At 34.5% G+C, this 57,671-nt stretch carries 49 protein-coding genes (2 of these 49 cut by a window edge); 30 read left to right on the top strand and 19 right to left on the bottom strand.

Annotated features, from left to right (window positions below):
- Together ACP7AQ_RS05520 and ACP7AQ_RS05515 are read right to left on the bottom strand one after the other, a co-directional pair.
- A protein-coding gene (locus ACP7AQ_RS05520; RefSeq protein ID WP_426094702.1) for a PAS domain S-box protein crosses the window boundary here: on the bottom strand, positions 1-4,790 show its 5' portion. 847 nt of this gene lie to the left of the window's left edge; the window shows 4,790 of its 5,637 coding nt (coding positions 1-4,790); it begins with the start codon at positions 4,788-4,790; its stop codon lies beyond the left edge, outside the window.
- 226 nt (positions 4,791-5,016) lie between these two features.
- Positions 5,017-7,173 carry a catalase gene (locus ACP7AQ_RS05515; RefSeq protein WP_426094701.1) on the bottom strand — a complete coding sequence of 719 codons (2,157 nt, stop codon included), beginning with the start codon at positions 7,171-7,173 and terminating at the stop codon, positions 5,017-5,019.
- Positions 7,174-7,673: 500 nt separating this feature from the next.
- Here ACP7AQ_RS05515 and ACP7AQ_RS05510 point away from each other — a divergent pair, with 500 nt between their 5' ends.
- The 14 genes from ACP7AQ_RS05510 to ACP7AQ_RS05445 all read left to right on the top strand — a co-directional run bounded on the left by ACP7AQ_RS05510 (position 7,674) and on the right by ACP7AQ_RS05445 (position 20,517).
- On the top strand, positions 7,674-8,129 hold the full coding sequence (locus ACP7AQ_RS05510; protein ID WP_426063925.1) for a MarR family winged helix-turn-helix transcriptional regulator: 456 nt from the start codon (positions 7,674-7,676) through the stop codon (positions 8,127-8,129).
- 14 nt (positions 8,130-8,143) lie between these two features.
- The gene (locus ACP7AQ_RS05505; protein WP_426063924.1) at positions 8,144-8,776 is read left to right on the top strand and encodes an NAD(P)H-dependent oxidoreductase; all 633 of its coding nucleotides are present in this window, start codon (positions 8,144-8,146) and stop codon (positions 8,774-8,776) included.
- Between the two features lie 28 nt (positions 8,777-8,804).
- Complete coding sequence (locus ACP7AQ_RS05500; RefSeq protein ID WP_426094700.1) at positions 8,805-9,374, top strand: YceI family protein; 570 nt, start codon at positions 8,805-8,807, stop codon at positions 9,372-9,374.
- Positions 9,375-9,718: 344 nt separating this feature from the next.
- The gene (locus ACP7AQ_RS05495; protein ID WP_426094699.1) at positions 9,719-11,119 is read left to right on the top strand and encodes an anthranilate synthase component I family protein; all 1,401 of its coding nucleotides are present in this window, start codon (positions 9,719-9,721) and stop codon (positions 11,117-11,119) included.
- 143 nt (positions 11,120-11,262) lie between these two features.
- Positions 11,263-11,829 carry an anthranilate synthase component II gene (locus ACP7AQ_RS05490; protein ID WP_426094698.1) on the top strand — a complete coding sequence of 189 codons (567 nt, stop codon included), beginning with the start codon at positions 11,263-11,265 and terminating at the stop codon, positions 11,827-11,829.
- Positions 11,830-11,902: 73 nt separating this feature from the next.
- On the top strand, positions 11,903-12,895 hold the full coding sequence (gene trpD / locus ACP7AQ_RS05485) for an anthranilate phosphoribosyltransferase (protein WP_426094697.1): 993 nt from the start codon (positions 11,903-11,905) through the stop codon (positions 12,893-12,895).
- Positions 12,896-12,966: 71 nt separating this feature from the next.
- Positions 12,967-13,752 carry an indole-3-glycerol phosphate synthase TrpC gene (gene trpC / locus ACP7AQ_RS05480; protein ID WP_426094696.1) on the top strand — a complete coding sequence of 262 codons (786 nt, stop codon included), beginning with the start codon at positions 12,967-12,969 and terminating at the stop codon, positions 13,750-13,752.
- A 119-nt stretch (positions 13,753-13,871) separates the two neighbouring features.
- Positions 13,872-14,495, top strand: coding sequence for a phosphoribosylanthranilate isomerase (locus tag ACP7AQ_RS05475; protein WP_426094854.1), 624 nt, complete (start codon positions 13,872-13,874; stop codon positions 14,493-14,495).
- A 24-nt stretch (positions 14,496-14,519) separates the two neighbouring features.
- Positions 14,520-15,701, top strand: a complete 1,182-nt coding sequence (gene trpB, locus ACP7AQ_RS05470; RefSeq protein ID WP_426091399.1) for a tryptophan synthase subunit beta — start codon at positions 14,520-14,522, stop codon at positions 15,699-15,701.
- A gap of 237 nt (positions 15,702-15,938) precedes the next feature.
- The gene (locus tag ACP7AQ_RS05465) at positions 15,939-16,259 is read left to right on the top strand and encodes a gamma-glutamylcyclotransferase family protein (protein WP_426063915.1); all 321 of its coding nucleotides are present in this window, start codon (positions 15,939-15,941) and stop codon (positions 16,257-16,259) included.
- A 58-nt stretch (positions 16,260-16,317) separates the two neighbouring features.
- Positions 16,318-17,079 carry a tryptophan synthase subunit alpha gene (trpA, locus tag ACP7AQ_RS05460; protein ID WP_426094695.1) on the top strand — a complete coding sequence of 254 codons (762 nt, stop codon included), beginning with the start codon at positions 16,318-16,320 and terminating at the stop codon, positions 17,077-17,079.
- A 212-nt stretch (positions 17,080-17,291) separates the two neighbouring features.
- Complete coding sequence (locus ACP7AQ_RS05455) at positions 17,292-18,680, top strand: ATP-binding protein (RefSeq protein WP_426094694.1); 1,389 nt, start codon at positions 17,292-17,294, stop codon at positions 18,678-18,680.
- A gap of 243 nt (positions 18,681-18,923) precedes the next feature.
- On the top strand, positions 18,924-19,478 hold the full coding sequence (locus ACP7AQ_RS05450) for an REP-associated tyrosine transposase (protein WP_426094853.1): 555 nt from the start codon (positions 18,924-18,926) through the stop codon (positions 19,476-19,478).
- 523 nt (positions 19,479-20,001) lie between these two features.
- Positions 20,002-20,517 carry a GNAT family N-acetyltransferase gene (locus ACP7AQ_RS05445; RefSeq protein ID WP_426094693.1) on the top strand — a complete coding sequence of 172 codons (516 nt, stop codon included), beginning with the start codon at positions 20,002-20,004 and terminating at the stop codon, positions 20,515-20,517.
- 109 nt (positions 20,518-20,626) lie between these two features.
- Here ACP7AQ_RS05445 and ACP7AQ_RS05440 read toward each other — a convergent pair whose 3' ends face one another.
- Entirely contained in the window at positions 20,627-21,184 is a 558-nt protein-coding gene (locus ACP7AQ_RS05440; RefSeq protein ID WP_426094692.1) for a DUF4494 domain-containing protein, read from the bottom strand.
- Positions 21,185-21,606: 422 nt separating this feature from the next.
- Entirely contained in the window at positions 21,607-22,335 is a 729-nt protein-coding gene (locus ACP7AQ_RS05435) for a biotin--[acetyl-CoA-carboxylase] ligase (RefSeq protein WP_426094691.1), read from the bottom strand.
- Positions 22,336-22,430: 95 nt separating this feature from the next.
- On the opposite strand from ACP7AQ_RS05435, the gene rsfS reads away from it, so the two are divergent.
- The 7 genes from rsfS to ACP7AQ_RS05400 all read left to right on the top strand — a co-directional run bounded on the left by rsfS (position 22,431) and on the right by ACP7AQ_RS05400 (position 28,050).
- Positions 22,431-22,802: a ribosome silencing factor gene (gene rsfS / locus ACP7AQ_RS05430; protein WP_091209004.1), complete on the top strand. Its 372-nt coding sequence runs from the start codon at positions 22,431-22,433 to the stop codon at positions 22,800-22,802.
- Positions 22,803-22,820: 18 nt separating this feature from the next.
- Positions 22,821-24,746: an ATP-dependent zinc metalloprotease FtsH gene (gene ftsH / locus ACP7AQ_RS05425; protein WP_426094690.1), complete on the top strand. Its 1,926-nt coding sequence runs from the start codon at positions 22,821-22,823 to the stop codon at positions 24,744-24,746.
- A gap of 116 nt (positions 24,747-24,862) precedes the next feature.
- Positions 24,863-25,465 carry an LUD domain-containing protein gene (locus ACP7AQ_RS05420; protein ID WP_426063906.1) on the top strand — a complete coding sequence of 201 codons (603 nt, stop codon included), beginning with the start codon at positions 24,863-24,865 and terminating at the stop codon, positions 25,463-25,465.
- A gap of 1 nt (position 25,466) precedes the next feature.
- Entirely contained in the window at positions 25,467-26,357 is an 891-nt protein-coding gene (locus ACP7AQ_RS05415; protein ID WP_426094689.1) for a phosphatidate cytidylyltransferase, read from the top strand.
- Positions 26,347-27,003, top strand: coding sequence for a phosphatidylserine decarboxylase family protein (locus ACP7AQ_RS05410; RefSeq protein WP_426063904.1), 657 nt, complete (start codon positions 26,347-26,349; stop codon positions 27,001-27,003). The genes ACP7AQ_RS05415 and ACP7AQ_RS05410 overlap by 11 nt, the downstream gene beginning before the upstream one ends.
- Entirely contained in the window at positions 27,000-27,269 is a 270-nt protein-coding gene (locus tag ACP7AQ_RS05405) for an acyl-CoA-binding protein (protein WP_426063903.1), read from the top strand. Before ACP7AQ_RS05410 ends, ACP7AQ_RS05405 begins: the two co-directional genes overlap by 4 nt.
- Positions 27,270-27,276: 7 nt before the next feature.
- A complete protein-coding gene (locus ACP7AQ_RS05400; protein WP_426094688.1) occupies positions 27,277-28,050 on the top strand; it encodes a superoxide dismutase in 774 nt (257 codons plus the stop codon).
- An 85-nt stretch (positions 28,051-28,135) separates the two neighbouring features.
- On the opposite strand, the gene ACP7AQ_RS05395 is transcribed toward ACP7AQ_RS05400, so the two are convergent.
- Entirely contained in the window at positions 28,136-30,001 is a 1,866-nt protein-coding gene (locus ACP7AQ_RS05395; protein WP_426094687.1) for an alpha-amylase family protein, read from the bottom strand.
- Positions 30,002-30,278: 277 nt separating this feature from the next.
- On the opposite strand from ACP7AQ_RS05395, the gene ACP7AQ_RS05390 reads away from it, so the two are divergent.
- From ACP7AQ_RS05390 to hemN, 6 genes are all read left to right on the top strand, one after another.
- The gene (locus ACP7AQ_RS05390; RefSeq protein WP_426094686.1) at positions 30,279-31,913 is read left to right on the top strand and encodes an OstA-like protein; all 1,635 of its coding nucleotides are present in this window, start codon (positions 30,279-30,281) and stop codon (positions 31,911-31,913) included.
- 70 nt (positions 31,914-31,983) lie between these two features.
- Positions 31,984-33,171, top strand: a complete 1,188-nt coding sequence (locus ACP7AQ_RS05385; RefSeq protein ID WP_426094685.1) for an aspartate aminotransferase family protein — start codon at positions 31,984-31,986, stop codon at positions 33,169-33,171.
- A gap of 255 nt (positions 33,172-33,426) precedes the next feature.
- A complete protein-coding gene (locus ACP7AQ_RS05380) occupies positions 33,427-34,824 on the top strand; it encodes a tetratricopeptide repeat protein (RefSeq protein WP_426094684.1) in 1,398 nt (465 codons plus the stop codon).
- Positions 34,824-35,573, top strand: coding sequence for a shikimate dehydrogenase family protein (locus tag ACP7AQ_RS05375; RefSeq protein WP_426094683.1), 750 nt, complete (start codon positions 34,824-34,826; stop codon positions 35,571-35,573). The genes ACP7AQ_RS05380 and ACP7AQ_RS05375 overlap by 1 nt, the downstream gene beginning before the upstream one ends.
- 324 nt (positions 35,574-35,897) lie before the next feature.
- Positions 35,898-37,886 (top strand): DUF349 domain-containing protein, encoded by a 1,989-nt coding sequence (locus tag ACP7AQ_RS05370; protein WP_426094682.1) that lies wholly within the window; start codon positions 35,898-35,900, stop codon positions 37,884-37,886.
- Between the two features lie 139 nt (positions 37,887-38,025).
- A complete protein-coding gene (gene hemN, locus ACP7AQ_RS05365; RefSeq protein ID WP_426094681.1) occupies positions 38,026-39,390 on the top strand; it encodes an oxygen-independent coproporphyrinogen III oxidase in 1,365 nt (454 codons plus the stop codon).
- 71 nt (positions 39,391-39,461) lie between these two features.
- Here the strand turns inward: hemN and ACP7AQ_RS05360 are convergent, their stop codons facing one another.
- From ACP7AQ_RS05360 to ACP7AQ_RS05325, 8 genes are all read right to left on the bottom strand, one after another.
- On the bottom strand, positions 39,462-40,163 hold the full coding sequence (locus ACP7AQ_RS05360; RefSeq protein WP_426094680.1) for a sulfite exporter TauE/SafE family protein: 702 nt from the start codon (positions 40,161-40,163) through the stop codon (positions 39,462-39,464).
- A gap of 73 nt (positions 40,164-40,236) precedes the next feature.
- Positions 40,237-40,689: a FixH family protein gene (locus ACP7AQ_RS05355; RefSeq protein WP_426064035.1), complete on the bottom strand. Its 453-nt coding sequence runs from the start codon at positions 40,687-40,689 to the stop codon at positions 40,237-40,239.
- 38 nt (positions 40,690-40,727) lie between these two features.
- Positions 40,728-42,146, bottom strand: coding sequence for a cytochrome c oxidase accessory protein CcoG (ccoG, locus tag ACP7AQ_RS05350; RefSeq protein WP_426094679.1), 1,419 nt, complete (start codon positions 42,144-42,146; stop codon positions 40,728-40,730).
- 76 nt (positions 42,147-42,222) lie between these two features.
- Positions 42,223-43,122, bottom strand: coding sequence for a cbb3-type cytochrome c oxidase N-terminal domain-containing protein (locus ACP7AQ_RS05345; RefSeq protein ID WP_426094678.1), 900 nt, complete (start codon positions 43,120-43,122; stop codon positions 42,223-42,225).
- 27 nt (positions 43,123-43,149) lie between these two features.
- Positions 43,150-43,320 (bottom strand): cbb3-type cytochrome c oxidase subunit 3, encoded by a 171-nt coding sequence (locus tag ACP7AQ_RS05340; protein WP_091166896.1) that lies wholly within the window; start codon positions 43,318-43,320, stop codon positions 43,150-43,152.
- Positions 43,321-43,325: 5 nt separating this feature from the next.
- Positions 43,326-45,515, bottom strand: a complete 2,190-nt coding sequence (ccoN, locus tag ACP7AQ_RS05335) for a cytochrome-c oxidase, cbb3-type subunit I (protein WP_426091377.1) — start codon at positions 45,513-45,515, stop codon at positions 43,326-43,328.
- A gap of 49 nt (positions 45,516-45,564) precedes the next feature.
- Positions 45,565-45,756 carry a cbb3-type cytochrome oxidase assembly protein CcoS gene (ccoS, locus tag ACP7AQ_RS05330; protein ID WP_426063891.1) on the bottom strand — a complete coding sequence of 64 codons (192 nt, stop codon included), beginning with the start codon at positions 45,754-45,756 and terminating at the stop codon, positions 45,565-45,567.
- 115 nt (positions 45,757-45,871) lie between these two features.
- Entirely contained in the window at positions 45,872-48,301 is a 2,430-nt protein-coding gene (locus ACP7AQ_RS05325) for a heavy metal translocating P-type ATPase (RefSeq protein ID WP_426094677.1), read from the bottom strand.
- Positions 48,302-48,410: 109 nt separating this feature from the next.
- Between ACP7AQ_RS05325 and ACP7AQ_RS05320 the strand changes: the two genes are divergently transcribed.
- Positions 48,411-49,091, top strand: a complete 681-nt coding sequence (locus ACP7AQ_RS05320) for a Crp/Fnr family transcriptional regulator (protein ID WP_426063889.1) — start codon at positions 48,411-48,413, stop codon at positions 49,089-49,091.
- 11 nt (positions 49,092-49,102) lie between these two features.
- Here the strand turns inward: ACP7AQ_RS05320 and ACP7AQ_RS05315 are convergent, their stop codons facing one another.
- The 4 genes from ACP7AQ_RS05315 to def form a co-directional block, all read right to left on the bottom strand.
- Positions 49,103-50,551 (bottom strand): APC family permease, encoded by a 1,449-nt coding sequence (locus tag ACP7AQ_RS05315; RefSeq protein ID WP_426094676.1) that lies wholly within the window; start codon positions 50,549-50,551, stop codon positions 49,103-49,105.
- A 58-nt stretch (positions 50,552-50,609) separates the two neighbouring features.
- Positions 50,610-51,383: a nucleoside triphosphate pyrophosphohydrolase gene (gene mazG, locus ACP7AQ_RS05310; protein WP_426094675.1), complete on the bottom strand. Its 774-nt coding sequence runs from the start codon at positions 51,381-51,383 to the stop codon at positions 50,610-50,612.
- Positions 51,384-51,464: 81 nt separating this feature from the next.
- Positions 51,465-51,953 (bottom strand): DUF5606 domain-containing protein, encoded by a 489-nt coding sequence (locus tag ACP7AQ_RS05305; RefSeq protein ID WP_426094674.1) that lies wholly within the window; start codon positions 51,951-51,953, stop codon positions 51,465-51,467.
- An 86-nt stretch (positions 51,954-52,039) separates the two neighbouring features.
- Positions 52,040-52,627 carry a peptide deformylase gene (gene def / locus ACP7AQ_RS05300; protein WP_426094673.1) on the bottom strand — a complete coding sequence of 196 codons (588 nt, stop codon included), beginning with the start codon at positions 52,625-52,627 and terminating at the stop codon, positions 52,040-52,042.
- 194 nt (positions 52,628-52,821) lie between these two features.
- On the opposite strand from def, the gene ACP7AQ_RS05295 reads away from it, so the two are divergent.
- The gene (locus tag ACP7AQ_RS05295) at positions 52,822-55,035 is read left to right on the top strand and encodes an FUSC family membrane protein (protein ID WP_426094672.1); all 2,214 of its coding nucleotides are present in this window, start codon (positions 52,822-52,824) and stop codon (positions 55,033-55,035) included.
- Positions 55,036-55,100: 65 nt separating this feature from the next.
- Here ACP7AQ_RS05295 and ACP7AQ_RS05290 read toward each other — a convergent pair whose 3' ends face one another.
- Together ACP7AQ_RS05290 and ruvX are read right to left on the bottom strand one after the other, a co-directional pair.
- On the bottom strand, positions 55,101-56,597 hold the full coding sequence (locus tag ACP7AQ_RS05290) for a malate:quinone oxidoreductase (protein WP_426094671.1): 1,497 nt from the start codon (positions 56,595-56,597) through the stop codon (positions 55,101-55,103).
- Positions 56,598-56,715: 118 nt separating this feature from the next.
- Positions 56,716-57,132: a Holliday junction resolvase RuvX gene (ruvX, locus tag ACP7AQ_RS05285; protein WP_426094670.1), complete on the bottom strand. Its 417-nt coding sequence runs from the start codon at positions 57,130-57,132 to the stop codon at positions 56,716-56,718.
- 233 nt (positions 57,133-57,365) lie between these two features.
- On the opposite strand from ruvX, the gene ACP7AQ_RS05280 reads away from it, so the two are divergent.
- On the top strand, positions 57,366-57,671 hold the 5' end (the start) of the coding sequence (locus tag ACP7AQ_RS05280) for a 2,3,4,5-tetrahydropyridine-2,6-dicarboxylate N-succinyltransferase (protein WP_426094669.1). It continues 510 nt past the right edge of the window; 306 of the gene's 816 nt are visible here — the first part of the coding sequence; its start codon is at positions 57,366-57,368; its stop codon lies beyond the right edge, outside the window.

Raw genomic sequence — 57,671 nt, 5'->3', positions numbered from 1 at the left:
ATTAAATTTATCTTTTTTTGGTCGGCCTGATATTTAAACAAATCAATAACCTGATTAGTTAATTTAAAAAGATTAATTTCTTCATGATTCAACTCTAATTTCCCAGATTCAATTTTGGAAAAATCCAAAACATCATTCACTATCTCCATCAATGAAATTGCAGATTCATTAACGGTTTTCATGTATGCGGATTGATTCTTTTTTAGATTTGATTTTATCAATAAATGTGTGAATCCAATTATTCCGTTAAGTGGTGTTCTAATTTCATGGCTCATATTGGCAAGGAAATAAGTTTTGGCCTTATTGGCGGATTCTGCAAGTTCTTTGGCTTTTACCAGCTCCCTTTCCATTACTTTTTGTTCCGTGATGTCAATAAAACTAATTACGATTTCGTAAATCGCTCCATTAGCATCAATATCAGGATATCCATTGATAAGGAGCCAGACAACATCATTAGTTAGTGGCCGACTCACGCCAATTGTAAGATTCTTAAGTGCTTGTTTTGTAAAAACAATTTGATTTACTGGATACTCTTCTATGGACATAACAGAATTATCTTCATTCAAAAAATTCCAAGTAGGATCATAGGCAATAATCCCTTTTATTTGACTGTCACTTAGTCCTAATAATTCAGCTGCTTTTATATTGTTGACTACAACAGAGGTGTCAGGAGCATGAACGACGATACCTGCATCCAGATTATTTAGCAAACCCCGATATCGTTGCTCACTTTTTAATAAAGCATTATCCGATTCTTTGGCACCCGTAATATCTCGTGAGAGACAAATGAAATGTGTTTCATGTTCATCACTTTCCTTCATGGGTGCGATCGAAAGTTCAAACCAACGCCTGCCGTTATCTAATTGTAATGAATATTGTCGACCGGTAGAATACCCTTTTTCTGACGCTTCTTGAATAGCGGATATACACAAATTTGAAACATCTGGTGGTAACACGTCTGAAAATGATTTTCCTAAAAATACATCTGGAGATAACGCTAACAAATCATCCCTGCGGAAATGGTAGTTGAAAATTTCTCCTTTTATGTCTACTTCAAACAGTAAATCCGGTATTGCGCCGAGAATCGCTTCCAGTTTTTTGTGAATTTTCCTAAATTCATCTTCTGATTTTTTACGTTTACTTACATCTCGAATTATCGCCACAATACGACCATCAGCAATCATTTTGGCTGTAATCTCAACTGAAATTAATGTCCCATCCTTATGCAACATATTACGCTCAATTAGTGTTTTTTCACCATGAAGTAATTCTTCAATCATAATTTGTCTGGACTTCAACTCATCAATTGCATACAAACTATTTATGTTCTTTGTACACAGTTCTTCTTTAGAATAACCTAACAACAAACAAGCACTTTCATTGACCTCCAATAAATATCCTGAAACATCATTAATAAAAATAGCATCAGAAGCTTGCTCTATCAAACTGCGGTATTTTTCTTCACTGTTTAACAATTGCTCTTTTATATTCTTTAATTCTGTAATTTCAGTTAGAGCACCATTTAAACGAATTGCTTTTCCCGATTCATCCCTCGATATCCAACCCCTATCATAAAATATACCGTACGTGCCATCTGCTTTTTGAAAACGAAATTCATCTGACCATAGATTTGTAGTTCCCACATAGCAATCTGCTAATTTTTTGATAACTCTTTCTCTATCATCCGGATGAACTTTAGAACGCCATAACGCGGTATTCTTAACTCCATTAGGTTCACGGCCGCGAAACCCTATAAGATCTGCAAATGTTTTATTATTCCAGCTTTCTCCTGTTATCAAATCCACTTCAAAAACAGCGTCATTGGTAGCTGCAGAAATCATTTCGAATCGTTCGTTAGCTCTTTTTATTTTTGCTTCGACTTTTTTTCTTTCCGTAAGATCAATTCCCATTCCTAACAAGCACCTTTTACCTTCATAATCAATTACTTGATAACTAATATAATACGAAATTTTATTTTTATTTTTGGTAAATAAATCCACCTCTATATCTGATAAATTCTTCTCAAAAACTTCTTGTAATGTTTCCCTGATTCTTTCTTTATCTGCTATATCATAAAAATCAGTTGGACTCATTTGAGAAATTTCGTCATTGTTATAGCCTGTAACCTCCTCAAAATTTTTATTCCATTTTACAAAATTTCCAGATTCGTCGTAGAGATAAAAAATTCCTGGAAGATTATTGATGATCGATTCTGATAGTTTTTTCTCTCTTAGAATTATCGATTCGGCAGTTTTGCGTTCCGTAATATCAGTTATGGTGCCAATGTAGCCTACTATTTCGTTTTTTACATTATGTTCAGGTACAGCCTGTCCCATTACCCAGGCAACAGAGCCGTCCTGACGCACAAATCGATATTCTGATAGTGAATTTTGTTGGTTTGTTGTGGCATTTTCCCATCCTTTTAATATTGAATTTTTATCTTCTTCATGAACTGCTTTAAGCCAACCGTTTCCTAAAGCTTCCTGTGAAGACAAACCTGAAATTTGACACCAATGTGGATTTACGTAAGTGGTCAGCCCGTTTACATCGGTTCTAAAAATTCCGACCGCGGATACTTCCGTAAGCATGTGGTAGCGTTGTTCGCTTTCAACTACTGCTTCTTCAGCCTTTTTTCGTAACGCTTCTCTTTCAAAAATTTCTAATGCAAAAGCCACATCCTCAGTTGCTTCTTCTAATAGTGCAATTTCTTCCGCATCGAAAAAGTTTTTTTCATTGGAATAAAAAGAAAATACGCCAATTACCTTTCCGAATTTTTTTATTGGCACTGCAATCGATGACATATAACCGCGTTCCATTGCTTCTTTTCGCCAAGGCTGCATCATTGCATCGTTTTCAACATCATTGCAAACAACCCATCGTCCTTCTCGCATTGCCGTACCACCCGGACCTCTTCCCTCAGGAATGTCCTCAGCGTAAATGGTTTTTATTATGGATAAATAGTCATTGCTTTCACCTGCAATCATTTCAGGAATTAGTTTTTTAGTCCCTTCATCAATAATTCCAATCCATGCCATCCTAAACTTCCCAAAATCTACAGCTATGTTACACGCTTCTCGAAAAAGGGTTTCTTCATCAGTTGTACGAACAATCATTTGGTTAATCTGACTGATGAATAAATAAAGTCGGTTAGCTTTGATGAGTTTTTGATCTGCTGTAAAACGTTCGGTAATATCGGTAACAATTCCGTGACAAATCACAGTTCCTTCCGCTTCAATTACCGGTAACGAATTCACGGCATGCCATACTAACCCTTTTTTTGGATGAAAATAACGGTATTCGCATTTGAGAGGAACTAATTTCGATTTTGTTACGGTAATACTTTGCATCACGAAATCCAAATCAGATGGATGAATCAGCTTAAAAATTTTATCTGCATCGTTCTCAATTTCTTTAAAAGTAAAGCCAAAAATTTCCTCAACAGCATTGCTGGCATAGGGATAACTTAAGATTCCATCTTTATTTTGACGCATCGAATAGATTAATCCTGGCGAAGCGTCGGCAATTAAAGCAAACTTATTCCTTTCATTTAGTAAAGTTTCATTTGCTTTTTTGCTCTCCGTTATATCTTTTACAAACCCTAGAAAACGATTCTCTGAGATTTTTACTGCCTCAACAGACAGGTTTATAATACTGCCGTTTTTATGAATAGCTTTAAGTTCTCCTTTTAAATTACCGTTTTTTACAAGAATTTTAAATTGTTTTTCGGTATGCTTTAGTGTTTCAGGTAATAATAAATCCCCATATTTTGTGGCTAAAAGCTCTTCTTTTGAGAAACCGGTTATCAAAGTTGCAGCTGGATTCACCTCTAAATAATATCCGCCTTCACCTACAAGAAAAACACCGTCCGGGGCGTTTTCTATATAATTTTTAAATTTAGCGTTACTTTCCTCTTCTATTAATTTAGCATTAAGTACAAGTTCAACGTGTTCTTTAACTTTTAAAGTTTCTTCAATTTGCTTGTTAAAAGTAACATCCTGAATAGTACCCCTAAATGCTATAATTTTGCCATTGGAATCTGACATTGGAAAAACAATAATTTTGAACCACTTTATTCTATTATCTGAAAATAGTGCTGATTGCTCAAACTCAAAAGATTCTTTATCAATTATTGCCTTGTCAATTTTATTATGAAATGATATAATGTCCGCTTTTGTGAAACAACTCAGATAATCCTCATGTAAATTTTGTTTAAGGTTTTTTTCAATTTCATAAATACCATCCAAATCCTTAGACCTAATCCTTTTTTTATAGGTAAAATTGAATTCCCAACTTCCTATCTCATCATTTTTTTTCGCGTCGCATAATAATTCATCGTCCGCTTTTAAATTTTCGTGAGTTTCTCTAAAAGAAATAATTTCTCTTCCAGTTGCATAAATATTTTCAGAATAAATTATGTTTGCGGTCCATTGAATACTGACAAAATCCCCATTTTTTTTCAGAAATCTATTTTCATAATTGATGGAAGGTTTTCCTATTGAAAGACTTTTAATTTCTTTTAATGATTTTTCAAGATCATCAGGGTGTAATAAATCAATTAAAGAATTGTTTAATAATTCTTCTTTGGAATATCCTAAAATTTTCAAAAAAGCGGGGTTAATCTCTTTGAAAAAAGCATCGGTTCCAACAATGTAAACTAAATCATTGGATTCTTCTGTCAAAAATTTGAAACTAGATAATGAAGTTTCTTTTTCTACTAATCGCTTTATTTGTAATTCTTGATCTTTTGTTTTTTGGAGTAGAACTTCATAAGATAGTTTGGCTTTCTTCATACTCTTTAGGTTCAGATAAGTAATAAAGGTAGTAAATTATAAGAATATACAAAAAATCTTAAACATTTTAAAGCGCATTGAAAAATTTGACAATACAATTTTCGAGTCTGTCATATAAAGATTCAACAATAAAATCAGTGTCTCCTTGATGCCGTAAACAACAAAAACCGAAACTTTTATTTCGGTTTTTGTTGTTTATTACAAGTTTTAAATTTATCGCTTTTTTTTAAAGTTTTTCTTCACGATTCCAAAAACGATGCTCTCCCATCGCTGCTATAAAAGATTTTGTAAAGTCGCCATCTTCTTTGTTTGCATCTAAAACAATTCCTTCTACATCCTCATCGCCATTCAATACAGATTTGACATTTGTTTCAGTAAAAATCGCAGAATCGTTTGCTCCAATAACTTTACAATGTTTAAAAGCTTCATTGATAAATTCAATTACTTCTGGTTTTGAACTTAAGAACCCCGTGTTTTTTCCACCTGGAATATATACCGCATCAAATAAAACTGAGGCAGCAATCAGGAAACTTTGATCTACTCTAACTTCACTTCCGTCGTTAGTTTTTACAACTCCTAAATGTGGTGCTATAATTTTTATAGTCGCTCCTTCTTTGTTTAATGCTGCTTTCATTGCATTAATAGCGGCTGTGTCAACTCCTTCCGAACATAAAAAAGCGACCTGCCGTGTTGCTATCGTTTTAGACAACGTCTTGTTTTTAAGCATACTCAAAGCATCCGAAGACGTAACGCTTTGGTCTACTTTTTTAGATTCATATTTTTGTTTATCCGCATTAGCACCAACGCCATGATTCATAGGTTTTTCTGGACTTATAGGAACTTTAAGCCCTAAACCTTCGGCTACTTTCGTTGCCAAAATTGTGTCTATTTGTGACAACAATCCTAGCATACGGATTTGTATTGCTTCGGTTTCCAGTTTACCCAATTCAAAACGCAAAGCATTTATAATGTGATTTTTTTCTGTTTGCGTCTGACTGTTAAAAAATAAGGTTGCTTGCCCAAAATGATCCGAAAAACTTTCACTGCGATCCCGTACTTTATGAGCATCTATCCTCTCATTGAAACTGCTAAAACCACCTTCATCAATTTTTGCCTGAAAAGGGCAACCTCCACCAAGTGAATTGGGGTGATAACTAACCCGACCCACATTAATTTCCTGACGCATGTGGCCGTCACGTTGATTATTGTGCATCGGCGCAATAGTTCTATTGATAGGAATTTCATGAAAATTAGGGCTTCCTAAACGGGATAATTGGGTATCCGTGTAAGAAAACAAACGCCCTTGCAACAATGGATCATTTGTAAAATCGATTCCGGGAACGATGTGAGCCGGGTGAAAAGCTACTTGCTCCGTTTCAGCGAAAAAATTGTCAGGATTACGATTCAGCACCATTTTTCCAATTAAGGTAACTGGAACCAATTCTTCAGGAACAAGCTTGGTTGAATCTAATAAATCAAAATCAAATTTATGCTCATCAGCTTCCGGAATCAGCTGTACTCCTAATTCCCATTCCGGATAATTCTCACTTTCGATGGCTTCCCACAAATCCTGACGATGAAAATCAGAATTTTTTCCGGATATTTTTTGAGCTTCATCCCACACGACTGCATGTGTTCCTAATTTGGGTTTCCAATGGAATTTTACAAAATGCGATTCGTTTTTTTCATTTATAAAACGAAAAGTATGCACACCAAAACCTTCCATCATGCGCAAACTTCTCGGAATCGCCCTGTCTGACATTACCCACATAATAGTATGCATCGTTTCTGGCATCAGGGAAATAAAATCCCAAAAAGTATCGTGAGCAGAGGCCGCTTGCGGCATTTCGTTATTCGGTTCTGGTTTTACGGCATGAATTAAATCCGGAAATTTTATGGCATCCTGAATGAAAAACACAGGCACATTATTTCCAACAAGATCATAATTGCCTTGTTCTGTGTAAAATTTAACTGCAAATCCTCGAATATCTCGTGCTAAATCCGTGGAACCTCTTGAGCCCGCAACGGTAGAAAACCGGGTAAAAACTGGAGTTTTAAGGCCAGGATCCTGAAGAAATCCTGCTTTAGTATATTTCTCCATTGACTCATAGACCTGAAAATAACCATGCGCAGCTGAACCTCTGGCATGAACAATTCTTTCCGGTATTCTTTCATGGTCAAAATGAGTTGTTTTTTCTCTTAAGATAAAATCTTCCAATAACGATGGTCCACGCTCCCCTGCTTTAAGGGAATTGGTATCATCATTAATTTTAAGTCCTTGATCTGTGGTCATCATCTGATCAGTAGCATCGGATTTATTGACTTCTAAATCCTGTTGTTTCCTATTTTCAGAATCCTGCGCATTTTTTTTTACGTTTTCCATTTCAATAGTTTTTTAAGGTTTTTTAATTCTTATAAATTTACACTTTTAAACAATGATTCTTTTACACAATTCCAAGTTAAATTTGTGTTTTTATTAAATTAACAAATTACTAATCAATCATTTACACCTAATTTACAAATTATTCTAAAAACTAACAGTTACAATTCAGTGTATATTCTAAAATAAATTTTAATCCAAAGATCACAACCATCTTTAATTTTAAAAGAAATGTAATTCGTGAAAAATTAATTTCCCTGCCTCTTCTTGTTTTCATCGATGAACAAAAAATAATTGTGGTATATATTTTGAATATGAACTAGGAGAAAACAATTTAATTTTTTGAAACCAACTGCCATTACTAATCTATATTACTGATTTACACTAATTAATTATCTATATTTAAAAGTGCTTAAAAAAAATTAACAAAACATTAATTGACATTTGTATATACAACTATAAAATGTGTTACATTTGTACCAACAAATTACATATATACAAATATGAAAATTGAAGAAATTTTAAAATCGACTGTTCAAATGAATAATTCAAAAAAAATTATTCTGAATGTTTTGTATACACAAAATGTAGTAACAGAAAATTTTAACGAAATATTAAAACCTCATGAAATCTCAGGAGAGCAATATAATGTACTCCGAATATTAAGAGGTCAAAAAGGAAATCCGGCGAACATGTGCGTTATTCAAGAACGAATGCTAGCCAAAACAAGTAACACTACTCGATTAGTAGATAAATTGCTGTTAAAAGAATTAGTCACCAGAAAAGTATGTCCTGAAAATAGAAGGAAAATAGAAGTGCAAATTACTGAAAAAGGATTACATGTTCTAAAGGAATTAGATCCGAAAGTGATTGCCCACGAAGAATTTTTTTCAAAGAATTTAAGTTCTGAAGAAATTGTTCAATTAAATCAATTATTAGAAAAATATAGAAACCAATAAATAGTCAATATAATATGAATACTTTTTTAGAAAATCAAAATTGGAGATACGCAACGAAAAAATTCGATGCAACAAAAAAAATAACAAATGAAGATTTAAGCACGTTGAAAGAAGCGATTCGCTTAAGTGCTTCATCATACGGATTACAACCTTACAAAATCATTATTGTTGAAAATCCTGAATTAAGAGCACAACTTCAAGCTGCTGCTTATGGTCAAGCCCAAGTAGTTGATGCTTCTCACTTAATTGTTTTTGCTAATGAAATCAATTTTGGTGAGGAAGGAATTGTAAACTTCTCCAAAAACATGAGTGAAACAAGAGGAATTCCCTTAGAAAGTATTCAAGGATACGTGGAATATATGAAATCTAACATTATAACTCTTTCTGAAGAAACAAGAAACATCTGGTCAGCAAAACAAACTTATTTAGCCCTAGGAAACTTATTAAACGTGGCCGCTGAACTTAAAATAGATACTACGCCAATGGAAGGTTTTGCTCCTGCTCAAGTTAATGAAATATTAGGACTTGACAAATTAGGATTGAACGCTTCCTTACTGGTAACTCTGGGCTACAGACATGATGAGGATGCAACCCAACATTACAAAAAAGTTAGAAAATCAAACGAAGAATTATTTATCACACTATAATTAGTAATCCAATTTAACACTCAAACAAATGAAAAATTTAAAATCTATTGCATTAGCATTAGTAGTAGTTCTATCTGCCATGTCAGTAACCGCTCAAACTAAAAAAATTAACACTTCAGCAAGTACTATAAACTGGGTTGGAAAAAAAGTAACAGGAGCGCATGAAGGAACTATAAACCTGAAAGATGGTGCTTTAGTTTTCAAAGGAAAAAAATTAGTGGGTGGTACATTCAATGTAGACATGAACTCTATCGTAGTTACTGATTTGAAAGCAGGTCAAGGTAAAGAAAAATTAGAAGGTCACTTGAAAGCTGATGATTTTTTTGGAACAGATAAATTTGCCACTGCAACTTTAGTTTTCAAAAAAATAGTTGCTAAAACAAAAAACTTATATACTGTAACTAGTGATTTAACAATCAAAGGAATTACTAAACCAGTTATTTTCGATCTTGCAACAACTGCAAATACAGCTACTACCAATGTAAAAATTGACAGAACAAAATACGATATTAAATATGGTTCTGGAAGTTTCTTCGACAGCTTAGGAGACAAAGCTATCAATGACGATTTCAATTTAGCAGTAGCTTTGAAATTCTAATTTGATTCTAAAATAAAAATATCAGCTCCAACAAGAAATTGTTGGGGTTTTGTTTTTGAAGGTTTTCAGCTAAAAATATTTATTTAACAAAAAATCTTCCATTTTTAAATTTTTTAACGAATTATATTTTTGAATAATCAAATTTCATTTCTATATTTGCTGTAACAAAATAAAACATGAAAACAATTTTTAACAACGCTTGGTGGTGGAACAATTTACGTCAGTCGTCGTGAACTAAGCTCCTATAGTATTATTAAAACTACATATATAAAAGGCTTGTCATCACGACAGGCCTTTTTTTTGTGCCCATTTTACCTTTACACACAACATAAAAAACATAGAAATTGAAATCATTTACCTTTAATACCAATTACAAACAAATTTTGGCTGATACAATAACTCCTGTGAGTGTGTATTTCAAAATTAGGGATAAATTTCCAAATAGTCTTCTGCTGGAAAGCAGCGATTATCATGGTAATGACAATAGTTTCTCCTACATTTGCTGCAATCCGATTGCTTCCATCAAAATAGAAAATGAAATCATTTATAAGACTTTTCCCGACGGAAGCGTTGAGAAAATAAATATTGACGCCAGTATCGATATACCTGACGTGATTCAAGAATTTTCAAGTCAGTTCAAATCGGAGAAAAACAATTTTAAATTCATCAACAATGGACTTTTTGGATATATTTCGTACGATGCTGTTCGGTATTTTGAAAAAGTGAATATTGCCAAAAAAGAAAACAGTAACACCATTCCGGATGTGTACTATGCTGTTTACCAAAATATAATTGCCATTAATCATTTCAAAAATGAAGCCTATATTTTCTGTCACAGTTTAGACGGAAGAAACAACATTTCTGAAATCGAACAATTATTACAATCTCGAAATATTGCTTCTTATAAATTTTCTAAAGAAGGAAAAGGATTTTCCAATCTAACTGACGAAGAATTCAAGCATAATGTGGTTTTGGCCAAAAAACATTGTTTTAGAGGTGATGTATTCCAATTGGTTTTATCCAGAAGATTTACACAAGGTTTCAAAGGCGATGAATTCAATGTTTACAGAGCGTTGAGAAGCATTAATCCTTCGCCATATTTATTCTTTTTTGATTACGGTGATTTTAAAATATTTGGTTCTTCACCCGAAGCCCAAATTATTGTAAAAGACCGTAAAGCTGAAATTCATCCTATTGCAGGAACTTTCAAACGTACGGGTGATGATGAAAAAGATGCTATTCTTGCCAAACAATTATCCGAGGACAAAAAAGAAAATAGTGAACATGTGATGTTAGTGGATTTAGCCAGAAATGATTTGAGTAGAAACGGCCACAATGTAAATGTAGAAAAATACAGAGAAGTACAGTTCTTTTCACACGTAATACACTTGGTTTCAAAAGTAACTGGACATTTACATGAAAAAGCTTCTACGATGCAGGTTGTAGCCGATACTTTTCCCGCAGGAACATTAAGCGGTGCGCCAAAACACCGGGCGATGCAACTGATTGAGGAGTATGAAAAAACAAATAGAAACTTTTATGGCGGTGCCATTGGTTTTATGGATTTTGAAGGTAATTTTAATCACGCGATTATGATTCGGACGTTCCTGAGCAAAAATCACCAGTTACATTCTCAAGCTGGAGCAGGAATTGTCGCTAATTCCGATGAAGAAAGTGAAATGCAGGAAGTATACAATAAATTGAGAGCGTTGAATGCGGCTTTGGATTTAGCGGAAACAATATAAATCCCCTCCCCGACCCTCCCCAAAGGGAAGGGAGCCAAATCTAAAAAATAAGCAACTTATGAAGTTGTAACTAAAAATAACAATTAAAAAACCTATTTACCCCAATAGGTGCTCCCCTCCTTCGGAGGGGTTGGGGGAGGAACATGAAAAAAATACTAGTCATAGACAATTACGATAGCTTCACTTATAATTTAGTGCATTATCTGGAAGATTTAGATTGTGAAGTAACCGTTTACAGAAATGATGAATTTGATATTGACGAAATTGCAGTTTTCGATAAAATTCTTCTTTCTCCGGGACCAGGAATTCCGGATGAAGCAGGATTATTGAAAGACGTGATTCGGAAATACGGACCAACCAAAAGTATTTTTGGTGTTTGTTTGGGTCAACAAGCAATTGGTGAAGTTTACGGCGGAACACTCTCCAACTTAGATAAGGTGTACCATGGTGTAGCAACAATGGTAAAAACTGTGGTTGATGACGAGCTTTTATTCGAAGGATTAGGAAATGAATTTGAAGTAGGACGCTATCATTCTTGGGTAGTTGACACCAATATACCTGATATATTGGAAGCAACTTCATTCGACGAAAATGGTCAAGTGATGTCGTTGCGTCACAAAATATACGATGTGCGCGGTGTACAATTTCATCCGGAAAGTGTGTTAACCCCAAATGGGAAAAAAATATTAGAGAATTGGGTGAAGCATTAGCCATTAAGTCAAATGTCATAATGTCGAAAGACTTTAAGACCTCGGACTTTCAACTTTAAGACATATTTAAAAAATGAAAAATATATTAAACAGATTAATCAATCACGAAATACTTTCAAAGGAGGAAGCAAAAAATGTATTGATTAATATCTCCAACGGAAATTATAACACCAGTCAGATTGCTTCTTTTCTAACAGTTTACATGATGCGAAGCATCAGTATTGATGAGCTTGCGGGATTTCGTGAAGCGCTGCTGGAATTGTGTATTCGTGTCGATTTATCCGCTTACAATACCATCGATTTGTGTGGAACTGGCGGTGATGGAAAAGATACTTTTAATATTTCAACCTTGGCTTCATTTGTAGCTGCTGGAGCGGGAATTAAAGTAGCCAAACACGGAAATTACGGAGTTTCCTCCATTTCAGGTTCCAGTAATGTGATGGAGAAACTTGGAATCAAATTCAGTAATGATACTGATTTCCTGGAAAAATGTATCGATAAAGCAGGAATTTGTATATTACACGCTCCGTTATTTCACCCCGCTATGAAAAATGTGGGACCAATACGCAAAGAATTGGCAGTAAAAACATTCTTCAATATGTTAGGACCAATGGTAAATCCATCGTTTCCGAAAAACCAATTGGTAGGAGTTTTCAATTTAGAACTGGCCAGAATGTATGCGTATTTGTACCAAAATACAGATACTAATTTCACCATCTTACATTCGCTTGACGGCTATGACGAAGTTTCGTTGACTGGCCCTACAAAAACAATCACCAGTACCATGGAAGGAATGCTAAACCCAGAAGATTTTGGTGTTCGTCTTTTGCTGCAAAGCGAAATAGAAGGCGGAACAACCATCGAGGAATCAGCTCAAATGTTTACTAATATCATTTCTGGAAAAGGAAATGAAGCGCAAAATAATGTGGTTTGTGCCAATGCGGCCATGGCCATTGCAACGGTTACAAAATGTTCTCCCTTAGAAGGATTTCAAATAGCAAAGGAAAGTTTATTATCCGGAAAAGGACTTGTAGCTTTGAAAAAATTGAAAGATTTAAGTAAATAAAATAGTTTAAAATTCAAGATTTAAAGTTGTTGGAATTTCTAATGGCTTTAGAAAACGTTAAATTAAAAAAAATGAACATCCTAGATAAAATCATAGTTGACAAAAAAAGAGAAGTCATTCTCAAGAAATCCATTATTCCCGTTTCGCAATTGGAAGCTTCTGTTTTCTTTGAAAAAAAGACTATTTCTTTGAGCGATAATTTAAAAAACAGCACATCAGGAATTATTGCTGAACACAAACGTCGTTCGCCATCCAAAGCAGAAATAAATTATAATTTTACAGTGGAAGAAGTGACAAAAGGCTATGAAAATGCTGGTGCTTGTGGAATTTCAGTACTGACGGATGGTAAGTATTTCGGTGGTTCGTTGGACGATTTACTTTTGGCAAGAGCCACAGTGAAAATTCCATTATTACGAAAAGAATTCATTGTTGATGAATACCAAATTTTGGAAGCTAAAGCACATGGAGCTGATTTAATTTTACTAATTGCTGCGGTTTTAACAAGGGACGAAATTAAATCTTTATCTGAATTTGCTATAAGTTTGGGATTGGAAGTTTTACTGGAAATTCACAATCAGGAAGAACTGGAAAAATCGATTATGCCCACATTGGATATGATTGGTGTAAACAACAGAAATCTAAAAACATTCGAAGTGAGTTTGGATTTCAGCAAGCAATTAGCAGATAAAATTCCAAATGACTTTGTAAAAGTTTCTGAAAGTGGGATTTCATCTATTGAAGCGATAAATGAATTAAAACCTTTTGGTTACAAAGGATTTTTAATTGGAGAAAACTTTATGAAAACGGATAATGCCGGTAAAGCAGCAACCGAATTTATTCAACAATTAACCCCCTAACCCCCAAAGGGGGAACTAGCAACCAATAAATATATTTAGTTATTATGCAAGCATCTTCAGTAAACATTTCCACAAAAACTAATCCAGTTTCGGCTCCCTTCCTTTCGGGGAGGGCTGGGATGGGGATTAAAATCTGCGGCATGAAATATCCCGATAATATAATCGAAATAGGGTCGCTCCTACCCGATTATATGGGATTTATATTCTGGGAGAAATCATCTCGATATTTTAATGGTGTAATTCCAAATTTACCAAAATCGATTAAAAAAGTAGGTGTTTTTGTCAATGCTACACAAGATGAAATTCTTGAAAAAATTGCAAAATATGATTTGCAAGCTATTCAACTGCATGGCGACGAATCGGTTGAATTTTGCCAAGAATTAAAAGAGAATGTGAAAAAAATTCAAATTGAAATTATAAAAGTTTTTTCGGTAGACGATTCTTTTGATTTTGAGGTATTGAAACCATTTGAATCCATTTGCGATTATTATCTTTTTGATACTAAAGGAAAATTACCCGGCGGAAACGGAACCACATTCGACTGGAAAGTATTAGAAAAGTATCCTTCAAGCAAACCGTTCTTCCTAAGTGGCGGAATCGGAATTAATGAAATGGAAGCGGTGAAAGAAATAGCAAAAACCAATTTACCCCTTTACGCGATTGATGTAAACAGTAAATTTGAAATAGAACCCGGATTAAAAAACATACAATTATGTAGAGAAATTGCAATGCAACGTCTCTAACCAAAAAAATAAAAAAATAAAATTATGTCATACAACGTCAACGAAAAAGGCTATTACGGAGAATTTGGAGGTGCGTTCATTCCTGAAATGTTATATCCCAATGTCGAAGAATTACGTCAAAATTATTTAAAAATCACAGCTGAACCAGAATTTCAAGCTGAATTTGACGCTTTGCTAAAAGATTATGCAGGTCGTCCTACGCCGCTTTATTTTGCAAAACGGCTCTCTGAACAATACAATACCAAAATCTATCTGAAAAGAGAAGATTTGTGTCACACAGGTGCGCATAAAATTAACAATACGATCGGACAAATTCTTTTGGCAAAACGTTTAGGCAAAACCAGAATCATTGCCGAAACAGGTGCTGGTCAACATGGCGTAGCTACAGCAACTGTCTGTGCGCTTATGGGATTAGAATGCATCGTTTATATGGGAGAAATCGATATTAAACGTCAGGCTCCAAATGTGGCTCGTATGAAAATGTTGGGTGCCGAAGTTCGTCCTGCGCTTTCCGGTTCAAAAACCTTAAAAGATGCCACAAACGAAGCTATTAGGGACTGGATTAACAATCCCGTTGACACCTATTACATTATCGGCTCTGTCGTGGGACCGCACCCTTATCCGGATATGGTGGCACGTTTTCAAAGTGTTATTTCGAAGGAAATTAAGGAACAATTACTGGAAAAAGAAGGACGTGAAAACCCGGATTATGTAATTGCTTGTGTAGGTGGCGGAAGCAACGCAGCCGGAACTTATTACCATTTTTTAGAAAATGAAGACGTGAATATTATTGCCGTCGAAGCCGCAGGCTTAGGTGTTGATTCTGGCGAAAGTGCCGCAACTTCAGCCTTAGGAAAAGTAGGGGTTATTCACGGAAGTAAAACACTGTTGATGCAAACTACTGATGGCCAAATCACCGAACCGTATTCCATTTCGGCAGGACTTGATTATCCTGGTGTTGGGCCAATGCACGCTAATTTATTCGTTACTGGAAGAGCACAATTCATCTCGATTACGGATGAACAAGCCATGCAATGGGGATTAAAATTATCTAAAATGGAAGGGCTTATTCCCGCCATCGAAAGTGCGCATGCTTTTGCCGTTCTCGACGAAATGAAATTCAAGCCAGAAGATATCGTAGTCATCAATCTTTCCGGTCGTGGCGACAAAGATTTGAATACCTACATCGATTATTTTAAATTATAAGTTGGGTTTACCCCGTATTTATTTCAGAGTTTATCCCGTATTAATTTCAGGGTTTATCCCGTATTTATTTCGGGACGTTACCTCGTTTTCACTAGCGTTTCAGCGAGGTCAGGCTTTCCGTTACAATCTTTTTTATCTCGTTAAAAAACGAGATAAAAAAGGATTTCCACTTTAATCCTTAACGCAAATCCTGCAATAAAAAATAACGTTCAATTCACATTTTTCAAAATAGAAACTATGGAAAAATTATTCGCTTACGGCAGTTTACAAAATGAGGACATACAAAAAGATCTTTTTGGACGTATTCTTGAGGGAACTCCTGAAACATTGATTGGTTACATCGTGAAAGAAATCCAAATTGAAGAAGAATTTGGAATAGTCCATTATCCCATTATTACGGAAACCCAAAAATCGGAGGATACCATCAACGGAATGGTCTACAATGTTTCGCCACAAGAACTTCGCCAAACAGATTTATATGAAGGATTGCATTACAGACGCGTTGAAGTACAGTTGCAATCCAACCAAAAAGCGTGGGCATACAGTGCCGCTATCTAAACTTTCAAATTAAAACTAGAAGGCAAAAAAAATTGAAAATAGAATAAAAAACACAACAATGAACAGAATAAATCAGAAATTACAAGAAACTAAAAAGATACTTTCCATCTACTTTTCGGCTGGATATCCTAACTTAAATGATACGGTACAAATCATTCAGGATTTAGAAAAAAGCGGTATCGATATGATTGAAATCGGGTTGCCGTTCAGCGATCCATTGGCCGATGGACCAACGATTCAGGCCAGTTCAACACAAGCATTGCATAACGGAATGACAACACAAGTTTTGTTTGAGCAACTAAAAGATATTCGCAAAACAGTTTCAATTCCTCTAATAATTATGGGATATTTCAACCCAATGTTGCAATTCGGAATAGAAAATTTCTGTCAGAAATGTGCGGAGATTGGCATCGATGGATTAATTATTCCTGATCTTCCCGTTGATGTATACGCCGATGAATACAAGTCCACTTTCGAAAAATATGGCTTGAAAAACATATTCTTGATTACGCCACAAACATCCGTAGAACGAATCCACTTTATTGACAGCGTATCTGATGGTTTCATCTATATGGTAAGTTCCGCGAGTGTTACGGGATCGCAATCTGGTTTTGGAAGCGCTCAAGAAGACTATTTCAAACGCATTGCCGACATGAATCTGAAAAATCCTCAAGTAATTGGTTTTGGTATCAACAACAAGGAAACCTTCAACCAAGCCACACAATTTGCCAAAGGTGCGATTATAGGAAGTGCCTTCATTCAGCACCTAACCGAAAACGGAACCGGAAAAATCGAAGAGTTCGTAAAAGCGATTCGATAAAAATTTCTTTACAGTATTATCAAACGGCGTTTAAAGTTAATTTAAACACCGTTTTTTATGTTAACAGTTTATAAAATACCGAAATAGTTTGTAAGCTTTTATTCATATATTAGCGAAAACAAAAAAGATGACGTTTGTCAGACAAAGCCACCTCAATTTGGGATGATTAGTCGGATTTTGTAATACATATTAAGTTAGCAAAAATTAAATAAATGATTGAAACAATAGAAATTACTGATATCCAGAGAGATAAAATACTTGAAATAGTTGAAAATCATTTTAATGATTTGAAGTCGAAAGAAATCGCACCTGCGAAGTTGACACGCACCCTTTCGGCTTTTGCAAATTCCGTTGGCGGAGACTTATATCTTGGAATACGAGAAGATGATCATAACGGAGTACAACATAGGCAATGGATAGGATTTACTGATGAAGAAGAAGCCAACGGACATATTCAGGTATTTGAAGATTTGTTTCCATTGGGAGATCAGTATTCATATAACTTTCTCTCAAATTCGAAGGAAAGTGGACTCATTCTGCACATAGCAGTCAAAAAGAATTTAGCAATTGTTAAAGCTTCTAATAGTGTAGTTTACAAAAGAAGATCCGCTCAAAATATTCCAGTAACAACAGAAGAGGCATTAAAAAGACTCGAACTTGACAAAGGAATTTCTTCTTTTGAAGTTAACACAGTAAACGTTCCACTTGATTTTGTTACTGACTCTTTCTCAATTTTCGAATTTATGGCGGAGGTAATTCCTACTGCTGAACCAGAGTCATGGTTACGCAAACAATTACTCATCCGAAATAACCTTCCAACAGTGGCATCTGTAATGCTTTATTCAGACACTCCGCAAGCAGCTCTTCCAAAGCAAAGTGGAATAAAAATTTATAGATATAAAACTAAAGCAGAAGAAGGAACTAGAGAAACACTCGATTTTGTTCCTATTTCAATTGAAGGTCCTGCATACACTCAAATATACGAAGCTGTCAAAGCCACTAAGGAAATCATCGAAAAAGGAAAAATTCTAAAAGAAACAGGATTGGAGGATTTGGAATATCCCGAAAAGGCACTCCATGAAATCATTACCAATGCCGTACTGCATAGGGATTATAGTATTGCCTCTGATATTCATATAAGAATATTTGACAATAGAGTTGAAGTTTTGAGCCCGGGGTCTTTGCCGGGTCATGTGACAGTTGCTAATATTCTCGAAGAGCAGTTTGCAAGAAACGGAAATATGGTTAGACTTATTAATAAATTCCCAAATCCTCCTAATCAAGATGTTGGAGAAGGTTTAAATACCGCTTTTAATGAGATTGCCTCATTAAGACTTAAACGACCAGAAATAATCGAATTAGATCATGGAGTACTGGTTATCATAAAACATGAAGCTCTTGCTTCGCCCGAAAAGATAATAATGGAATACTTAAGTAAAAATGAAGAAATTCATAATAGTACTGCTAGAGAATTAACAGGTGTAAAGTCGGCAGATATTATTAAAACTCATTTTTATAGATTAAGAGATAATGGACTGATTGAAATGAATCCTGCTCCTAATAAACGTGGGAAAAACTCGACGTGGATATTAAAAAAGTAGAACTCCAGCTCCGCAAAGTGTTCTTCTAATAAAATAAATTTCTCGTTAATGCTGCACAAATGTCTCTGACTTTGCGCAATTTCCTAAACTTGATAGAAAAACTTAAACGCCATAAAATCTCTGACTTTCATCAACTTAAATTTTAAAAACACAAACAAGTATTTAAAATCGTTATTTTTATATTAAAAATACGTCAAGACGAAAGAAGGTTATGTAGTTCGAGATCAGACTTTACCACATTATATAACGGCAACAGTTGTGGACTGGATAGATATTTTTACTAGGCAAACTTACAGAGACAGTGTAATAGAATCTTTGGATTACTGCATAAAAAACAAAGCAATGATCTTGTATGGCTATGTTATTATGAGCAATCAAATTCATTTAATTATTCAATCGGAGGACGGGAAATTATCAGATTTGATAAGAGATTTCAAAAAATTCACTGCGAAAAACATTTTGGATAAAATCCAAGCCGTACCGGAAAGCCGAAAAGAATGGATGCTGGAACGTTTCAAATTGGCAGCAGAAAAGCATACAAGAAACCAAAATTATCAATTTTGGCAATACGGAAATCATGCAGAAGAAATTTATACCGATAAATTCATGTGGTCAAAATTAGATTACATTCATCTGAATCCAGTAAGAGCTGGTTTAGTTGAAAAGGCTTCACACTATATTTATTCCAGCGCAAGCAATTACATAAATGATAATGGACTGCTACAAATAGAAAAAGCAGATAATCCTATAATTAACGTTTTAGATTCGAATGCTTTTGTGAAATACATTCGGCAATGAAATAGACACAAGTCTGGAGACTTATTAAGGTTTACAAGATTTAATATTATTTATAATTAGCTAAAAGTCAGAAACTTTTATGACGCTACCTAATTTAAACAGATATTGAAAATTGCGCAAAGTCAGAGACATTTGCGCAGCATACTCAACATATAATTTAGAAAACAAGATTAAAATAGCATTCAAAAGTCAGAGGCTTTTATGTCGCAAATAATTTAAAATAGATACTGAAAATTGCGCAAAGTCAGAGACATTTACGCAGCATAGACAATATATAATTTAGAATGCAAGATTAAAAATAGCATTCAAAAGTCAGAGACTTTTATGATGATACTAATTTAAACAGAGGCTGAAAATCACTCAAAGTCAGAGACATTTGCTCAGCATTCATGACAAACACTTCCACTCCACAAACTGTTCTTCTAAAAAATAAATACATTCTACAATTCGGATAATACAAAATTTAAAGTTTGTTTTGTACTTTTAAAAAATTTTCATTAACTGAAAAACTCAAATTACTATAATGAATTATCACTTTAGAAAAGCGGAACTGTCTGAAATAACTCCAATATGGGAAATTTTACAACAAGCTATACTGCGAAGAAAAGAAGACGGCAGTAAGCAATGGCAAGACGGCTATCCAAATCCAGATGTCGTGCAAAAAGATATTGAAAAAGGAGAAGGATTTGTTTTGGTTGAAGGAGAAATAATCATCGGTTATAGTGCGGTGCTAATCAATGATGAACCAGCCTATGAAAAAATTGAAGGAAACTGGCTAACGAATGGTGATTTTATAGTAGTGCACCGCGTAGCCATTTCCGAAAAGTATTTGGGTAAAGGCTTCGCTAAAATGATACTCAAAAACATCGAAGATTTTGCGGTAAGAAACAGCATTTACAGCATAAAAGCAGACACCAATTTTGACAACATCGCAATGATGAAAATTTTTGAAGGTTCGGGTTATACGTATTGTGGCGAGGTCTATTTCAGAGGAAGTTCCAGAAAAGCATATGAAAAAGTCTTAATTAAACAGGAGTAATTGTAATTGTAAAAATTTTAGAATAAAAAAACTGCAAATTCGCTAATAAAAATAGTAAGCAACTGTTTTTATTAGCGAATTTGCAGTTTTTTTTTAAAAACAAAATGTCCTAGACTACAGCTTCTTCTTCAGTAATCGCTTCAAATTCCATGTGATCCACTATTTCTACTGCAACTTCCGGTTTAGAACTTTTGAGCGCATTAAATCTTTCTAATTGTTCCAGTTCCCCTTCTTCACCGCTGAAATAAGGAAAAATATCCATAATTGGAGATTCCGAAATAGCAGGTATGGTGTAGTCTCCCATCGTACCTTTCATTACGCTAATGGTGTTATCATAAGCTTCTTTGACATCATTGGCTTGGACTAATAAATACATATTGGTCTTGCGTTCTTTGCCGCTTTCTTCGTCATAGGCTAATAATGAAACTTTAGATCGAAACCAACGATCTGCATTTTCGAAAGGATGAATTTCAGCATAATTGGCAACTTTTATATTCGTGATTTTAAATTCTTCACTGATATACGCCGACATCTCTTCATTGATTCTGCTTTCTGCCTCTGTGTAAGATAACGCATCTACCAAGTACGGTTCTGTCGTAATCTTTTGTGCCCCAGTTTCATCTGTTTTGCTATATTTTACTTTGCATTCGTACCAAATTGTGCTCATCTCTTTTTTTTTAAGGATGTCAAAGATAGATTTAAAAGGAAAAAAAAAATCATAATTCACAAAATAGATATTCACAATCTTAGATACAACTCAATGTCAATACAACTCTTATTTTAAAATACCATAAACGAAAAACACCTTGCTATTTGATTATTTCACTTCCAGCCTCAAAATCGGTTAGAAGATTTGCCACTGAAAAATTTTCAACCTATTGAAAATTCAATAAATTATCACTGCGCTGTGTACAGACATTTGTACTCTACTCTACTCATCTCATTAATTACACATAAATAACAACCTTCTCAAATTATGTATTGCAGCGGCTTTCTTCTTAGTTTTAAAATTAAGTCCAACTTTATAAAATTTTGAAGGCTTTTTGTATGCTCTTAAAGTTTTTTTTATTCGATTGTAAAATTCCGCACTTAATACAACATTTGGATTTCCTTAATGTCAAATTCTGAAATACTATCATCTTCCAGAAGAACTTCGAGTTTACCAATAGCAGAAACACCTTGAATTATTCCCATAAAATTATTGTCATTTTGATCCGAAAAAGCAATTGGTAATCCTTTTTTGTACAAATTATTTGTGTATTGATCCCATAAAATAATTGGATGTTGCTGCCATAACGTTATATTTTTTTTTATCGCAGTTCTAATTGAAAGAAGAAGCGCTTCTTTTTCGAATTCTTTGCCACAAATAACAGTCAAAGAGGACGCTTTTGGCAAATTTTCAAAATTAGTTTGATTCACATTGAGTCCTAAACCAACAATGGAAATGATAGTTCCGTCACTTTTGATACTGTTTTCTATCAAAATGCCACCTATTTTTTTATTATATGACATTATGTCGTTAGGCCATTTAATACTTAGACTGGGAATCATACTGGATTCTAAAACCTTAATTACAGCAAGTGAAACGGCTATATTCAGATCGAAAATCTGACAAATATCGGATAAAAAATCCTTGACCAAAATACTCATTATTAAGTTTTTACTTGGCTCAGAAGCCCAAACAGCACCCATTTGACCTTTACCTTTCGTTTGAGATTCAGCGGTAACAACCGTGAAGTTTTCAAGCTCTTGTTTGCTCGATAGCCCTTTAAGAAAATCATTAGTTGAATCTATGGCATCGAGTTTGATTACTTTCATATGTGTTTTTTTGTGAAACAGAATTTAATATTGTGTTAAGGTTCAAAAATAATCACAAAAAATGGTAACTTTACAAACTTATATAAAAATAATTCATGGCGAAAAAGACTATAAATAATGACGACCTGTTAGCGAACATCATTAAGGGAATAGAAGAAGTAAAAGGGAATGATATCACTATCCTTGATTTAAGAGAAATAGACACTGCAGTTTGCGACTATTTTATTATTTGCAACGGAAATTCAAATACGCAGGTTAACGCCATTGTAAACTCAATCCAAAAAACAGTATCTAAAGAATTAAAAGACAAGCCTTGGCATGTTGAAGGAACAGATAATGCAGAATGGGTTTTAATGGATTATGTGAATATTGTAGTGCACGTATTTCAAAAACATATTAGAGAATATTACAACATCGAAAGTTTATGGGGCGATGCTAAAATAACAACCATAGAAAACAAATACTAAAGACATATATCCGTAGTAATGGCTAAAGAAAATAATCCAAATCCGAATAAGTTTAAAGTAAGCCCTTGGCTGATTTACGCTGCAATATTATTAATTTTCTTATTTATAAGTTTTATAACGAATGGTTCAAGTCTGAATGAACCGGGGCAATTGACTTCATCTAAGTTTAACGACTATTTAGAAAAAGGACAAATTGAAAAAGTTATCGTTTACAACAAAACTGAAGCAGAAGTTTTTCTAAACGCCGCAGCTATGAAAGATGCTGCGCACAAGAAAGTTTCAAAAGATGTTTTTGACAGACCTAATAAAGGACCTCATTATACCTTTGACATCGGTAACGATCAAATTTTTCAAAACAAACTCGAAAAAGCAGTTGCGGAAGGTAAACTAAAGGATTTTAATTTCTTACCAAAAAACAACTGGTCGGATATTTTAATTAGCTTGTTACCTATTATAATCATTATCGCTGTTTGGATTTTTATCATGAGAAAAATGTCTGGCGGTGGTGCTGGCGGTGGTGGACAAATTTTTAATATTGGAAAATCAAAAGCTAAACTTTTTGATGAAAAAACAGATATCAAAACTACTTTTAAAGATGTTGCTGGTTTGGAAGGCGCAAAAGAAGAAATACAAGAAATTGTAGAATTCCTTAAAAACCCTGAAAAATATACTAATCTGGGTGGTAAAATCCCAAAAGGAGCTTTACTGGTAGGTCCTCCAGGAACGGGTAAAACATTATTAGCAAAAGCTGTAGCAGGCGAAGCTCAAGTTCCATTTTTCTCTTTATCAGGATCTGATTTTGTGGAAATGTTTGTTGGTGTTGGAGCTTCACGTGTGCGTGATTTATTTAAACAAGCCAAAGAAAAATCTCCTGCAATTATTTTTATTGACGAGATTGATGCCGTTGGTAGAGCAAGAGGAAAAAGCAATATGTCAGGCGGAAATGACGAACGTGAAAACACGCTGAATCAATTATTGACAGAAATGGATGGTTTTGGAACTAATTCTAACGTGATTGTTCTGGCTGCAACAAATAGAGCTGATGTATTGGACAAAGCGTTAATGCGTGCAGGTCGTTTTGACCGACAAATTTTTGTAGACTTACCAGATATTCGCGAAAGAGCAGAAATTTTTAAAGTGCATCTTGCTCCTCTGAAAAAAATTGAAGGACTGGATACTGATTTTTTAGCCAAACAAACTCCCGGTTTTTCTGGTGCTGACATTGCAAATGTGTGTAACGAAGCTGCCTTGATAGCTGCCAGAAACAACAAAACTGCTGTAGATAAACAAGATTTTCTTGATGCTGTAGACAGAATTGTTGGTGGTCTTGAAAAGAAAAACAAGATTGTTACACCTGATGAAAAGAAAGCGATTGCAATACATGAAGCAGGTCACGCAACCGTAAGTTGGATGCTGGAACATGCTGCACCATTAATCAAAGTAACGATTGTTCCAAGAGGTCAAAGCCTAGGTGCTGCTTGGTACCTACCGGAAGAACGTTTAATTGTTCGTCCAGATCAAATGCTAGACGAAATGTGTGCCACAATGGGTGGAAGAGCTGCTGAGAAAGTAACTTTCAACAGAATTTCGACTGGTGCGTTGAGTGATTTAGAAAAAGTAACCAAACAAGCTCGTGCAATGGTAACTATTTACGGATTGAATGAAAAAATTGGTAATGTTACCTATTATGATTCGACAGGACAAAGCGAATACAATTTTTCTAAACCATATTCAGAGGAAACAGCCAGAGTTATTGACGAAGAAATTTCGTTACTTATTGAAAGCCAATACCAAAGAGCCATTCAAATATTAGAAGAGAATAAAGACAAACTGAATCAACTGGCAAATATTTTAATTGAAAAAGAAGTGATCTTCAAGGATGATTTAGAAGCTATTTTTGGAAAACGAACTTTTGACAAAAATTTGGAAGAAGTAGTATCTTAGAAAAATACATTATTATTTAATTATTTTTAAAATCTTAATTCAAAAACTACTTTTGAATTAAGATTTTTTTATCTTTGGTGGTCTTCAAATAACAAATTATAGCAGTTTACAGAAATATGAGTCTTTTTAGAAAAATTTTTGGTTCTATTAATCCGCCTTCGGAGGAGGGTAAAGAAAGTGAATTTAGTAAATCTCATGGTGAAAACGCAACTTCAATAGATGAACAATTTATCTTTAATTTTAAAAAAAATGGAGGTAAATTTCTGTATTGTGAAAATACAGATGAAGTAAAAGAACAGTTTGAAAATATATTAGAAGAAAACGACTGGTTTGAGAGTGAAGCTTTATGTTATGACCCTACTCTTTTTACTATGCTCGATGACAATAAACTTGTGTATGACAGACCTTCTAATCCAAAATTTCTTCTTGCTAGTTGTGAAAATTTGATTGCAGATGAAGGTTCTATCTTATTTTCATCTAAACAAATCAAACAACATAAACCAAACGAATTACCAGCGAACATTATTGTTTTATCTAAAACAAGCCAAATCCTAGGCGCCAAAAGTGACGGATTAAGTGCCATAAAAAAGAAATACGAAAGAGATTATCCTACCAACATTACTACAATAAAATATTTCGAGAAAGCCAAAGAAGAAGACTTCACACAATACGGAAGTTCAGCCAAAAATCTTTATTTACTGCTTTTAGAAGATCTTTAAAATGAATGAAACTCTAAAACGAGCTATATCTGGAGCTGTTTATATTATATTATTACTTGCTTCTATTTTATATTCAACGGAAAGCTTTTTTATCCTTTTTGGTATATTTCTTATTATTGCAGTTTATGAATTTTGTAATTTGGTTCAAATACATAAAGTTTTTCCAATTGTTTTTGCGATCACTTTGTACGCTGTAATAACTTTAGTCAGCCATTACAATACAATTACTACGGACACTTTAAATCAAATTCTCGATACTGATTTAGAAATTTTAATTAACATACAACAGCTCGATATTATTTTATTGGTAATCGCTTTAGTAGTCTCCATAAAATGCATCCTTTTTTTATTTTATGATAACATTCAAATAATAAGTACTTCATCAAAATACTTGTATTTGTTAGGCTACATCATTCTACCTTTTGTATTTATCACAAAAATTTCTTTTGGTGTAAATGATTATAATCCTAAAATCATAATTGGGTTATTTATCTTAATCTGGACTAACGATACTTTTGCGTACATTGTAGGTAAATCTGTAGGCCGAACCAAATTATTTGAGAAAATATCGCCTAAAAAAACGATTGAAGGGTTTTTAGGCGGAATACTTTTTGCCGTTTTAGCGGGATATTTAATATCTAAATATTACATTGAAGCCAATCCTGAATTTAGTGAAAAATCAATACTCATCTGGACTTCCATAGCTTTAATTGTTGGAATTGCAGGCACGATAGGCGACTTAATTGAATCCAAATTTAAGCGTATTGCGGGCGTAAAAGATAGCGGAAGTATAATGCCTGGTCATGGAGGCATTTTAGATCGTTTAGATAGTGTTATATTTGTAGCACCAATTATATTTTTATTTTATCAAATTTTAAACTATGTTTCATAAAGAAGGAACCCAATCTATTTTATTAGGCACCATTTTCACAGCTGTTGTCCTTTTATTGTCTGACAATTTAATAGACACCAACTGGCTTAAAATGGCCATTCAAATAGCAGCGTTGCTGCTTTTGATCATCATCTTACAATTTTTCAGAAATCCGAAAAGAACTGTTGTAATCAATGAAAATCACATTCTGGCTCCCGTTGATGGAAAAGTTGTGGTTATTGAAGAAGTCTATGAAAGCGAATATTTTAAGGATAAGCGCTTGCAAATATCTATCTTCATGTCGCCAATCAACGTACATGTGACGCGTTATGGACTGAGTGGAATCGTAAAATTCAGTAAATACCATCCTGGGAAATTCTTGGTGGCTTGGCATCCAAAAGCAAGTGAAGAAAACGAAAGAACAACAATCGTAATCGAAAACAAAACTTTTGGTGAAGTGTTGTACCGTCAAATTGCCGGTGCTTTAGCAAGGAGGATTGTAAATTACGCCGAAGAAGGAATGCAGGTAATTCAAGGAACTGATGCTGGATTTATAAAATTTGGTTCAAGAGTTGATATTTTTTTACCTCTGGGTACACCAATAAATGTTGTATTGAATCAAAAAGCAATTGGAGGGAAAACAATAATTGCGACCAAAGCGGAATGATTGAAAAAGATCTAGATACCCGATTTTTAAAAGCGGTTGAAATAGCCTCTGAGATGACGCAAGCTTCTTTACCTCAAGATGTGCAATTGCGACTTTATGCTTTTTACAAACAATCAACTTTGGGAACTTTAGATCTAAAACAAAATTCTTATTACCATTTAAGAGATGCCTTTAAAACTAATGCGTGGATGCAAATAAGCCATCTGACCGCAGACGAGGCCAAACAACAATACATCGAAATAATTGATTCTTTATTAAAAAAATAGTCAACTCATGAAAAAATTATATTTTTTAAGTCCCTTTTTATTTCTCTTCACGATTTTACAATCCTGCAACGATAAAAAATTAATAGAAGTAGTCGAAGTACCATTACCATCCACAACAGAACAACAACCTATTTTGGGATCACCTGATGATGTAAAAGCTGACGAAGGATCATTTCAACTGGATAAGTTACCGTATGCCTACGATGCATTGGCACCAAGTATATCATCTACCACTTTAGAAATGCATTATTCCAAGCATTATCTGACTTATACAAACAATTTGAACAAAGCCGTATTAGGAACACCATTAGAAAATCTGACAATAGAGGAAGTCTTGGCACAATTAGATCCTAATGATGCTGCTCTACGTAATAATGCTGGCGGTTTTTACAATCATTCCCTGTACTGGAAATGTATGGCTCCAAAAGCTGGAGGCGAACCAACAAATGCATTGGCTGAAGCAATAACCAGAGATTTCGGTTCCTTTGAAAACTTTACTTCATTATTTAAAGACGAGGCAACAAAACAATTTGGTTCCGGTTGGGCTTGGCTTATAGTAGACAAAACTGGAAAACTTCAGGTAACTAATACATCAAATCAAGACAATCCTTTAATGCGAAATGCACTTGTTCCCGGAACACCAATATTAGGTTTAGATCTTTGGGAACACGCTTATTACTTAGATTACCAATACAGAAGGAAAAATTATATCGATGGTTTTTTTAATGTAATCAACTGGAAAAAAGTTCAGGAGAATTACGATGCCACTATAAAGAAATAGCTTTCGGTCAATTCATAAAAAAATGCTGATATAAATTTATATCAGCATTTTTTTTATCCCTTTGTCAGTACAAAAAAAATATTTTTTATAATTGATAAATAAATGATTCCGAAGGTGCAATTGTAATTTGTGCTTTTCCTTCACCATTCACGACCTGTAACGGGACAGAACTTTTATTGAATAACTGGTCTGTTAATGTATAATTTCCGTCTTTTAAATTCCATTTTTTAATGATATCTGAAGAAATTTTTAATTCAAAATTGCTGGCGGTTAGCCAAGAAAAATTGGTGACAACTATTAGTTTTTGAGTATCAGACCAGCGTGTGAATGCATAAATTCCCGAATCATATCCTCGTGTTGTTTGGCGATTCACCGTTTGAATTTCTTGAAATTTCCCCATTAAAGCGGAACTATTCAAAGAAAAATTCAGCAATTTTTTATAAAAATCACGCAACTCTTTTTCATCTTGTGTTAATTTACCGCCATCAAATTTTCCTCCGTTCATCCAGCGTTGGTGATTCGGAACTCCAATATAGTCAAAGATTGACGTTCTGGAATGAGTTCCAAATCCTGCATTTTCATTTCCGGCTTCTCCTACTTCCTGTCCAAAATAAACCATCGTAGGCGAAGTGCTTATGGTTGTAGAAACCACCATCAAAGGCTTTCCTTTTTGTGGGGTTCCCGCAAATTCCGGACTGGCTAAACGTTGTTCATCATGATTGTCCAAAAAATGCAACATGTGATGTTCAATATCTGCCATTCCATTTTGAATGTCTGATAATCCATCCGGTAGCGCTCTTCCTTGAATGATATCTTTCAATTTATCATAGGTTTCCACTTTGTCATACAAATAATCCATTTTACCCAAATGAATGTAATTTCTGTATTCTTTAGGATTGTAGACTTCGGCTAATAAAAAAGCATCCGGATTATTTACTTTAATGGCTGAATTCATGTAACTCCAAAATTCATACGGTACCATTTCGGCCATGTCAAATCTAAAACCATCCACTCCTTTTGCAGTCCAATATAATGCAATGTCTTTAAATTTGTCCCAGGAATCCGGAACATCTTTTCCCTTCCAAAAATCAAAATGTTCCTGATAGGATTTGTTGTCAAAACCAGCGGGAAGTTCCGTAAAATCTTTGGAACCATCCGGACGAATACCATAATTTATTTTTACGGTTTCATACCAATCGTTACGGTCTGGTTTTGCCATTCGGGAACCATTACCAGTCCATTTTGCTGGACTCTCTTCAAATTTACCATCTACTAACGGATTCTTTTCTCCATTTAATGGTTTGTCTGTATCAGGAATTTCAAATCGTGTATTTGGAACATAATAAAAGTTATTGTCTCTTTTGTATTCAACAGTTGTGTCATCATTAGCTCCAAAATCGCTAACCCCAACCGGATTGCTTTTTCCCTCGTACTTTCGGGCAATGTGATTGGGAACAATATCAATAATTACCTTTAATCCTGCTTCGTGTGTTCGCGCAATCAAAGCTTCAAATTCTTGTAACCGATTAGCAGGGTTTATGGCTAAATCTGGATTTACATTGTAATAATCTTTTACGGCATAGGGAGAACCGGCGCGTCCTTTGACCACTTCAGGATCATCATTGGAAATACCAATAGCTGAATAATCCCGTATCAAAGCATGATGTGGAACACCGGTGTACCAAATATAAGTCACTCCCAAATCCTTTATTTCTTTTAAGGCAGTATTTGTAAAATCATTAAACTTCCCTACTCCATTTTCCTCAATGGTTCCCCAAGGCTTGTTGTTGGTGTTTTTATTCCCAAATAATCGGGTAAAAACCTGATATACAACTTCTTTTTTATTAGAGACTGACTCTTTCTGTTCTGTATTCATTTTTAAATCTTTCGTTTTACAGGCTGTTGCCAAAAGTACTGCGCTTATTCCCGCAACAATAGTTATTTTTTTCATACTATTAATTATTAGTGCCGATTTCAATTGTTTTTGTAAACAAATGAATATCAATTTTTAAATTTAATATTTTTTAAATAAAAGAAGTCGATATCGTTTGAAATTAAATAATTCTCTACTCGTCAGAATAAACTACAACGAAGGAGTTACAGCATTTGTTGATAACTTTTAGCAGCAAAAACGATAGCTTCAACTACCGTTTTGACTAATTATAAATAAATCTTAATATGGATAAGGATCGTTTCCTTTTTCATAAATTTGACAAAAATTAAATTCATTGAAGAAATCGCTATTTTTCCTTCGTTATTGTTTGATACTGCTTGTCACTAATTTGACTTTGGCGCAAGCCCCAAAAAAAATTATTGTAGAAAACTCCGATTTTGCCGATGTAAATCAGGTTGAAATACCGGATGCATTGTTGCTTATCGGCAATGTACGTGTCAATCACGATGGCGTAGTAATGACATGTAATAAAGCGTATTATTTCCAAAAGGAAAATTACATCAAGGCTTTTGGAAATGTACAAATGGTGCAAGGTGATACTTTATTCCTCAACAGTAAATATGCGGAATACAACGGGAATGTAAAAAAAGCGTATGCTTCCGGAGATGCCGTAATGAGTTCTCCAGATGCGACTTTGGTAACAGAGATTATTAATTTTGACCGAAACACACAAGAAGTATTTTACGATACGCCAGGAACAATTACCAATAAAGACAATACGTTAAAGAGCAATTCAGGAAGATATTATGTTACGCAAAAAAAATTCCAATTCCTGACTGCGGTTACCATCACAAATCCAACATATGTAATTAAATCAAATCACTTGGATTATTTTAGTAATTCCGGGCATTCGTACCTTTTTGGACCTTCCACAATCACCAGTAAAGCCAACTATATTTACACCGAAAAAGGATTTTATGATACCAAAAAAAACCTAGCACATTTCCTGAATAAATCGTACATCAAATACGATGATCGGATAATAAAAGGCGACAGTTTGTATTATGACCGAAACCGTGAATTTGCGTCGGCAACACGAAATGTAAAAATAACGGATTCCATCAATCGCGGAATTGTAAAAGGTCATTATGCTGAAGTGTATAAAAAACTGGATTCGATGTACGTGACCAAAAGAGCTGTTGCCGTGAATTTTGTCGAAAATGACTCAGTATACATCCACGGAAAAAAATTAATGGTTACCGGAAAAGAGGGAAATCGGATCATCCGAGCTTTTAATAATGTCCGATTTTTCAAAACAGATATGAGTGGTAAATGTGATTCCATTCATTCCAGTTCCAAAACAGCATTGACAAAAATGATTGGAAATCCGATACTTTGGAACGGTGAAAGCCAAATTACAGGTGATGTTATGCATCTCATTGGCAATAACACTACTCAGAAATTAGATTCACTGAAAGTACTCGGAAACACGTTTATAGTCTCGAAAGATACCGTAGGAACCGGTTACAATCAAGTCAAGGGACAAAATCTCTACGGCAAATTTGAGGAAGGAAAACTCCACGATGTAGATATTGTGAAAAATGCCGAAGTTATTTATTATATGCGGAACGAAGCGCAAGAACTCATTGGTATCAATAAAAATAAAAGTAGTAAAATCAATCTTATTTTAGAAAAAAATGAAATTGAAACCATTACCTTTTTTGAGCAAGTGGATGGTGATATTTTCCCGGAAAAAGACTTGCCTGAAAACGCACGAAAATTACGTGGATTAGCCTGGCGTGGCGATGAACGAATAAAATCCAAGGACGATATTTTTCCTCCCGAGGAAAATGAAGACAATGATAAAATCGCAAAAGCAACTAAATCAGCTGAAGCAAAAGAGGATGTTCCTATGAAAATCCGAAAAGAAACGTTAAATTATGATAAGAAGAAGGGGAAGGTAAAGTAATCAGGGGTCAGTGACAGTTTTCAGATTACAGTTCTTTCGAATAAACAAATAAACGATTAAACAAATAACCGTGAATACCGATTTCCTAAAATACCAAGCACAAACCTCACCCTATCCACTTGGAATGGAAGTTTCACATGCTGTAGGTTCTTATATATATGATACCGGTTCTACAAAATACTTGGATTTTGTGGCTGGAGTTTCGGCTTGTGCATTGGGACACCAACATCCAAGAGTCAATCAGGCCATCAAAGATCAGTTAGACAAATATTCTCACGTCATGGTATATGGCGAATATTCTCAAAGCCCGGCTGTAGAATATTGCAAATTGCTAGCCTCACTCCTGCCCGCTCCTTTAGACAAAACCTATTTGGTCAATTCAGGAACAGAGGCCATCGAAGGCGCCTTAAAACTCGCCAGAAGAACTACCGGAAGAAGCCAATTAATTTCGTGTCACAACGCCTATCACGGAAATACCATGGGAGCTATGAGCGTTATGGGATTTGAAGAACGCAAACAAATCTTTCGCCCGTTGATTCCTGATGTCGATTTTATTACGTTTAACAATGAAGCCGATTTACAAAAAATAACCAATAAAACTGCTGGAATAATTCTGGAAACCATTCAAGGTGGCGCCGGATTTATCCAGCCTCATAATGATTTTCTTAAAAAAGTACGTCAACGTTGCACCGAAGTAGGCGCAATGATGATTCTTGACGAAATCCAACCGGGCTTCGGGAGAACCGGAAAACTTTTCGGATTTCAAAATTACGATGTCGTTCCTGATATCGTAGTAATGGGAAAAGGAATGGGCGGCGGTATGCCTGTAGGCGCTTTTACAGCTTCATCTGCCATGATGGAACTTTTGAGTCATGATCCAAAACTGGGTCATATCACCACTTTTGGAGGTCATCCTGTCATTGCGGCAGCGTGTTTGGCCACTTTGCAGGAAATAACTGAAACCAACCTGATGGCTGAAGCCATGAAGAAAGAAAAGCTATTCCGATCACTTTTGGTACATCCTTTGATAGAAGAAATTAGAGGAAAAGGATTGATGCTTGCCGTAATGACCAAAAGTACCGATATAACTAACGATGTGATCCTAAAATGTCAAGACAAAGGACTCATTTTATTCTGGTTGCTTTTTGAAACATGCGCCATAAGAATAACACCTCCGCTTACCATTTCTGAAGAAGAAATACGAGAAGGTTGCAGCATCATACTGCAAGTAATGGATGAAATGATGATTAAAGAATGATGAGTAACGATTTTTGATTGCAGAAATAGTTATTCAAAATAATTAAAAATATTGGGAGCTATTTCCTGCTATCCGTTATAATCTTTTACTTTTTAAAGAAAAAAGTAAAAGGATTTCCACTCTTATCAGGGCTATGGCATCCGTTTAAACCAAAGCTTTTTTTGTTAATTAAATTGTTGACAACAATTCTAACTTTCCCTCACAGTACAAGCACGATTACCTAAATTTATTTAGGCCAAATTAAAAACACACAGTATGCAATTAAGCAACGAAGAAGAAGACTATAACTTATCCCTGTCGAAATTTGAGTCCATGTTGAAAACCAACAAAGTACTCTTTTTTGATTCCGAAGAATTTGAAGAAATTATTCTTCATTATCTAGATATGGGTAAAGCCGCGTTGGCAAAAAAAGCACTAAAACTAGCATTGGAACAACATCCAAAATCTACAGGACTAAAATTAGTTCAAGTGGAAATGTTAGTTTATGACGACAAACTCGAATTAGCCGAAAAGCTATTGAATGAGCTATATGCCATCGAACCAACTAATGAAGAAATCTACATTCAAAAAGCCAATATCTGCTCCAAAAGAGACCAACACGAAAAGGCAGTTGAATTATTAAAAATAGCGTTGAAATACACTGATGATTATGCTGATGTTTATAATTTAATAGGCATGGAATACCTTTTCATGGACAATCTTGAAATGGCAAAAGAAAGCTTTATAAAGTGTTTAGAAGAGGATTTAGAAGATCAATCCGCACTTTATAACGTGGTGTATTGTTTTGAATTTTTAGATCAAAACCAAGACGCGATTAGCTATTTACAAAATTACATCGACAAAAATCCATACAGTGAAATTGCCTGGCATCAACTGGGTCGTTTGCATTACGGCGTAAAAGAATATGAAAGTGCCATTCGCGCCTTTGATTATGCCACTTTAATCGATGATGAATTCCTTGGTGCTTTTATGGAAAAAGCAAAAGCCTACGAACGATTAAAAAAATATGCCGAAGCCATTGAAAGTTACAGCAGAACCATTGAATTAGATGATGCGACTTCGTATGCACTATTGCGAATGGGAAAATGTCATGAAAAATTAGGCAACAAAGCTTTAGCCTTAAAGTATTTCAATCAAACCGTGCATGAAGATCCGCTTTTGGACAAAGGCTGGATTGCCATCACAGACTTTTATGTTCGTTTAAAAAACTACCAAAAAGCGTTGTTTTTTGTAAATAAAGCATTAGCAATAGACAACCAAAATCGCTTATATTGGAAACGTTATGCTAGTATCAACAAGCAAATGAACTTCTATGAGGAAGCTGAATTTGGATATAGAAAAGCAGTTGAATTTGGTGAAACCGGATTGGAAACTTGGTTATTTTGGGTTGATATTCTGCAATTTTTAGGAGAATTCGAAAGTGCGATTCAAACGTTATTACAAGCCTCAGAGTATTTTTCCGAAGAAAATGAAGTAGAATACCGCTTGGCAGGATTGTATTTTATGCTGACGGATACTACGAAAGCAAAATTCCATTTGAGCAATGCCTTACGATTGAATTTTGATAATTACATTCTATTGGAAGACTTATTCCCTGTTGTTTGGACAAAAAAAACAGTGCAAAATTATATTGCAAAACATAAAAAACAATAATGATTGACACAGTTATAAAACGCTTTGGATTATTAGGACGCAACATCAGTTATTCATTTTCCAAAAAATATTTCACCGACAAATTTAACAACGAAAACTTTGTAGGTTGCACTTATGAAAATTTTGATATTCCGGAAATAATTGCTTTTCCCCAGATATTTAAAAATACTTCGGATTTGAAAGGATTAAATGTAACTATTCCTTACAAAGAAACAGTAATTCCGTTTTTGGATAAATTGTCGAAAAAAGCAGAATTAATTGGTGCGGTAAATACCATTAAAATCACCAAAAAAGGGAAGTTGAAAGGCTATAATACGGACTGTTATGGTTTCAAAAAATCATTAGAACCTTTACTGCAACCGCACCATAAAAAAGCGTTGATTTTAGGCACAGGCGGCGCTTCAAAAGGAGTCGCTTTTGCTTTGGATGAATTAGATATCACCTACACTTTTGTTTCGCGAGAAGCAAAAAAAAATGGAATTGATTATGACCGAATCAATGCCACAACATTTGATAATTACCAAATTATAATAAACGCTACACCAGTAGGAACAAGCCCTAACGTAGATGCGTTCCCGTTACTTCCGTATGAATTTTTCACGGAAAAGCACATTGCTTATGATTTGATTTACAATCCTGCTGAAACGCAATTCCTTAAAAAAGCCAAACATCAAGGCGCACAAATCAAAAATGGATTGGATATGCTCATTTTTCAAGCAGAGAAAGCCTGGAAGATTTGGAATAAATAGGAAAATTACAGTCCTCTATCTTTCCTATATTTGCGTAAGTACAAAACACCACTTTTTTTTGAGTGGTGTTTTGCATTAACAAAAATTAAATTCGGAGAAAAACTCACAATAAAACCACTAAAAACCTAGCCCTGATAGTAGCGGCATCCTATTTTGAGAGCCTTTTTGGCGAACAAAAAGATACAGCGGACAGCAGGAAATTGCTCCAAGAAGAAAACTTTTGTATCCTAAAATTACAATAAATAAGGGGTTTTATTTTGTACTTTCATACTGCTTTAGTATCTTTCGTGTTAAATCTAATTACGAACCTTACACATTGAAAAAATGTTAGAAGAAAAGAACGACAACCTGCTTGCAGCAGATGGAAATGTTGAAAATAACTCGGTTGACGGTACCACTACTACTGCGAAAGTTTTGGAACCAGGTGAACCAAGCGATTTTCCCGCGGAAGATAATGTGGTAACGCCTTCTTCAGAAGAAACAGTTTCCGAGACGAACAATCAAACGGCTATTGATGCGATTGCAACAACCAACGCTGAGGAAAGTGAGGATGAAACGTTGAAAGAACGCCATGATATTCCAATGCGGGATTATGATGCATTGTCTCTAGAAGATCTTGTGGAGGAACTGAAAGCTTTGGTTTCAAGTGAAAAAGCAATGTCGTTCAAAGATCATATTGAGGAAATCAAAAAAGCATTTTTGGCAAAATACAACCACCTTCTTGAGGAGAAAAAAGAGGAGTTTTTAACAGAAAATCAAGACCCTAACGAAGAATTTCAATATCATTCTCCACTGAAAACCAATTTTGATAAATATTATTCTCACTTTAGAGATACTAAAAATACCCATTTCAAAAGTTTACAAACGAATTTAAAAACAAATTTAGAAAACCGTTTGGCGATCGTTGAAGAGTTAAAGGAACTGATTAATCCTCAGGCAAACATCAAAGACACTTTAAAACATTTTAATGATTTAAGGGAACGATGGAAAAATGCCGGATCAATTCCTAAAGATAAATACAACCACGTTTGGAACAACTTCCATTTTCATGTTGAAAATTTTTACGACTATTTGCACTTAGACAGAGAAGCGAGAGATTTAGATTTCAAGCACAATTTAGAGCAAAAACAAAAAATTGTAGCACGTGTTGAAGAATTGGTGAAGGAAGCTGACATCAATAAGGCGTTTCGCGAATTGCAAGATTTACATAGAATTTGGAAAGAAGATATTGGTCCCGTTTCCAGAGAACATCGTGATGATATTTGGAATAAATTCAGTGATTTGACGAAGCAAATGCATGACAAAAGGGAAGTTTTGTTTGAAAATCAGAGAGGAACAGAACTTGAAAATTTAGAGAAGAAAAAAGAAATCATTGCTAAGATTGAAATTTTGGCTACGGAGAAAGTCAATGCTCACGCACAATGGATGGCTCAAATAGAAAAAGTAGAAGCGTTACGAACTGCGTTCTTCTCTGCCGGAAAAGTACCTTCGGAAGTGAATGAAGAAACTTGGGCTAGTTTTAAAACTGCGGTGAGAAATTTTAATTCTTTTAAAAACTCTTTTTATAAAGACATTAAAAAAGATCAAAACGACAATTTAAGCATGAAAACAGCTCTGGTTGCCAAGGCTAAAGAGTTACAGGAAAGCACTGATTTTGCAGTAGCAACACCTATAATGAAACAAATTCAAGAGGAATGGAAACAGATTGGTCATGTACCGAGAAAACATTCTGATAAAATCTGGCAGGAATTTAAAAATGCCTGCAACCATTATTTTGACAAATTAAAAGAGCAAAAAAATGAGGAAAACGGTGAAGAAGTAGAAGCGTTTGACAATAAAAAAGCGTATTTAGAAACGTTGAGAGAATTCCAATTAACTGGAGATCATAAAACGGATTTAGATGCGATAAAGTTACATATCGAAACCTGGAAAGGTTTTGGAAAAGTGCCTTTCCCAAGAAGACATATCGAAGGAAAATTCAATAAAATTCTGGATGCTCTTTTTGAAAAATTGAGTTTGAGTAAAAAAGATACAGACATGATCCGTTTTGCTAACAGAATGGATCAATTATCAGAAAGTCACGATTCGCGAAAACTAGACAGCGAAAAGATTTTTATCATGCGTAAAATTGATGAAGTACAAAATGAAATTTTCCAATTGGAAAACAACATTCAGTTTTTTACCAATACCAGAAATGCGAAAAAAGAAAATTCAATCGTGTTAGAAGTTCGTAAAAACATTGCTATTCATAAAGAAACTCTTGATGTTTGGAAAGAAAAACTAAAACAATTGAGAAATTTGAAAATAGAATAATTTTCAATAGTAATAGAAATCACAAACCTCGATCTTCAATAGTTCGAGGTTTTTTTTGCAAAATGCTATTGATATGATAATTATCATTTTAATATACCAGCAGTCGTTTTACTTTTGAACAACGATAAATGATTTTGCCATGAAAAATTCTTTAATTCAAAAATACAATGTTCCCGGTCCCAGATATACCAGTTATCCAACAGTTCCCTATTGGGATGAAACTGATTTTTCGGATGAAATTTGGTCCGAAACGTTAAAGAAATCATTTATAAAAAGTAATTCTTCAGAAGGCATTAGTTTGTATATCCATTTGCCTTTTTGCGAAAGCTTATGTACTTTTTGTGGATGTAACAAGCGGATTACTAAAAATCATAGCGTTGAGAATCCATACATAGAAGCAGTTTTAAAAGAATGGACATTATATTGTAAAATTCTTGGAGAAAAACCAACAATCAAAGAGATTCATTTAGGTGGTGGAACTCCCACATTTTTTTCCACTAAAAACTTAGAGGATTTAATAAATGGAATTTTTGTTCATGCCAAAAAAGCCAAAGATCATGAGTTTAGTTTTGAAGGTCATCCAAATAACACATCGCACGAACATTTGCAGAAGCTTTACGATTTAGGTTTTAGAAGGGTGAGTTTTGGTGTTCAGGATTATTCCGAGAAAGTACAAAAAGCAATCCACCGTTTGCAGCCTTTTCATAACGTGGCAAAAGTTACGTTTTGGGCTAGAGAAATTGGGTATACTTCCATTGGCCATGATATTATTTTTGGCTTGCCATTTCAGGAAATTGAAGATGTTATTGATACCATTGAAAAAACAAAATCATTACAACCCGACCGATTGGCATTTTATAGTTATGCGCACGTTCCTTGGATTAAAGGCAATGGACAACGCGGTTTTAATGATGAGGACATTCCAAAAGATGATAAAAAAAGAATGCTCTATGAAACCGGTAAAAAATTATTATATGAAAACGGATATCATGAAATAGGAATGGATCATTTTGCGTTGAAAACAGATAGTTTATATGAGGCTTTTCAAAATGGGACATTGCATCGTAATTTCATGGGCTACAGTTCATCAAAAACACAATTGATGATTGGTTTGGGAGTTTCTTCAATCAGTGACAGTTGGTACAGTTTTGCACAGAATGTAAAAAATTTGGAAGATTATTATCAAATATTAGAATGGAATAAATTACCGGTTTTCAGAGGACATTTATTAACTAATGAAGACCTTATCATCCGAAAACACATTCTGAATTTAATGTGCCAATTTGAAACTTCGTGGGAAAATAAGGAGAGTTATTTCAATGAAATTCCAGACGTTATACTTCAGTTGAAAGAAATGGAAAATGATGGATTACTAATCATTAAAGACAATTCCATTAAGGTTACAGAAAAAGGGAAACCTTATGTTCGAAATATTTGCATGGCATTCGATTTACGTTTGAAAAGAAAAGCACCGGAAACCGCATTGTTTTCAATGACAATCTAACGTTTTGGAAATTTTACAACATAAAAAAGCACGCTGATTGGCGTGCTTTTTTATACTTGTTAAGTAGAAAATTAGTGACAGTTTGGATCAGCTTGAATAAACAAACTCATATTGGATGGTGAAATATAAGGAATTCCCAATCCCAATCCTCTCAAGATAAATAAGCAACCAATGCACACCGCGACATAAGGAATCACCTTCTGAATTTTATTTCGAATAGGAATTGTGAGATATGAATTGATATATACAACGCTACTCATCATAGGAACGGTTCCTAATCCGAATAAAATCATATACAAAACACCAAGACTTTCACTTTGCATAGCAATGGCGCCAAACAAGGCGACATAAACCATTCCGCAAGGCAAAAAACCATTAAGTAAACCAATAGTAAAAAGGGATTTATAACTCTTGTTTCTGAACTGACTTCCTAAAGCCGTTTTGATTTTAGAAATTAGTTTAAAAACAGGTTTTGAAAAATTATATTTAGCAAAAAATTTCTCCGGAGCCAAAACTACGATAATCATAGCTACACCAATGAATATAGATAAGTTTTGTTGTAAGCCGGCCATGAAAAAACCTTTTCCAAGCAGCCCGAAGACAAAGCCTATTGTCGCGTAAGCCGTTAATCTTCCTAAATGATACGTGATAATTTGAGTTGCTTTTTTGGTCTGATTTGTTCTGTCTACGGGCAACATCATAGCAATGGGACCGCACATTCCAATACAGTGAAAACTACTTATTAAACCGAAAATAAAGGCAGTGTAAAGCATTTTTTTAGTTTAATGTCATAAAACCAAAAGTCTTAAAGCCAATTGATGAGCTTTCTGACTCTTGAATTTAAGACTAATTGATATAAATTGTTTCTTTTGACAAATACGATTTTCTATTATATTGCCATTCCATATTAATGTCCCATCGACCGCCTGCCAAACTTTTTTTAGGTATGAGCAAAGTAGCAGCATCAGATAGTGAAATTGGAATTTCAAAATCTAATTTTTTGTTAGACGGTCTGTAAAGGGACACTTTACCTTTGATGTTTTTTAAATCAAAAACTTTTGGGAATGATATTTCAATTCCGTTTGAAACATTAACTATTGTCGGCTTTTGAGCCAAATCTGCTACGTTTTGCACTCGAGCCATTTCATCACCAAAATGCGCATCATGCTTGTAATATTCTTCTACAACTAACTCATTATCATATTTTGAATCGGATTGTACTGTAAAAACAAAATACAAAATGAAGGTTATAAACAAACCAAAAGCGATTACAATTCCTGTTCCCCAGTTAATTTTCATGGTCATATATTTATAATTTGAACCCTAATTGGATCCTTTTAATCAAAACTTCGCGGACTCAAAAAGTTAGTAGTTGTTGTTTCAATTTTTTCATTCCCGTTATAAACTTCAATTTTCAGTTTTGTTTTGTCACTATCCAATAAAATTTGGTTAATTTCAATAAAAAGTGTACCACCATTCATTCCTTGTTTTGGTATTTTCATGTCTTGTTTCCCGACCATTTTTAAAGTTCCTTTGACATTTACCAATTTAAAATGAATATCATCAAAATCATTGTTGGTTTTATTGATGATTTTAAAAGTATAAATGTTACTTATATTTTCACCTTTGTGTTCGAATAACTGACCTGGAAGTCTCAAAATAATGGCCTCTACATCCGAACGTAAAAACAATAATCCAATCAAAATACCCGTCAAAATGAATAACACGGCTGAATAGCCTTTCATTCTTGGTGTAAATTTGAACTTGATATTTTTCTCAATTTCATCTTCAGAAGCATAGCGAATCAGTCCTTTTGGCAATCCAATACCATCCATAATGGTATCACATTCATCGATGCAGGCCGTACAATTAACACATTCCATTTGCGTTCCGTTACGAATGTCAATTCCGGTTGGGCAAACATTTACGCATTGTTTGCAATCAATACAGTCGCCTTTCCCAGAAGCAACTCTATCTTCCTGTTTATTAAATTTGGCCCTACCCACTTCTTTTTCGCCACGAACAAAATCATAGGCTACATTTATCGATTTATCATCTAATAAAACACCTTGCAATCTGCCGTAGGGACAAGCAATGATACAAACTTGTTCTCTAAACCAAGCAAAAATAAAATAAAAAACCCCGGTAAAAATTAATAAGGAAACTAGAGTACTGACATGATTTTCAAGCCCTTCTTCAATCATCAGAAGTAACTTGTCACTACTGATAAGATACGCTAGAAATACATTGGCAATAAAAAAAGAGATGATTAGAAAAATAGTCCATTTAATTGCTTTCTTTCTAATTTTATCCCCATTCCACTCTTGTTTTTCTAAGCGGATTTGAGCACCGCGATCGCCTTCAATCCAATATTCAATCCTGCGGAAAACCATTTCTAAAAAAATGGTTTGTGGGCAAATCCAACCACAAAATATTCGACCAAAGATCACTGTAAAAAGTATTACGAAAACAACTCCAACAATAATAATAAGAACAAAAAGATAAATATCCTGCGGCCAAAAAGGAAATCCAAAAATATTAAATCGTCGCTCCAATATGTTAAACATCATGAACTGATTGCCATTTATCTTTATAAATGGATTGGCAACAAGTACAATAAGTAAAAAATAACTCACCCATTTCCTGTAATCATAAAACTTTCCTGAAGGTTTTTTGGGGAAAATAAATTTTCTGTTTCCTTCTTCATCAATTGTCCCAATGGTATCTCTGAAAGCTTCGTCTGGTAATTTTGACATTTTTTTTTATTTAAAACACAAGTTCAAAATAATCACTAAAATTCTTAAGCTAAATAAAAACGTGTGTTTGTAATTGTTATTTAACCGCAACAGCAACATTTTCTTCTACCCAAACTTCCCCTTCCGCAGCTTTTGCATCTGGCGGATTACTTCCTTTTAAAGAAAGAATGTAGCTGGCTACTTTCTGCATTTCTTTCGGTTTCAATGTTCCTTTCCAAGAAATCATTCCTTTCCCGTCACGCCCACCATTCACCAAAGTATGAAATACATTTTTTATTCCGCCACCCAAAATCCATTTGTCATCGGTTAGGTTTGGTCCAATTTGTCCTCCGGCATCTGCTCTGTGACAAGCTGCACAATTGGTTGTATAAATTTCTTTACCAGCTGCTAAATCTGCAGGATCTGTTAACAAAGTCACCGTTTTTTCATCCATCATGTCCGGTGCAGTTTTCATGTATTCAGCAATATCAATTTTGGCCTGAGCAACTTCTTTTTTAAGTTCCATCTCCTGATTGTCAGCTCCTAAAACTTCAAATCGAACCATATATACAATACCAAAAACAATTGACGCATAAAACAAATAGACCCACCATGGTGGCAAATTATTGTCAAGCTCTTTGATTCCGTCATAATCATGATCCAATAACAGCTGGCCTTCACTTTCTAAAGGTTCAGTTTTAGTTAATCTTTTCATTATTTTTTGATACCACTCGCTATCCTTAAAACTCAAATCATTCACTTCATTTAGTTTACTTTTTTGCTCCTCAGTTAACAACTGATACATTATATTATCCACTGCACTCATCGTAATTTCTATCGCTATCAAAAGGAAAAGAAATACAAATAAAAATACAGAAACCATAGGGAATTTTATAAAAGCGGGACTGTCCCCTGAGTCTATGAAATATTCCATTGCCATAAACACGGCAAAGAAAATAACAGGAACCCTAACATATGCTGGAATTAATTTTTTCATTTTCTAAATTTTAAAAGATTATACTATTTAATTATCTCTCAATGGAATTTGACTTAACTCATTGATTTTTTCTTTCTTATATGAGAATACCCATAAACCAAGTCCTACGAAAAAGACAAAGAAAATTAATAGAGATAAGATGGGATATATTGTCACACCATCAATTGTTTCTAAATTGTGTTTTACTTGTTCAAACATAACTTTTAATTTTTAGCAGTATTTTTAACTTTTATATCTGTACCAAGTCTTTGCATATAAGCAATCATGGCTACAATTTCTCTTTCGTTCATTGGAACAAATTTTTCTCCTCTAGCTTCTGCTTTTTTCTTGCTTTCATCATAGCTTTTTACAAAATCAGGATCATTTTTCAAGCTTTCTTCAATTGCAATTGCTTGTTTTCTTAAATCATCTAAACCACTTGCAACTTGAGCTTTAGTATATGGAACACCAAGTGTAACCATTGCCTGCATTTTCTTTTGAGTCAAAGAAATATCCATTGGTTTATTATCAAACAACCATTTATAACCTGGCATAATTGATCCTGCAGATATACTTTGTGGACTCCAAAAGTGGTTAAAATGCCAATTGTCATTGTATTTTGCACCAACTCTCAATAAATCCGGACCAGTACGTTTTGATCCCCAAAGGAAAGGATGATCATATACAAACTCACCCGCTTTCGATTGTGGTCCATATCGTTCTACCTCACTACGGAACGGACGAACAGACTGCGAGTGACACCCTACACAACCTTCACGAATGTATAAATCACGTCCTTCTAATTCTAATGGAGAGTACGGTTTCACGCTTGCAATTGTTGGAATATTAGATTTAACCATTATCGTTGGCACAATTTGAATAACGCCTCCAATTAAAATTGCTACAGTTGCTAATATTGTCAATTGAATAGGTTTTCTTTCTAACCAAGGGTGAAATTTTTCTCCTTTCACTCTTCCAGAACTAATTCTTACTAAAGCGGGAGCTTCGGCTAATTCATCTTCAATAGTAGAACCTGCTCTTAAAGTTTGAACAATGTTATAAACTAAAGTTAGCATTCCAATCAAATAAAGCGTTCCACCAATAGCTCTCATCCAGTACATTGGCATAATTTGAGTTACTGTTTCAAGGAAGTTACCATATGTTAAAGTTCCGTCTGGATTAAATTGTTTCCACATAGAAGCTTGTAAAAAACCAGCTACATACATTGGAATTGTATATAATATAACTCCTAAAGTACCAATCCAAAAGTGAAAATTAGCCAATTTTAGTGAGTATAAATTACTTTTGGTCATTCTTGGAATTAGCCAATAAATCATACCGAAAGCCATGAATCCATTCCAAGCTAATGCGCCTACGTGAACGTGAGCAATAATCCAGTCCGTGTAATGTGCAATAGCATTTACATTTTTCAGCGACAACATTGGTCCTTCAAAAGTGGCCATTCCGTAACCCGTAATCGCTACTACAAAGAATTTCAAAACAGGATCTACACGTACTTTATCCCAAACCCCTCTTAAAGTTAAAAGTCCGTTTATCATACCACCCCAAGATGGCGCAAGCAACATTATAGAAAAAGCAACACCTAAATTCTGTGCCCAGTTAGGCAATGCTGAATATAATAAATGGTGTGGTCCTGCCCAGATATAGATAAAAATTAACGACCAAAAGTGAACAATTGATAATCTATAAGAATATACCGGACGATTAGCTGCCTTTGGAACAAAATAATACATTAATCCTAAGAACGGGGTCGTCAAGAAAAATGCCACTGCATTATGACCGTACCACCATTGAACCAAGGCATCTTGAACTCCTGCATAAACAGAATAACTTTTGAATGCTGAAACTGGTAATTCTAAATTGTTAAAAATATGTAAAACTGCTACAGTAACAAATGTTGCCAAATAAAACCAAATCGCAACATATAAATGTCGCTCTCTTCGTTTTATCATGGTTCCAATCATATTGATACCCATTACAACCCAAATTAAAGTAATTGCAATGTCTATTGGCCATTCTAATTCGGCATATTCTTTTGAAGAACTATACCCTAAAGGCAAAGTAATGGCTGCAGCAACTATAATTAATTGCCAACCCCAAAAATGAACATTACTTAAAAAATCACTAAACATTCTCGCTTTCAGTAATCTTTGCAAGGAATAATACATTCCCGCAAAAAAAGCGTTACCCACAAAAGCAAAAATAACGGCATTAGTGTGCAAAGGTCTCAATCTGCCGTAACTTAACCATGAAATTCCATCGGTCATATTTGGGAAAAGAAACATAAAAGCTAATGTGAGTCCAACTAACATTCCTACCACACCGAAAAGAATAGTGGCGTAAATGAATTTCTTTACAATATTGTTATCGTAATAAAACTGCTGCATTTCCATAAATAAAAAAATTAAATGATTGAAAAATTTAAAAAATTAGTGTTGAATATCATAAAGTCTCCTGACTTTCGATCTTTGGCTTTTCAACTTTTGGCTGTACTAACTCATCGTCAAATAGCATTCTGACCGATGGCGTATAATCGTCATCGTACTGCCCAGTCTTTACTGCTGTTATAAAAGCAATAAAAAACCCAATGGCGACAATGATACTGATGGAGATTAATAAATAAATGACACTCATACCTTAATTTGTGTTTACAAAGTTACTCTGACGTTTTCGAGTAAAATATGACATTTATCATACTTATTACTTTTGTTAAATATATGTGAAAAAAATCAGAAAATTTTTATTTTTTTTACTTTTTATTTGCATAGTAACTGCTCATCACCGTCACAAAACTCACTATTGTTATCGTGCTCAATGGCATTATAATAGCCGCTACCAACGGCAATAGATTTCCGGTAATGGCAAATGATAATCCCACTACATTATATAATAAGGATAATGCGAAACTCATTTTGATTGTAATAATGGAATTTTTAGATAATTTCAAGAAATAATTCAGTTTTTGAAATTCGCCAGCATCCAAAATAGCGTCACAAGCTGGCGAAAAAACATTCACATTTTCAGAAATCGAAATTCCAACATTGCTTTGCGCCAAAGCTCCGGCATCATTTAATCCATCACCGACCATCATTACATTTTTGCCATTTTCCTGCAAATTTTTAATGAATTCGAGCTTTTGTTCCGGTTTCTGATTGAAAATCAATTCTGTGCCTTTCGGCAAAAGTTGTTCAAGAGTAGTACGTTCGCCTTCATTGTCACCCGACAAAACCATGATTTGATAATTAGTACTTAAGTTCTTAAAAAGCGCCTCCAATCCTTCTCTGTATTGATTATTAAAAACAAATTTTCCATAATAAACTTCATTTATCTTGATGTGAACCGATGTCCTCTCGCCAACCCTCTCCAAAGGCGAGAGCGACGAAAGCGATAATGGCGGAGTACAAAATTCTTCGGAACCAATTTGAATTTGGTGACCAAAAATCTGAGCTAAAATTCCTTTTCCGGTAATTTCTTCAAAAGCATCCACTTTCAACTTTTTGGAGTCATTTACTGACTTGTTTTGTAAAATTGGTATAGGCAAATAATCATACAACATGCGGCTCAATGGATGATTTGAAGCTCGTAAAACATTTTTTATTAGCAACAAATTTTCATCGGAAAGAACAGATCCTTCATAGGATATATTCGATTTTTTATTGGTGGTAATCGTTCCCGTTTTATCAAAAACAATAGTATCTACCTTCGCCAATTGTTCGATAACCAAAGCATTTTTAAGATAGAATTTCTGCTTTCCTAAAATTCGCAACACGTTCCCAAAGGTAAATGGAGCCGTCAATGCCAGAGCACAAGGACAAGCAACAATTAGCACTGCGGTAAACACATTGAAAGCGATATTGGCATCAATAAAAATCCAGTAGCCAAACCCCGCAAAAGCAATCAGTAATAAAATAGGTGTAAAATAACGACTGATGCTATCAGTAATCGTTTTGTGTTTTTGCTCTACGTTTTTTTGAAATACATCATTACTCCATAATTGCGTTAAGTAACTTTGGGAAACAGAATGTAAGACTTCCATTTCGATTACTTTCCCTATTTGTTTTCCGCCTGCAAATACTTTATCCCCAGATTGTTTTGTTATAGGAATTGCTTCTCCAGTTACAAAACTATAATCGATTTCTGCTTTTTCCGAAATTAAAATCCCATCAACCGGAATAAGCTCTTGATTTCTAATGAGAAGTCTGTCGCCTTTTTCAACTTCATAGATCGCTACGCTTTCTTCGGAGGCATCCGCATTAATTTTGGTAATTGCTATTGGAAAATAAGATTTAAAATCCCTTTCAAAACTCAAAAAACTATAGGTTTTGATCTGGAACATTTTCCCCAAAAGCATAAAGAAAATCAATCCGGTTAAGCTGTCAAAAAAACCAGATCCGTAATCCATTAAAATATCAAACGTACTTCGCACAAACATCACAATAATTCCTAAAGCAATAGGGATATCGATGTTGAGCATTTTGGTTTTGATACTTTTATAGGCCGAAACATAATAACCACTAGCCGAATAAAAGAAACTCGGTAAAGCTAGAACAAAAATCAACCAGCGAAAGAATCCACGGTATTGATCCAGCCAATATTCTTTCACCTCAAAATATTCCGGAAACGAAAGCAACATGATATTTCCGAAACAAAAGAAAGCAACGCCAAGTTTATACGTTAAACTTCTGTCTACATTATTACTCCCCGTTTCATAGTTTTCTAGACTAATGTAGGGTTCGTAACCAATAGAACTCAATAAATAAACAATCGTTTTAATAGAAACTACTTCCGGATTAAAAGTGATTCGGACTCTCTTTTCAGGAAAGTTCACCTGCGAAGTACTTATTCCTTTTTGAAGACGCTGTAGATTTTCCAAAATCCAAATACACGAGCTACAATGTATATGAGGAATGTTAAGTGAAATAATTGCGGTTGAATTTTCTTGAAATTCCAAAAGTTTGGATACAATACTTTCATTGTCTAAAAAATCATATTTACCATTAATGTCTTGCGGGGTTGCTCCAGGGGATTTTTCAAAATCATAATAACAAGTCAAATCATTGAGACTAAAAATTTCGTACACCGTTTTACAACCGTTGCAACAAAAATTTCTCGCGTCAAAAATAATTTCTTCTTCTTTTATAATATCCAAACCACAATGGAAACAGTTTTGTGTGTCCATAACTTTGCTCATTTTACCTGGAACAAAGGTGATCAATTGAGAACGTTAAAAATATGATATTTGTCATATTAAAAAGTTACTTTTGCATTACAAATAAATCCCAAACAATATGAGCAAATGCGAACAATGTATCGTCAGAGAATTTAGCTCTTTAAAAGCACTTACTAAAGATGAACTAGTAAACCTTTCTGACTGTAAAACATCCCATATTATTAAAAAGGGGGAGGTTATATTTGAAGAAGGTGAGAATGTAAATGGTATTTATTGTATAAAAGATGGTATTTGCAAACTGACTAAACTTAGCGCAAATGGTAAAGATCACATTGTAAAATTGGTTACCAAAGGAGAATTACTGGGCCAACGCTCGATGATTAGTGATGAACCGGTAAATTTAAGCGCCATCGCTCTTGAAGATATGCAGGTTTGTTTTATTCCAAAATCAGAAGTGATGGGATATTTTGACAAGAACAATCAGTTTTCTATGAATGTTATGAAAACTATTTGTGGGGATTTAAAAGAAGCTGATGACCATATGGTTAATTTAGCACAGAAAACTGTCAAAGAAAGATTAGCAGAAACACTTCTTTATTTGCACGACACCTTTGGAGAAAATGAGGATAATTCCTTAAAAGTACAACTTTCAAGAGATGAATTAGCCAGTATGATTGGCACTGCCACTGAAAGCTGTATCCGTTTGCTATCTGATTTTAAAAAATTGGGATTGATTGAATTAATAGGAAAAAAAATAGTTTTAAAAAATATCCAGAACCTGAAAAAATTAGCGGATTAATTCAATTTATATTAGTCCTTCTTATTCATTATAAAATAATACACCGGAATTCCCAGCGCCACAATACACAATCCCAATCCTGTATTAAAGGTATCATAAATAAGTAACGTGAGACAAATAGCTGCTGTAACTACAATATAAATGGCTGGTACAACCGGATATCCAAACGCTTTATACGGCCTCTCGGCATTGGGTTCTTTTTTTCTCAGGATAAAAACTCCCAGAATCGTCAGGATGTAAAACAACAATGATGCAAAAGTAGCATAAGTTAACAAATCTCCAAATTTTCCCGAAATACAAAGCACACAAGCCCAAATACATTGTACCCATAATGCTTTGGCCGGAACCTGATTTTTATTTAATTCAGTTGCTTGTTTAAAAAACAATCCGTCTTTTGCCATTGCAAAAAATAATCTTCCTCCCGAAAGAATCAAGCCGCTGTTGCAACCAAAAGTGGAAACCATAATTAATGCAGCCATCACAAAAACGCCTACATTCCCCATAATTACACTTGCCGCGGCCGCTCCTACTCTGTCATTGTTAGCAAACATGATTCCGCTACTCAAACTATCAGCAGCATTTGGAGTTCCCGACATTGGCAACAAAGCCAAATAAGCGAGATTTGCCAAAACATAAATAACGGTAACAATTAGAGTTCCAAGAAACAAACTTCGGGGAATATTCTTTTTAGGTTCTTTAATTTCACCTGCAATGAAAGTCACATTATTCCATGCATCACTAGAAAATAACGAGTTAATAATAGTTGCACCGGCGGCGCCCAAAATAGCCATTCCTACTAATTTTGTCACCGTAATTGTTCCGTCAGGATTGACCACTGTTTTACTGGCTTCCCACATGTTTTCAAAATTATTAGATAAAACATCCGTTTGTAAACCAACATACAATCCTAAAATAATCAGGGCAAAAAGCGCAATTAATTTAGCCGAAGTAAAAATTAACTGAACTGTTTTTCCACTTTCGACACCTTTAGTATTAATGTAAGTAAGCAGAATTATACTAAAAATAGCCAACACTTTTTGGTACGAAAAAACAAATCCAGTACCAACCGTAAAAAGAGTTTGATCTAAAACGGGAAAGAAGATAGCGGCATAATTAGCGAAAGTAACGGCAATGGCAGCAATAACTCCAGTTTGAATCACCGTAAAAACAGTCCAACCGTAAAGGAAAGAAACTAATCTTCCGTAAGCGCGTTGTATGTAAACGAATTGACCGCCCGCGTTGGGCATCATTCCTGCTAATTCTCCATAACTCAATGCCGCGGCAACTGTGATTAATCCCGTTACCAACCAAATTACCAATAACCAGGCAGCTGAGCCAATATCTCTCGCCATGGCTGATGTTACAATGAAAATTCCGGATCCTATCATTGAACCCGCAACTAAACTGGTGGCATCTATTAATCCTAAAGAACGTTTTAACTCGGTTTTATTTTCTGACATTGGTAATTTAATTATTTAAAAAAGAACCCTAATCCCGAAGCATCGGGACTAAACTTTACTACAACTTCTTCGCTTCTTCCCAAAAAATATCCATTTCAGCAAGTGTCATGTCCATTAAGGGTTTTCCTAATTCACCGGCTTTACTTTCTAAATATTGAAATCGTTTGATGAATTTTTTATTGGTACGTTCCAAAGCATCTTCAGGATTTACATTCAGAAATCGGGCGTAATTGATCATCGAAAATAAAACATCTCCAAATTCGGCTTCAATTTTATCCTGATCACCCGCTGCAACTTCAACTTGTAACTCCTCTAATTCTTCTTGAACCTTATCCCACACCTGATGCGATTCCTCCCAGTCAAATCCAACTCCTTTTACTTTATCCTGAATTCTGCTTGCTTTGACTAATGCAGGTAAACTTTTAGGGACACCTTCAAGAACGGACTTTTTACCTTCTTTCAGTTTTAGTTTTTCCCAATTTTGCTTTACTTCTTCTTCATTGTTCACAACCACATCACCATAAACATGCGGATGACGATGAATTAGCTTTTCACAAATTTCGTTGCACACATCGGCCATGTCAAAATCGTTAGTCTCGCTTCCTATTTTGGCATAAAAAACAATATGCAATAATAAATCCCCTAATTCTTTTTTGACTTCGATTAAATCGTTATCTAAAATGGCATCTCCTAATTCGTAGGTTTCTTCAATGGTCAGATGACGCAGCGTTTGCATGGTTTGCTTTTTATCCCAAGGACATTTTTCGCGCAAATCATCCATAATGTCTAATAATCTTTCGAACGCTTGCAATTGGTTTTGTCTTGAATTCATCAGAAATTGTTTTTGGTAAAAATAAAAAAATCCTGTTCAGAAAAATAGCTGAACAGGATTAAATATTATTGTAGTGAAAAATTATTTTTTTTTAGCTTTTACTTTTTTAGCAGAAGCTTTTACTTCAGCTTCAGGAGTTTCTTCTGCAACGGCAGCAACCTCTTCTGTCACTGCAGCAGCCGGAGCTTCATCAGTAACTAATCCCTTTACCTGAAGCATATTATACCAGTTTAATACTTTTTTGATATCAGAAGGATACACTCTTTCTTCATCATAATCTGGTAAAATTTCCTTAAAATAAGCGATCAATGCAGCATTGTCTTCTTTATGAGATATTGCGACACCTTTGTTTTCTTTGTCAGCAATTTTTTGCATGATTTCAGCTAATGGTTTTTCGCCTTCATAAGTATAAATTGAAATTTCAGACAATAAACTCACATTACTTTTCAAGTTTACTGTGATTTTTTTTCCGTCTGCCAATGATTCCGCTACAAATCCAGTTCTTGTTTGCACTTTTAATACATATAAACCCGGTTTCCCAGAAATGGCTAATATTTTTTCTAAATTCATGTTTTGTGTAATTATTATTAAGAATTTGACTTATTTAATTTTTATTTAAAACCAAAAACCATACCAAGCAAAGCTATAAATATGCTCTACCTTCCCTTTTTGGCAAAAAATTTCATTCGGTAATCTTGAAATGTTTTTCCTTCTAAGATGTTTTTAAGTTTCTTTTGAATCAATCGTTTTTTTAATGAGGATATTTTATCGGTGAATAAAATTCCTTCAATATGATCGTATTCATGTTGAATCACTCTCGCAATTAATCCTTCAAAAACTTCCGTTTTCATTACAAAATCCTCTTCGCAATATTCAATTGTTATCGTTGGATTTCTGTACACATCCTCTCTAACATCTGGAATACTTAAACAGCCTTCATTAAAACTCCACTCTTCACCTTCTTCTTTTATCATTTTTGCATTGATAAACGTTTTTTTGAATCCTTTTAATTCTTTTTGTTCCGCATCTTCTAATTCTTCATCATCGCTAAAAGGAGTCGTGTCGATCACAAATAATCGAAGTGCTAATCCTACTTGTGGAGCAGCAAGTCCAACACCATAGGCATTATACATTGTCTCGTACATGTTAACAATCGTTGCTTTCAAATTTGGATCTTCCGGTGAAAGAACTTCTCCTGTTTTTCTTAAAACTGGATCGCCATATCCTATAATTGGTAAAATCATTCGTGTTGTATTAAGTATTGTCTACTGAAATTGGAGTATGTTTCCTTTTCATTCAGTTTGCAAAAATAGTAAAAAAATAGACAATGAATAATCTGCCGTTAAATATTAGCTAATATTTACAATTTAAAACAAATCAGCTGCTTTTATTGTTTGTAATATTCATACAAATTTTACCTTTGCGCCAATACAATGATATGATTTACAAAATCCGAAAATTTACCGACAGCACTCATTTTACCAATGCTATAAAAGTTACTATAGCGGCAGTCATTCCCGTTGTGATATTTTCGTTTTTGGGTAAATTTGAAATGGGTTTCGCAATGGCTCTCGGTGCTTTTTTTACGTTTCCCAGCGATATTCCAAGCAGTCTTAAACATAAAATTTACGGTATTCTTGTAACGGCGTTTCTGGTTGCAGGCACCAATTTGATTGTTAATATCGTGTACCCCTATTCTTGGATTTTCTATCCTTTTTTAGCGGTATTAATTTTCCTAATATCGATGCTTTCAGTTTATGGTCAAAGAGCTAATATGGTTTCTTTCTCTGGTCTCATTGCCGTTTCATTAGCTTTTGCAAGCCTCAATTCTGGCTGGGCAATGGTGCTACATTCCGAATTAATACTTGCCGGCGGCTTATTCTATCTGTTGATTTCGCTTATTTTTCATGTCATCAGACCGCACCGTTATATCGAATTACAAATTGCAGAATGCATTAAACTTACTGCAAAATATTTGAAACTACGAGGCGATTTATGGACTTTGAATGCTAATAAAAAATCCATCATTGAAAAACAATTGCACTTACAGGTTGAACTCAATACCATTCACCAAAACTTAAGAGAAGTGTTGATTAGCAGCCACACGACTTCAGGTTCTTCTCATCAAAATCGCAAAATGCTGCTGGTTTTTATTACTTTGGTAGAAATTCTTGAACTGGCATTATCCACAGCATTCGATCATGATAAATTGCATCAAAAATTCGATAATCACCCTACGGTTTTACTTACTTATCAACGTTTAGCTTACAATTTGGCGGCTAGTTTGAAGCAATTATCCAAAAGTGTCAAAAAACATACTAAATACATTTCGAAACACACTTTATCGAGTGATTTAAATTCCTTACAACTTGCCATTGCCGAGTATGAAAATGATTTGGAGAAAAATACTGCGTCCGAAGGGGTTTTTATGTTAACAACGATGCTCCAATATGCTGAAAAACAGGTCGAAAAAATAAAAATCGTCGAACGTGCTTTTACCCTTGATTTTAATTCTCAGGATTTGAAAGGAATCGACAAGGATTTAGAAAAATTCCTGACGCCTCAATATTATCCGTTAAGCACGCTGACCCAAAACCTGAGTTTCTCCTCTACTATTTTCAGACATTCACTACGATTAACCATAATATTAATGCTTGGATTTATTATTGGAAAATTTCTGCCGTTCCACAATGTATATTGGATTTTACTGACCATAATTGTAATCATGAGACCTGGTTATGGCTTGACGAAAGAACGTTCTTTTCACCGAATAATTGGTACGGTGATAGGCGGATTAATTGCTTTTGGAATTCTTTTCATCGTAAAAGATAACATTGTTATCAGCATTCTTTCGATTCTTTGTATACTGTTGGGATTTTCTTTTACCCAAATAAATTATAAAGTAAGTGCCATTTTTGTCACCATGTATGTCGTTTTTATTTATGGATTAGTGACGCCTAACATTGGTGATTTAGTTCAATATCGAATACTTGATACTGTTGTTGGCGCCGCTTTAGCTTTTTTGGCAAATCATTTTTTATGGCCTTCCTGGGAGTTTTTAAATATTCCAGTTTACTTAGAAAAATCGATTAAGGCAAACCAAGATTATTTAAAAGAGATTTCTATCTTTTACAATAAAAAGGGAAACATTTCTACTTCATATCGTTTGGCTCGGAAAAATGCTTTTATTGAAATTGGAAATCTTATGGCTTCGTTTCAAAGAATGGTTCAAGAACCTAAATCGAAGCAAAAACAATTGCCACAAGTGTATAAACTGGCCGTTTTAAACCATTCGTTATTGTCCTCGTTAGCTTCTTTGGGCACTTACATCCAATCTCACAAAACTACAACGGCTTCAGAAGCGTTTAATGTCGTGGTAGATACTGCCATTAAAAACTTGCATAATGCCATTGCAGTCCTCAAAGAAAACAATTTAGAACTAAAAGTAAACCTTCCGCAAGAAGATTTAGCGATGCGATTTACAGAGCTGAAGAACATCCGGGAAAAAGAATTAAAAGAAGGAATTCCTATCGATGAAGATGCGTTTAAACTGAAAATGCAGGAAGCGCAATTAGTAATTGAACAATTAATTTGGTTGACTAATTTATCCGAAAATATATTAAAAACGATAAAAATACTGAAAGATTCGTAAAGAAAAAGGCGCTAAAATTAGATACAATCTAAAATTCAGCGCCTTTTATTTATTTTTATTAAATTTTAATTGTTTAGTTTTAAAACAGTAGCAGTTTCTTGTCTGACTTTCGATAATAAATCAGGATTATCGTTTAATTTCTGGCCAAAAGAAGGAATTATCGTTTTTAATTTTTCCTGCCATTCCGGCGTTTCAAATTGATCCTTAAAACACCTTCCGATCAAATCAACCATAATAGAAACAGCTGTTGAAGCACCCGGAGAGGCACCTAACAAAACAGATAACGTACCATCGGCAGTAGTGATTACTTCGGTACCAAATTCCAGAATTCCACCACCTTTTTCATCTTTTTTTATCACTTGAACACGTTGCCCAGCTCGTTCTAAAACCCAGTCTTTGGATTTCGCACCTGGCACATATTCTTTTAATGCATTAATTCTGTCTTTAGGAGACTGAACCACTTGCTGAATTAAATATCTAGTAAGTGGTATATTCTTAATACCTGCGGCAACCATAGGAATAATATTATCCGTTTTTATGGATAAAGGCAAATCAGAATAAGAGCCGTTTTTTAAAAATCGAGTCGAAAAACCAGCAAAAGGTCCAAACAGTAATGCTTTCTCGCCATTTATCATTCGGGAATCAATATGCGGAACTGACATTGGCGGCGCACCAACACTAGCTTTACCATATACTTTTGCCTGATGTTTTGCAATCACTTCCGCATTAGTACATTTCAACCATTGTCCACTGACTGGGAAACCGCCATATCCTTTTCCTTCTGGAACATTTGCTTTCTCTAACAGCGGCAATGAACCGCCACCAGCACCAATAAAAACAAACTTAGTGTACGCTTTTTTTGTTTGGCCTGTAGCCAAGTCAGTAATTTTTATTCTCCAGGACTTATCTTCTCTTTGTTTTAATTTTTGAACTTCATGGTTAAAATGAATCGTAACACCTTCTAATTTTGTCAAATAACCAAAAATACTGCGGGTTAACTCTCCAAAATTCACATCGGTACCAATTGCCATTGACGTAGCTGCAACTTTGTCTGACTCCTTTCTGCCTTCCATAACCAGAGGCATCCATTTTTTCAACTCATCAAAATCAGTGCTAAAAATCATGTCCTTAAATAAAGGATTCAAATGCAAAGCCTCAAATCTTGTTTTTAGGTAGGCTACATTTTTTTCGCCCCAAACAAAACTCAGGTGTGGAATGCTTTTTATGAAATTCTCAGGAGACGAAACTTTACATTCTTGAACGAGATACGCCCAAAACTGTCGGGAAATCTCAAAAGATTCTGCGATACTGATTGCTTTTTTTGGATTGATGCTACCATCTTCATCTTCAGGAGTATAATTGAGCTCGCAAAAAGCAGAATGTCCAGTTCCAGCATTATTCCAAGCGTCAGAACTTTCGGCAGCAGCAATATCTAATCGCTCATAAATTTCAATTTTTATGTCAGGCTGCAACTCTTTTAGGATTAAACCAAGAGTGGCGCTCATAATTCCAGCTCCTATAAGAACTACTTCACTATTTGTACGTATGGTTTTATCAGGCATAACTACATTTTAAAGTGCAAAGATAAATTATATAAGTGCAAAAAAAAGCATAAATTTTGCCTCAAAAGTTACCTTTATTACTCTCTTTTAGTGAAAACACTGCTTTTTTACATCGGTTTTAAAATCTTTTTCGTGTCAAATAGTCCTGAAGCATTATCGTTGCCGAAATTTCGTCAATCAGTGCTTTGTTAAGGCGTTGTTTCTTACTCATTCCGCTATCAATCATCGATTGGAACGCCATTTTTGAAGTAAAGCGTTCATCAACCCGAATAACTTTCATCTCCGGAAAATGATTTGTAAAATGCGTTACAAAACCTTTTATAATGGGAGCGCTTTCTGAGGGCTCGCCATTCATTTGTTTGGGCTCACCAATAAGGACAGCTTCAACTTTCTCTTTGGAAAAATAGTCCTTCAAGAAAGCAATTGCAGTTGCTGATGGAATGGTTGTCAATCCTGAAGCTATAATTTGCATTTCATCGGTAACCGCTATTCCGGTTCGTTTTTGTCCGTAATCTATGGCGAGAATTCTTGGCATTTAATTTTTTTTCAAAGGTAACTATTTTAATATCTCAATTCTTAGCAGTAACAGAAATGTAACTTCGCTATCATTTTTTTTTAAAATTTATTTGTTCCCCATTAAAATACAAAGAACAATTATCATTTTAAATTAAATATTAAAACAAGAAGTTAAGTCTTTAACATTTTCTAATCATTTTGCTTTTTTGCTTTTGGCTAAAAATCCTATCTTTGTCAAAAATTTTAAAAAAAATGAATCCATTACAACCGATTATAGAACAAGCTTGGGAAAACCGCGCTTTGTTACAAGAAACTACAACTACTGACGCGATCAGAGAAGTTATCGAATTATTAGACACCGGAAAACTACGCGTAGCTGAACCAAAAGGAGACTCTTGGCAAGTAAACGAATGGGTTAAGAAAGCCGTGGTTATGTATTTCCCAATTCAAAAAATGGAAACATGGGAATCAGGAATTTTTGAATACCATGACAAAATGTTATTAAAAAGAGGCTATGCTGAAAAAGGAATTCGTGTGGTTCCCAATGCAGTAGCACGT

This window comes from Flavobacterium sp. DSR2-3-3 (genome assembly GCF_049896585.1).
Classification (GTDB): Bacteria; Bacteroidota; Bacteroidia; order Flavobacteriales; family Flavobacteriaceae; genus Flavobacterium.
The sequence above is the reverse complement of the archived record's forward strand: the minus strand, read 5'-3'. Positions and strand labels throughout refer to the sequence as shown.

Excerpts from the sequence above, each read along its gene's own strand:
- ACP7AQ_RS05435 (WP_426094691.1), bottom strand. The coding sequence starts at position 22,335 with ATGAAAGTAATCAAACTCGATGCCATAGATTCAACTAATGATTTTCTT.
- ACP7AQ_RS05345 (WP_426094678.1), bottom strand. The coding sequence starts at position 43,122 with ATGAAAAAATTAATTCCAGCATATGTTAGGGTTCCTGTTATTTTCTTT.
- ACP7AQ_RS05410 (WP_426063904.1), top strand. The coding sequence starts at position 26,347 with ATGTTTCATAAAGAAGGAACCCAATCTATTTTATTAGGCACCATTTTC.
- trpB (WP_426091399.1), top strand. The coding sequence starts at position 14,520 with ATGTCATACAACGTCAACGAAAAAGGCTATTACGGAGAATTTGGAGGT.
- ACP7AQ_RS05295 (WP_426094672.1), top strand. The coding sequence starts at position 52,822 with ATGATTTACAAAATCCGAAAATTTACCGACAGCACTCATTTTACCAAT.
- ACP7AQ_RS05465 (WP_426063915.1), top strand. The coding sequence starts at position 15,939 with ATGGAAAAATTATTCGCTTACGGCAGTTTACAAAATGAGGACATACAA.
- ACP7AQ_RS05445 (WP_426094693.1), top strand. The coding sequence starts at position 20,002 with ATGAATTATCACTTTAGAAAAGCGGAACTGTCTGAAATAACTCCAATA.
- ruvX (WP_426094670.1), bottom strand. The coding sequence starts at position 57,132 with ATGCCAAGAATTCTCGCCATAGATTACGGACAAAAACGAACCGGAATA.
- ccoG (WP_426094679.1), bottom strand. The coding sequence starts at position 42,146 with ATGTCAAAATTACCAGACGAAGCTTTCAGAGATACCATTGGGACAATT.
- ACP7AQ_RS05515 (WP_426094701.1), bottom strand. The coding sequence starts at position 7,173 with ATGGAAAACGTAAAAAAAAATGCGCAGGATTCTGAAAATAGGAAACAA.
- ACP7AQ_RS05395 (WP_426094687.1), bottom strand. The coding sequence starts at position 30,001 with ATGAAAAAAATAACTATTGTTGCGGGAATAAGCGCAGTACTTTTGGCA.
- ccoS (WP_426063891.1), bottom strand. The coding sequence starts at position 45,756 with ATGAGTGTCATTTATTTATTAATCTCCATCAGTATCATTGTCGCCATT.
- mazG (WP_426094675.1), bottom strand. The coding sequence starts at position 51,383 with ATGAATTCAAGACAAAACCAATTGCAAGCGTTCGAAAGATTATTAGAC.
- ftsH (WP_426094690.1), top strand. The coding sequence starts at position 22,821 with ATGGCTAAAGAAAATAATCCAAATCCGAATAAGTTTAAAGTAAGCCCT.
- ACP7AQ_RS05400 (WP_426094688.1), top strand. The coding sequence starts at position 27,277 with ATGAAAAAATTATATTTTTTAAGTCCCTTTTTATTTCTCTTCACGATT.
- trpD (WP_426094697.1), top strand. The coding sequence starts at position 11,903 with ATGAAAAATATATTAAACAGATTAATCAATCACGAAATACTTTCAAAG.
- ACP7AQ_RS05360 (WP_426094680.1), bottom strand. The coding sequence starts at position 40,163 with ATGCTTTACACTGCCTTTATTTTCGGTTTAATAAGTAGTTTTCACTGT.
- ACP7AQ_RS05315 (WP_426094676.1), bottom strand. The coding sequence starts at position 50,551 with ATGTCAGAAAATAAAACCGAGTTAAAACGTTCTTTAGGATTAATAGAT.
- ACP7AQ_RS05415 (WP_426094689.1), top strand. The coding sequence starts at position 25,467 with ATGAATGAAACTCTAAAACGAGCTATATCTGGAGCTGTTTATATTATA.
- ACP7AQ_RS05505 (WP_426063924.1), top strand. The coding sequence starts at position 8,144 with ATGAATACTTTTTTAGAAAATCAAAATTGGAGATACGCAACGAAAAAA.
- ACP7AQ_RS05340 (WP_091166896.1), bottom strand. The coding sequence starts at position 43,320 with ATGTTTGAACAAGTAAAACACAATTTAGAAACAATTGATGGTGTGACA.
- trpA (WP_426094695.1), top strand. The coding sequence starts at position 16,318 with ATGAACAGAATAAATCAGAAATTACAAGAAACTAAAAAGATACTTTCC.
- ACP7AQ_RS05375 (WP_426094683.1), top strand. The coding sequence starts at position 34,824 with ATGATTGACACAGTTATAAAACGCTTTGGATTATTAGGACGCAACATC.
- ACP7AQ_RS05380 (WP_426094684.1), top strand. The coding sequence starts at position 33,427 with ATGCAATTAAGCAACGAAGAAGAAGACTATAACTTATCCCTGTCGAAA.
- ACP7AQ_RS05440 (WP_426094692.1), bottom strand. The coding sequence starts at position 21,184 with ATGAGCACAATTTGGTACGAATGCAAAGTAAAATATAGCAAAACAGAT.
- hemN (WP_426094681.1), top strand. The coding sequence starts at position 38,026 with ATGAAAAATTCTTTAATTCAAAAATACAATGTTCCCGGTCCCAGATAT.
- rsfS (WP_091209004.1), top strand. The coding sequence starts at position 22,431 with ATGGCGAAAAAGACTATAAATAATGACGACCTGTTAGCGAACATCATT.
- ACP7AQ_RS05305 (WP_426094674.1), bottom strand. The coding sequence starts at position 51,953 with ATGAATTTAGAAAAAATATTAGCCATTTCTGGGAAACCGGGTTTATAT.
- ACP7AQ_RS05290 (WP_426094671.1), bottom strand. The coding sequence starts at position 56,597 with ATGCCTGATAAAACCATACGTACAAATAGTGAAGTAGTTCTTATAGGA.
- ACP7AQ_RS05420 (WP_426063906.1), top strand. The coding sequence starts at position 24,863 with ATGAGTCTTTTTAGAAAAATTTTTGGTTCTATTAATCCGCCTTCGGAG.
- ACP7AQ_RS05455 (WP_426094694.1), top strand. The coding sequence starts at position 17,292 with ATGATTGAAACAATAGAAATTACTGATATCCAGAGAGATAAAATACTT.
- ACP7AQ_RS05320 (WP_426063889.1), top strand. The coding sequence starts at position 48,411 with ATGAGCAAATGCGAACAATGTATCGTCAGAGAATTTAGCTCTTTAAAA.
- ACP7AQ_RS05490 (WP_426094698.1), top strand. The coding sequence starts at position 11,263 with ATGAAAAAAATACTAGTCATAGACAATTACGATAGCTTCACTTATAAT.
- ACP7AQ_RS05475 (WP_426094854.1), top strand. The coding sequence starts at position 13,872 with ATGGGGATTAAAATCTGCGGCATGAAATATCCCGATAATATAATCGAA.
- ACP7AQ_RS05405 (WP_426063903.1), top strand. The coding sequence starts at position 27,000 with ATGATTGAAAAAGATCTAGATACCCGATTTTTAAAAGCGGTTGAAATA.
- ACP7AQ_RS05325 (WP_426094677.1), bottom strand. The coding sequence starts at position 48,301 with ATGGACACACAAAACTGTTTCCATTGTGGTTTGGATATTATAAAAGAA.
- ACP7AQ_RS05510 (WP_426063925.1), top strand. The coding sequence starts at position 7,674 with ATGAAAATTGAAGAAATTTTAAAATCGACTGTTCAAATGAATAATTCA.
- ACP7AQ_RS05500 (WP_426094700.1), top strand. The coding sequence starts at position 8,805 with ATGAAAAATTTAAAATCTATTGCATTAGCATTAGTAGTAGTTCTATCT.
- def (WP_426094673.1), bottom strand. The coding sequence starts at position 52,627 with ATGATTTTACCAATTATAGGATATGGCGATCCAGTTTTAAGAAAAACA.
- trpC (WP_426094696.1), top strand. The coding sequence starts at position 12,967 with ATGAACATCCTAGATAAAATCATAGTTGACAAAAAAAGAGAAGTCATT.
- ACP7AQ_RS05355 (WP_426064035.1), bottom strand. The coding sequence starts at position 40,689 with ATGAAAATTAACTGGGGAACAGGAATTGTAATCGCTTTTGGTTTGTTT.
- ccoN (WP_426091377.1), bottom strand. The coding sequence starts at position 45,515 with ATGGAAATGCAGCAGTTTTATTACGATAACAATATTGTAAAGAAATTC.
- ACP7AQ_RS05370 (WP_426094682.1), top strand. The coding sequence starts at position 35,898 with ATGTTAGAAGAAAAGAACGACAACCTGCTTGCAGCAGATGGAAATGTT.